The organism is Marinobacter sp. VGCF2001 (assembly GCF_049943275.1).
Taxonomy (GTDB): Bacteria; Pseudomonadota; Gammaproteobacteria; order Pseudomonadales; family Oleiphilaceae; genus Marinobacter.
Window position 1 is genome coordinate 1 of record NZ_JBNFVX010000004.1, and the last position, 54,233, is coordinate 54,233.

Here is a 54,233-nt window from a genome sequence, read left to right on the forward strand (position 1 = left end):
CCGCCGCAGACTCCAAGCCGCGAAAGCAGGCAACGCGTCGGCGGAAACAAAGAATCCCAACATCAAAAGTCAACGAAGGAGACAACCCATGGCCCTGATTTCGCTGCGGCAACTTCTGGACCACGCCGCCGAGCATGGTTACGGTGTGCCAGCCTTTAACGTAAACAACCTCGAGCAAATGCGCGCCATCATGGAAGCCGCCGACAAAACCGACTCCCCGGTGATTGTCCAGGCCTCTGCCGGTGCCCGCAAATACGCCGGCGCGCCCTTCCTGCGCCACCTGATCCTGGCCGCCATCGAAGAATGGCCGCACATCCCGGTGGTTATGCATCAGGACCACGGCACCAGCCCGGGCGTGTGCCAGCGCTCCATCCAGCTCGGCTTCAGCTCCGTGATGATGGACGGCTCCCTCGGTGAAGATGGTAAAACCCCCACCGACTATGAATACAACGTCGACGTCACCCGCCGCACCGTCGAAATGGCCCACGCCTGTGGTGTCTCCGTAGAAGGTGAACTGGGCTGCCTCGGCTCCCTCGAAACCGGCCAGGCCGGTGAAGAAGACGGCATTGGCGCAGAAGGTACCCTGGACCACAGCCAGATGCTGACCGACCCGGAAGAAGCGGCGGACTTCGTCGAAAAAACCCAGGTCGACGCGCTGGCCATTGCCATCGGCACCAGCCACGGCGCCTACAAGTTCACCCGCCCGCCAACGGGCGATATTCTGGCCATCGACCAGATCAAAGCCATCCACGCCCGCATCCCGGATACGCACCTGGTCATGCACGGCTCCAGCTCCGTGCCCCAGGAATGGCTGAAGGTGATCAACGAATACGGTGGCGAGATTCCGGAAACCTACGGCGTGCCGGTTGAAGAAATCGTGGAAGGCATCAAGCACGGCGTACGCAAGGTCAACATCGACACCGACCTGCGTCTGGCGAGCACCGGTGCGGTGCGCCGCTTCATGGCGGAAAACCCGGCCGAATTTGACCCGCGCAAATTCCTCAAGGCCACCATGGCTGCGATGACCGACATCTGCGTAGCGCGCTACGAAGCCTTTGGCTGTGCCGGCCAGGCCAGCAAGATCAAGCCATACAACCTCGAACAAATGTTTGAGCGTTATGCCGCTGGCGAACTGGACCCCAAGGTCAAGTAAGCGAACGATCCCAAGCCCCCGTAACCCGGGGGCTTTTTTTATCCCTTATTTCGACATTCGCTCCAGGGCCATCAAGGTATCGGTGTAGCGGGCAAAGCGCTCGGCATACTCGGGGGACAGTGTGTGCATCTCGGCGATAGCGCGGCTGACCAGCCGTTGCGCGTTCATTGGCCCCGCCTCTGCCGGCACGTTGTCGATCGCCAAACGAATTCTGCTCTGCAAGGTCTGGGCGCCGCGCTCTGCCTGTGCCCGTGCCATAGCGTTCAGGGGCTTCGGCGTGGCCGCCGGCGAGGCTAACGATACCGCGCCCGTGGTGTCAGGCCCGGCACCAAAGATACGGGCTTCAAGCGCGGAGCGGAAAGCCGGAGGTGGGGCTTCCTGCGGCTGGTTCAGCCAGGCCAACAGGTCAGATAAAGGCGAGCTCGCGGCCGTAGCGGTGTCCATCGCCGATTTGGGGGCGCGCCTGGTCATATCCGATACTCGGGCTCCGCCCCGGTACTCTTCGACAGCCTGTTCCAGCCTTTGCCATGCTTTGCCGGCGGTCAGATGGCGGGTGCGAAGCCGCTGTTCCAGGGACTCCAGGTAGCGAAATTTCACCGGGTTCCACTGGTCTGCCCCGGATTGCTTCAGGGTGCCCAGTAAGGACGGTGTGGCATTATCGGTCGTCATTGGAGGCCTTCCTCACCGGAGTTTCCGGCGCGGGATGAGGGTGCCCGCGGCACCGTACTGATCTCCACCCGCCGGTTCTGGGCGCGGGATTCCGCATCTACATTGGGGACGGCGGGGTGGTGTGCGCCAAACGCAGCGGCGAAAACCCGGTCGTTCGGCAGGCCCAGTTCCATGAGAGTGCGGGTAACGGTGAGCGCACGCTGTGCCGACAAGCCCCAGTTGTCCTGATAGCGGCTGCTCCGATGCATCGGCAAGTCATCGGTAAAACCGCTGACCATCAACAATTCATCGTGTTGAGTCAGGTAGGTTTTCAGCGGCGTAACCAGCGATTCGAGCACCTCGACGCCATCGGCCTGTAGCTGAGCCGAATTCAGTTCGAACAGCACGTTACCGCTGATGCCGATGCGGCCATTGCGGAAGGTCACCAGGCCTTTGGTCAGAGGGTCTTCCAACGCTTGTTCCAGTGCGATACGGCGTTCTTCTTCGGCTTCGCGTTTGGCTTTTTCTTCCGCCAGAGACTGGCTGAGTTCCAGTTGAACCCCAATCACCCACACCAGTATCAGCACCAGAATGCCCACCAAAGCGGCCATCAGGTCAGAGAAAATGGCCCAGATCGGCGTGGACTGCTGTTCGCTGTCCTCCAGATATTCCATCAGTCCGCCCCGCTGGTCTCAAGCTCGCCGCGGCGCAGTGCGGCCGCCGCATCAATGACATCTTTCTGGGAGCTGACTGACAGGTCGATGACTTCACGGGCCTGGGCCACGTAGTAGGCCAGCTGCTCGTCGTGGCGGCTGCTGGCGGTGTCCAGCGCTTTCTGGATGTTGTTGAGGCTGTCCTGAAGTTGCGCATTGGACGCGCTGAACAATTCCACGGCCTTGAGGAACGCCTCGCTGAGCGCACCCACTTCCTGGCTGCTGCCGCTGAGGTCCTCGCCCAGTTTGCCGAGTTGCTGGCTCTGCTCCTGAATGAGCACGTTGAAACGCTCGCTGATGCCGGTCAGGGTTTCGCCAGCACCGCTGATCAGAGAATCCACCGCCTGGCGTTGGCTGTCGGCATTGCTGCGCTGGGATTCGAGCAGGCTGTCCAGCTCTTGCACCAGGCGCTGGCGTTCTTCCAGCAACTGGTTTTCCCGTTCGCTATTGCGGGCCATTTCGGATTGCAGCTGAGAAATCACCTGCGCCGCCGCTTTCGGGGTTTCTGAAGCGGTCTCAATCAGACGAGTCATGGGCGCCTCCAATCCCGCGCCCAGCTCGGTCAGATGCTTGGTCACGGTGGATTCCAGCTGCGCTAACTGGTTGTTAGCGGTTTCGCCACGGGCCACTTCTTGTTCATGCAGCGTTGTAAGCTGCTGGCTGATACGGGTAATCAGTGCATCCAAACCTTGCTGCTGTTGGCTTGCAATCCCGGCGGTCTCGTTTCGGAACTGAGTTTGGTATTCCTGCAGAGTGCTCTGCAGATCGGTCACCAGCTTTTCGGCGGTTTGCTGTTGTTGTGCAACACCGGTTTGCCAGTGCTGGGCAGTCTGTTCTGTGGCGTTTTGAATCTGCTCCAACAGGTGTTTCTGCGCTTGCTCCGAGCTCTGTTGCAAGGCTTGCTGGTGTTCAGCGGAGGCCTGCTGCTGCGCCTGAAGATTCTGCTGCCAGTGTTCGCTGGCCTCACGGGTGGTTTTCTGGAAGGTGTCGGTCAGCTCGGCCAGTTGTTGCTGGGTGGTCGCCGCCCAGTGTTCATGAAGCTTGCCGGCGCTGGACTGCAGGTTATTCATAGCCCCGGTAACAATCGGTTCAATCCGGTCCGCGGTCAGGCGTGTGCTGGATTCCAGTGCCTTCTCGAGCGATTCCGCCACAGAAGCGGCCAGGGACTGATAGTGATCGCCCACTGTGCGGTGGAATTCCTGCTGGTTTTGGGTCAGGGATTGCTCCAGTTGCTGGCCCAACTGCTCCATACGGGCTGTCATGCTCTCCATGGCAGAGGCTATTTGCGGTAAGGCTTCTGCTTGCGACGCCAGCGCTTTGAACGCTTGCTGGCGCTGGTGGTCTGCCGACAGATGATGCAATCGCTGGCGCAGGGTTTTGTCCAGTTGGCGGGACACCTGTAACCGTTCGCGTCGGCTCAGGGTAGAGGCCAGCCCCAGCATGGCAGAAGCCGCCACACCGGCAATGGAAGTGCCAAACGCGAGACTCAGTCCGGCAATGGGCGCAGCCAAGGCGCTGCGAATGGCGCTGAGTTCGGTGCTGCCATCCAGTGCCGAGGCGGCGCCGCTCAAGGTCACGATCATGCCTGCGAAGGTGCCCAGCAGGCCCAGCATCACCAACAGGCCAACCAGATAGGGCGTGAATTGCGGGCTGGGCAGGGCAGCAAAATGGCCGTCAATGCGCCGCTGCACGGAGAACTGAATCTGCTCCGGCAGGCCGGATAACCAGCCGTTAAGTTGTTCACGACTTTCCGGCGTGCTGATGAGTTTGTCGGCCAGCTTTCGGGTGGTGCTGCGAAACCCCGTCAGCTCCACAAAGCCCAGGCTATACACCACCGCAATGATGAGGGTGACAGAGAGCGCCAGCAGATCAGAGCCGATGAAGCGCTGACCAATCCAGCCGGTTACGGCCAAGCCTGTAACAAACGCGAGAAGAAAGAAAAGTCTGCTCATGAAGAGTGGTTTACCTCGTTGTGGCAGGCCTCCAGCAACCCCAGTACCGGCTCCAGCCGAACATCCAGTTCAGCGAGTAACAAATTCTGCGCGTCTTCGCAGTAACGGTGTAGCCGGTTATCCGGCGCAAGGCCGGTATCGGGGGATGAATCGGAGGGTGTTTGCAGGCTGTGGAATCGCTGTTCCAGAACCCGGGGAATCTGTGCAAAACACTGGCTGGTGTATCCGGCCATGGTGTGATCAAACACGGCGTCCAGTTGCGCCAGCCGGGCCATGGCGTGACCCTGGTCTTTCATGGCATTCCGTACCTTGTCCCGCAGTTGGCGGCTGCTGGCGGCGACCTTGCGTTGCAAGGCCAGCCAGGCATTCAATATGGCTTCCGGACCAGGTTCTGTTCCGTTGTTGAGCTCGTCGGTGAGTGACTGGATGCGGCGAATCAACGCCGTGCGGGTACTGGCCAGCTCATCCGTCAGCCGGTCGATCACCGAAGATTGGGGAAAACCATTCTGTCGGCACCGGTAAGCCGTGGCGGCGTCCAGGTTCATGGTGTCGCCCAGGCCGAACAACCGGCTGAGGCGCTCGCCGAAACACGGCAGAGTATCCGGAGATTTGAGCTCTCCGATCTCGGCCAGCAGGTTCAGTAATCTGTGGGAATGGCGTGCCTGGGCCACCGGAGGGTTGTGCATCCGTTCGGTATCTCGTTCCGGGCTGGTCAGTGGTCGATTCTGAAGGCATCTATTCTACTGGCTAACCGAAATGAATCATAATGACTGAAACGAGAGAAACGGGGTGTCGTTATGATCACCTGCCACCAGTCGGACTACATCGAAATTGCTTGTATATACCGCATTCCGGTCTCACTGCACTGGCCGGATGGACGGGTGCTGGAAGGCGTGCCGTTGGATACCGGTTATGACGATCAACGGCGGGAAGCGCTGCGAATGCGCCTGGAAGAACAGGTGGAGGAATGGATTGTGATCGAAGGCGCCTGTGAAATGGTTGCCCTGAAGCCGAACCCGCATTTTGAGCGGGTTCGGTTCGGGGGCAGCTAGCGCCGGCGTTCAGTGGTTCAGATGGCCCGCATGAAACTTCAGGTGCTCTTCAATAAAGCTGGCAATGAAGTAATAGCTGTGGTCGTAGCCCTCATGGCGCCTCAGTTCCAGCGGGTATTCCCGGGCCCTGGCTGCCGCATCCAGAGCTTCGGGCTTGAGCTGCTCCGCCAGAAAGTTATCGGCTTCGCCCTGGTCCACCAGCGCCGGAACGGTTTGTTCCGCGTTGCGCATCAGAATACTGGTGTCGTAGTCCCGCCAGCTTTGCACATCTTTACCCAGGTACGCGGAGAACGCTTTTTGCCCCCAGGGGCAGTTCACCGGGTTGCTGATCGGGCTGAACGCCGAGACCGAGCAATAGCGTTCAGGGTTACGCAGGGCAATCATCAGCGCGCCATGGCCGCCCATGGAGTGCCCGGAAATCGCACGCTGCTGGCTTACCGGGAAGGTGGCTTCAATCAGTTCCGGCAGCTCGTTCACGATGTAATCGTACATCCGGTAGTGGCGGTTCCAGGGTGCTTCGGTAGCGTTCACGTAGAAGCCCGCGCCTTTACCCAGATCGTAGGCTTCGTCATCGGCCACGTTGTCGCCACGGGGGCTGGTGTCCGGGGCGACGATGGCAATGCCCAGCTCGGCAGCGGCCCGCTGTGCGCCGGCCTTTTGCATGAAGTTTTCATCGGTGCAGGTCAGGCCGGATAGCCAGTACAGCACGGGTACTTTCTGATTGCCGGACGCCTGTGGCGGCAGATAAATGGCAAAACGCATATCACAATTGAGCGTTTCGGAGCGGTGGCTGTATTGCTTGTGCCAGCCACCAAAGCTCTTGTTGCAGCTCAGATTATCGATGCTCATTCCATGATTCTCCAAGGTGATACAGATAGCCGCCCGGGCGCCTGAATACGGCCCCCGGGGGGTGAATGGCTTACTTGTCGAAATGGATGACGGTGCGAATGCTCTTGCCTTCGTGCATCAGGTCAAACGCCTTGTTTACGTCTTCCAGGCCCATGGTGTGGGTGATGAAGTCGTTGAGCTTGAACTCACCGTTCATGTAGCGCTCAACAATGCCGGGCAGCTCGGAGCGGCCTTTCACACCACCAAACGCAGAGCCTTTCCAGACCCGGCCGGTTACCAGCTGGAACGGGCGGGTGGAGATTTCCTGGCCCGCGCCGGCGACACCAATGATCACCGATTCGCCCCAGCCCTTGTGGCAACATTCCAGTGCTGAACGCATCACATCCACATTACCGATGCACTCAAAGGAGTAATCCACGCCGCCGTCAGTCAGTTCAACAATCACCTCCTGAATCGGCTTGTCGTAGTCTTTCGGGTTAATGCAATCCGTGGCACCCAGCTGGCGGGCCAGCTCGAACTTGCTCTCGTTGATGTCGATGGCAATGATGCGGCTGGCCTTGGCCATGGTAGAGCCGATGATGGCCGACAGCCCGATACCGCCCAGGCCGAAGATGGCCACGGTGGCGCCTTCTTCAACCTTTGCGGTATTCATCACCGCGCCCATGCCGGTGGTGACCCCACAGCCCAGCAGGCAGATTTCTTCCAGCGGAGCTTCCTTGTTCACTTTTGCCAGGGAGATTTCCGGCAGTACCGTGTACTCAGAGAAAGTGGAGCAGCCCATGTAGTGATGAATCGGCTGGCCGTCTTTGTAGAAACGGGTGGTGCCGTCGGGCATCAGGCCCTTGCCCTGGGTTTCCCGAACCGCCTGGCACAGGTTGGTTTTGCCGGAGGTGCAGAACTTGCACTTGCCACATTCGGCGGTGTACAGCGGAATCACGTGGTCGCCTACTTCAACGCTGGTAACCCCTTCGCCAACCTGCTCGACAATACCACCGCCTTCGTGGCCTAGAATCGCGGGAAAGATACCCTCGGGATCGTCGCCGGACAGAGTAAACGCATCGGTGTGGCACACGCCGGTAGCGACAATGCGCACCAGAACCTCGCCCGCCTTGGGCGGCATCACATCCACTTCTTCAATGGAGAGAGGCTGGCCGGGGCCCCAGGCAATGGCAGCTTTGGATTTGATCATGTCAGTCATAGTCAGTGTCCTGTGTCTGGTGTGTTCAGAGGGGCGGCAAGAATGTCGCTCGATATGAAACCATTGTAGCTGGCATTTATCGTGTAATAATCGGGGTAATAGTAAAATCACTTTTTCTGTACAGGAATAATGGCTGTGTTTCAGTGGGAAGGTGTGAGTGAATTCGTGGCGGTGGTTGAGGCCGGGGGCTTTACCGCCGCCGCTAAACGATTGGGTATTTCCACGGCGCAGGTGAGCCGCCAGGTGAGTGCGCTGGAAACCCGGTTATCGGCCAAACTGCTGTACCGAACGACCCGGCGGGTCTCGGTGACCGAGCTTGGCAACACCTATTACCAGCGTTGCCGGCAACTGCTGGATGGCCTGGAGGAGGCCGAGCGCACCATCACCAATTTGCAGAACACACCCACCGGGCGGCTGAAAATGACCGCGCCGGTCACCTACGGTGAACGAACCATCGCGCCGTTGGTGAACCGGTTTCTGGTGCGCTATCCGGAGTTGTCCGTCACCCTGCACCTGACCAACCAGAAACTGGATCTGGTCGAAGAGGGCTACGACCTGGCTATCCGGCTGGGTAAGCTGGGTGACTCCAGCATGATGGCCAAACGCCTCGCTACCCGCACCCAGTACGTGTGTGCGTCGCCCGCTTACCTGCAGACCTATGGCGAACCCCATTCATTGTCAGAGCTGGACCAGCACCATTGCCTGCCCGGCACCCTGGACTACTGGCGCTTTCAGGAAGCCGGAACCGTTCGCAACATCAAGGTGAAAGGTCGCCTGGCCTGCAACAGCGGGCCCGCGCTGGTGGATGCCGCGCTGTGCGGTATCGGTATAGTGCAGCTGCCGGATTACTACGTACTGCCTTACATCGAATCCGGCCAGCTGGTGTCGTTGCTGGAGCACCTGCGCGAACCCGATGATGGCATCTGGGCGCTGTACCCGCATAACCGGCATCTGTCGCCGAAGGTGCGTATGTTGTTGGATTATCTGAGTGATGAACTTTTTTGCGGAGATCGCAATTGATTGGCGGCGGGGCACTAGGCCGGTCAGTTCAGTCCATAGCGACGGCCTCTTTGAAACCGGTAAAAGCCCTGCTCTTCTTCCCGCTCGATGGTCGGCGAGTTTACTCCAAAGTGAGCTTCACGCAGTTCTGACAATGCGGCATCCAGCGCCTCGCCTGTTAATTTCGAGGTCAGGGCCTGTCGTTCATGCATATAGTTCTGTCCACGCCGCCATTTTTCGTCACGGCGCTGATCCTCTTTTTCGAGTGCCTGGATGGCGTCCTCGGAATAGCCAATTTGGCGCCGTAGATGATTGATTGCCTGCTGGCGTTTGTCAGCCGGGAGTGCCGCCAGCTTTTGCTGGACAGAGTCCATCGAGAACAGTGCGTGGCCGGTAGCGCCAGAGCCAGCCAGCTGGTTTGAAAGACCCGGACCGTAAAGCTGGTCTGCGGTGGTTTTCAGCTGATGCGCCAGTTCTGAAAGTGGTAAATCTGTAGCATCTTCCAGCCGGTTCAGGGTGCGCTGAAATTTTTCTGTCTTGGCTTCTACCGGGTTTTTTTCCTCGTTCCAGATCTGGCTTGCCACTGGCCCGAACCGGGCTTGCCTTTGCTGCCAGATTTCGGCCTGGCGCTGCATTGCAGGCAACCCATGCAACCGTAATTCGTGGTCATCCAGCCATGCGTTGTATTGGTCCAGTTTTTTTAACAACGCAAAAATGGCATCCGCATACTCCGGGAAGGCGGTTCTAATAGCAGTCTCAAATAAGGCGTCGCTGTTGATGACCGGCCGCGCTGCTTGCAATCTGAGCTTGCGGCGCTCGTTGTAGAGCCGAGCCTGAATCTCTGGCTGTTCAATGGCCTGGCCATAGACTTCAAGGTATTTCACCGCCAACTCCAGTGCGAGCTGATTCTCACGAGTGATGGATGAGCGCCCGGGTGTGTCTCGTTTGATTTCGGGCGCCTGAATGTTGATGGGCGCCGCAGAATTCGGATTGTTCTGGTCCGGTAACCAGTGGCCCACAACCGTCGCTGCGAGCGCGGTGATGACACTGACTGTAAGCAGAGATCTGATGGGCATGACAATTGAACTCCTGGATATCTGCGGCCCCTCCAGCAATGCCTGCTGGTCTGGAGGGGCATTGCTTCAGAGTTGTGGTTGTAATTGTGGCCAGATCAGATCCGCAATTTTGCGGGAACCGCTGTCTGCGGGATGAATACCATCAAAAATGATATCCCCGTTTCGGATAACCGGGCGTGGGTCCACAAACGAACACTCCAGAACGCTGTTGTTACAGGCCCGTGCCAGAGTGGCGTTGCCGTAGTCGATGGCTTCCTTGAGATCTTTCACCCGGAACAGCCCGTTCTTGGTGTAGTAGTAGCCAAGCAAAATGCCGCGTTCGACGCCGGCACCGGCGACCTCGTTCAGAAAGTCGACGGCCTCGACGTAAATATCATCAATGAATTCACGACATTTCCGGCTCAGGCGGCCAAATCGCCACCACGGCGTTTTGCACTTGTTGGAATCGAAGGCGATAGCCGGAATCAGAATATCGTTGCCACCGACGTCTCCAACCAGCGTTTGAATGTCGGGGTTGTCTGCAAGAGCCTCCCGGAACTGGTTGGGTATAGACGGAGCAACCAGTTCACCGGAAAGTTCAGCACCGGAGACCGTGTAGCGCCGAAAGGTCTGGCCGGCTTTGCTTTCAAGTTGGTTCTGGATTTCACCGGACAGGGCAAATATGGAGTCGCCCACGAAGACCACTTGGTCGTTGTCTGCGTCTTTTACCTTTTCGTTGCTCAGCAGATAGCCCAGATCGCTACAGCCGGAGACTAGCAAGAGCGCAAGAATGATGCTGGTTGCCCTGGCAATTCCGGGCGGGCATATAGTCATTTTTGTCATTGTTGATATTCCTTGCGTAAGGGTAGACGGCCCGTCTACAGGGACTGCAGCAAAACTATTGACCGGGATCGGATGTTGGGCGAATGCAAAATGGGCTGAATGTTTGTCTGTTTGGGTCAGGGTGGTAGAAATGTGTACGGGTTCGCATGAGTTGCGCCAATTCAAACTACGTCAGACCGTGGCTTGCATTTTCTGCATCCGGGCCGACTATTAATAACCAGAGGACAATTATTGCTCAGATGCGAGGGACTACATGGACTTTAAAGACTATTACGCCGTGCTCGGTGTGACTGAGTCTGCCACGCCCGAGGACATCAAAAAGGCTTATCGCAAACTTGCACGCAAATACCATCCGGATGTCAGTAAGGAAGAAGACGCCAGCGATAAATTCAAGGATGTGGGTGAAGCCTATGAGGTGCTCAAAGACCCGGAAAAACGCGCGGAATACGACCAGCTGCGAAAATACGGCGCGCAGACAGATGGCTCATTCCAGCCACCACCCGGCTGGCAGAGTGCGTCCGGATTTGGCGGGGGTGGTTATACCGATGCCGATGCCCGTCAGTTCAGCGACTTTTTTGAGGAAATCTTCGGCGGTGGCCGCCAGGGTGGCTTTGGCGGCGGTAGCTTCCGCCAGAACATGAGTATGCGCGGCGAAGATGTGCACGCCCGTCTCGCACTGTTTCTTGAAGAAGCCTTTAACGGCTGTGAGAAGCAGGTGTCATTCACCGTGCATGAGCCAGACGACCATGGCCGTATGATGCCTCGCCAAAAAACCCTCAAGGTCAGGATTCCCGCCGGTATGAGGGAAGGCCAGCACATTCGTCTCAAGGGTCAGGGGGCGCCCGGCGTGGGTGGCGGTAGCAGCGGCGACCTGTTTATCGAAGTGGAGTTGGCGCCGCATCCGCACTTCAGTGTCGAAGGTCGGGATGTGCTGCTCACCGTGCCGGTCGCACCCTGGGAGGCGGCCCTCGGGGCAACAGTTACTGTGCCGACCGTGGGTGGCAAAGTGAACGTAAAGGTACCGAAAGGGTCAAGCAGCGGGCGCAAGCTCCGGCTCAAGGGTAAGGGCGTGCCTGGCAAACACCCGGGCGATCAGATTGTGATCCTGCAAGTGGCCATGCCAGAGCAACATTCCGCAGAGGCAGAAAAGCTGTACGAACAGCTCGCTGGCCTTGAAAAAGGCTTTAATCCGCGCGACAAGCTGCACGTGTAAGGGAGGTGAACATGAGGAGCAATGATCGGGTTCTGGCGGTGGAGGTTTCCGACCGTGATGGCAGCACCTTCACCTTTCGGGAAATTTGCGAGCGCGGCGCCTGCCACGGTGAGTTTGTGATCAAGCTGGTCAATTATGGCGTTATCGCGCCCCTGGACGATACCCCGGAGGCGGTGCAGTGGCAATTTGATGCGGCCTCTCTCAACCGACTCCAGAAAGCCCTGCGCTTGCAGCGCGATCTCAAGCTGAATCTTCCCGGGCTGGCCATGTCTCTTGAGCTGCTGGATGAAGTTCAGGAAATGCGCAGGGAGGTAGCCCGCCTGAATCAGCGTATACGGCAGCTGGGCGGGGGCTAGTGCTCCGGGAGTCTGGGCAACAGACTCCCGGCCCTCGTTATCCGGCCTGTTTCTCGAGCTGCTGGATTTCCTCGTAAATTTTTTCAGCCTCTTCCATCAGTGTGCCGTGGGTGCGCAGGTCGCCGTTGCGCTGGGCGTGGAGGGCTTTGGCCAGCTTGTCTTCGTAAGCTTTCTGCAATTTTTTCTTCGGATCACTCTTAAGAAATCCCAGCATTGACGGTCTCCTTCCTGAAAGTCTGTCTGGTTTTATACGTGCTCAGCGCCCGCAGGTTCACTTCCAGATCCCTCATGAAAAGGCACCTTCATTTGAGGGCTGCGTCAAAAAATTTTCGGGTTAACTGGACAAACCCTCAATTTGGGATTATTTTACCAGGACAGAAGTTGGGAAAAATATCCCAAAAGTGATTCGGCGCAATCCAGAAGCGCCGACTTGTTTGAAATCAGCCCGGAGTAAAAAAGATGGAACGTAGCGGACTTTCAAAAGCGATCAAGTTGGTATTGGCCGGTTCTCTGGCGGCGGGCCTTGCTGCCTGTGGCGGCGGTGGCTCTGGCTCTTCCGATACAGCCAGCGCAAGCCGCGAAGGGGCCAGCGTAGGCACAATCACCGGCTTTGGCAGTGTCTATGTCAACGGCACCCACTTTGATATCAACAACGCGTCGTTCAAGAACGACGACGGCCTGGAGCGTGAGACCCAGCTTGAGAAAGGCATGATTCTCAAGGTGCAGGGCACCTGGGGTGAGGACCGCGAAGGTGTGGCCAGCGCGTTGCACTACGATGACACCCTGCGCGGGCCCGTTGAAGCCGGGTCTGTAAACTGGGATCCTGCAAACAGCATGGGTGAGTTTGGCCTTGCCGGGCAGGTCGTCAAATTGAACAAACGCACTGTCTTTAAAGGCAAGGCTCCGCAAGATTTGACCGCTGACGATATTGTTCGGGTAAGTGGTTGGCGTTTGAGCGACAACACCTTCCAGGCCAGTTACGTCGGTGTTATTGGCCAAGAATCTGCCGGTATCTTCAAGACGATTGAAGTTGAAGGCGTGGTTACGGCTCTGAGCGACAGCGAGGAAAGCTTTACGCTGAATAATCACCTGGAAGTCAGCTATGCATCGACATCACGCTATGAAGACGGCACACGGGAAGATTTGATCGTCGGAGCTAACGTCGATATCGAAGGCTCGTTCAGTACTATTGGTGGCTCGGCTGTTCTCAACGCTCAAGAGATCGAATTTGAAACCGGCCTGTTTGATAATGATGACGACATTGAACTCTCCGGTGCTATCTCTGCGAGCTACGATGAGCAAACCCGTCAGTTTTCAATCAACGGCATCGCCATCACATTAAACGACGAGACCGATCTGGACGACCTGAGCGCATCGGATCTGGTGGAAGGCCTGCAAATTGAGATCGAAGGTGAGTACCGCAACGGTGTGGTGGTTGCCGAAGAGATCGAACTGCTGGAAGGCGATGCGGAAGTATCCGGCAAAATCGAGTCTAAAGAGCAGGGTGGTGAAGTGCTCACGGTGGGTGGTGTTCGCGTCACTCTGAACAACAGCACGTTGATTGAAGACGACTCGCTGGACGACGAGCAGGAATCACTGAGCCTGCGCGTTGACGACCTCAGCAGCCTGTCTGTGGGTGATTGCCTGGAAATCGAAGGCCGTGAAACCGACGATGCCTCCGGCATGATTGCGGTGCACGTGGAGCGTGAAGAAGCTGGTGATTGCGACGGCAACCTTGAACTGGAAGGCCTGGTGTCTGCGGTGGCTGCCGATAACGCCTCTATCACCGTACTGGGTGTGACTCTGATTCCCCGTACCGGGATGGATCTGAGCACTTACCAGGTTGACGACGAAGTCGAGGTTGAATACGTTCAGACCGTCGGTGGTGAGTATCAGATTTCTGCCATCGAAAAAGACGATTAATCGATAACCACGCGACCAGACACTCCGGCCTGGCCGGAGTGTCTGGTATCCCTTATTAAATGGGAATACAATCCCAAAAATGACCGCATCCAAAACCCAGTTCCTGCATCGTGCCCTGTTTCGCATTCTTCGCCCGTTGGCGAGGTTGTTGCTGCGTAATGGTGTTCCTTACGGTGAATTTGCGGAATTGGTCAAGCGCGCTTACGTTGAGGCTGCCCTGGAAGACTTTCCGGATGGCCGGCGCAAGCCTACCGATTCCCGTGCCGCCGTGATGACTGGTCTCACCCGGAAGGAAGTGCGCAAACAGCGGGAGTTGCTCGCCGGCGAAAGCCCTGTCAGTGAGCGAACCTCCCACGCCAACCGTGCTTCCCGAGTTGTCACCGGTTGGGTTCATGATCAGTCTTACCAGACCGGTAAGGGAGAGCCCGCATTGCTCGACTTTGAAGGCGAGAGTAGCTTTAGCGAGCTGGTTCGGAAATACAGCGGAGACATGACCCCAAGAGCGGTGCTGGACGAGTTGCAGCGGGTTGGTGTGGTGGCGGTCGAGCAAGACAGCGGCAGATTGGTTCTGAAGCAGAGAGCCTATGTGCCCGCAGGAGACAATGAAGAAATGCTCCAGATTTTCGGAGAAGACGTATCTGATCTTGTAGCCACGATCGATCACAATCTGATGACCCGTGAAACCGGTCAGCAGCCGTTATTTCAGCGCACGCTAACCTACAGTGACGTGCCCCCGGAAGTGATGGATGAGTGGCGCAGGCGTGCCGCCAAACAATCCCAGGCACTGCTGGAAGAGCTCGACGGCTGGCTGGGGCCATGCGATCGGGGAGTCTCCGGCCGGGAAAGCGGCGAATCGGTCCGCACCGGAGTCAGTATTTTCTATTTTGAAGAGCCGGTTCAGGCCAACAAGAGCGGAGACGAACAATGATGGCTCTTACTGTACCGAGCGCAAAAAAGGCCCGCTGGCAGACCACCGACCTGGTCAGAATGCTGCTTTCCGCCGGGGCCCGACAGGTTGTGAGTAACTGGGTGAAAAACGAAGATTACCTTGATGACCAGCATCAACCCAGAATACTGCTCAATCTCCCCCACGACCCGCATTCCTTCATCAAACTGGTGAAGTCTGCCAATCCGAACCTGGTACCTGCTGTGGTTCTCAGTGAGCTGCTCCGGAAGGGGATTGCGGAGTCACTGGAATGTGGTCATGTTCTGTTAAAGCGCAGCGCTTATGTTCCTCTGGGAGAATACGACAGCCGCGATGGTGAATTTGAACCATTCCAGAGCTTCGGAAATGCTCGCCGGCGCTACAACGATACCTGAATTTACGTGCCAGGCCCGGACGGCCTGCAGGAGAGGATAATGTCCCGAACGATCAAGCTACATACTGTCCTGACACTGGCGGCGGCGCCATTGGTTTTTGGCGTTCTGGGCGCTTGCGGTGGTGGCGGCGGCGGAGGTGTCAGCGTCGCCGATGGGGGTATCCGGGGCACCGGGTCCAGCGTTGGCCCGGTTTCCGGCTTCGGCAGTGTGTTCGTCAATGGTATCGAATTTTTTACCGATGATATCCGCAATCGGTCGGTTACGAGTAACGATGGCGTGAACACCGAATCGGACCTTGAGAAAGGCATGATTCTGCGGGTTGAAGGTGTCTGGGATGATGACCTGACCGGCACCGCGCAGGCGCTGAACTATGACGATACCTTCCGTGGCCCGATCAGCGCCGTTGAGATGGACGCCGAAACCGGCGTTCAGACGCTGACCATCCTGGGCCAGACGGTTGTGGTTGACCGCCGCACTGTGATGCGCCTCGGCGCTTATGCCGACCTGGCCGCACTGGTCGGGCAGCCGGATAACGTCCGAATCAGCGCCTGGCATACCGGAGACGGCTACCGCGCCAGCTTTATTGGCGTGTTGGCGGATCTGCCCGACAACTGGGTGGAAGTCGAAGGCAAGGTCAGTCTCGTGAATGGGCAGCTTCAGGTAAATGGCCAGAGCGTTCAGCTCTCCGATAATGCCCAGTATTTTAATGATCTGGAGCCCGATGAGCTGGTTGGCGAGTTTGTCGAATTCGAGGGTGAGCTGAATGGCGAATCTGTGTTGGCGCAGACCGTTCGTCTGAGCGACGACCGCCGGCGCGTTCTGGAAGTCGAAGATGGTGAGGCGGAAATCTCCGGACCACTCACCGCCCCGGATCTGGTGGCGAAGTCCTTCCGCGTTAATGGCGTGCAGGTTCAATACAGCGACGCCACCGACTTCGAGGATTTCTCGGTCGATACCCTGAGTAACGGTGTGCTGATTGAAGTCGAGGGTGAGTTCCGCAACGGCATACTGCTTGCCGAGGACGTGGAGCTGCTGGAAGAAGACGCGGAAATCGAGGCGACAGTAACTTCTGACAATAGCGACGCCAATACCCTGATTGTCGGAGGGGTGAAAGTGCACATCAATGGCCGCACCCTGATTGATCTCGAAGACAGCGGGGTGAAGTCCGTGTATGAAGCCGCGGCGCTGGAAATCGAAGGGCGTGAGCGGATAGACGATCAGAATCAGCCGTTTATTGAAGCGGTATCCATCGATGCAACCGATGCGGATTTCAGTCCCGGCGAGGACAACTTCCGCGTAAGGGGACGTCTCGATGAACGGCCCTCAATCAGCGCGCCGAATACCTTGAAGGTGTTGGGGCTGGTGATGGATGTGAGCGGAGTGACGTTTGATGATCTGACCAACTGCCGGTTTGTCGAAGTCGAGTATGTCCCGACCGGCGCAGCGCAGTACCGTGCTACGAGTGTGGAGTGTGATGACTGACCGTATGATTGCGCCAGCCGGCGGGCGGAGTGCGTTCACTTCGCCCGGGGTGAGGCCCCGGTGAACCACCTGGCCCACACCTTTCTCGCGCCGGACACGGCCGGGGCCCGTGTGGGCAGTATCCTCGGCGATTTTACCCGTGGTCTGGACTGGTCGGAATTGCCCGGTCCTGTGCTGGAAGGCGTGCGCCACCACCTGGCGGTGGATGCCTTCACCGATCAGCACCCACAGGTTCTGGCCAGCAAAACCCTGTTCTCACGGCAGCGCCGGCGCTTTGCCGGTGTGGCCCTGGACATTCTCTACGATCACTTCCTGCTCCGGCATTGGGCACAGTTCAGTGACTGGGACAGAGACCGCTTCATCCAGACCGTTTATAAAGAGCTGCAAACCCACCGCCGCCTGATGCCGGAAAACATGGCCACGGTGACCCACTACATGATCCAGCAGGATTGGTTCGGGTCTTATCAGGACCTGGACAACATCGGTTACGCGCTGGACAGGGTGGCCGGCCGGATCCGTTTTGCCAATCGCTTTGCCGGCATCATCGACGAAATCCGGGCCCACGAATCCGAACTGGAGGCCCATTTTCTGGCGTTCTTTCCGGAGTTACAGGCGTTTGCCCGGCAAGCCCCCCAATCAGACGATCAGGCGTGACCGGGCTCGGCGGTATTCCTCTTCAAAACGCTGCATCAATGCCTCCACTGAAACCACATCGTCAATCTGGCTCACGCCCTGGCCGGCAGACCACACCGTTTTCCAGGCTTTGGCTTCGTCGTCCATGGGCTTGAGCTTCTCGCCGTAATTCACGTCACCGGCCTGGCTGAGCTTCTGCAGATCAAAACCTGCCGCTTCCAGGCTCTGGCGCATGAAGCTGGCCGGCACGCCGGAGACAGCGGGGGTATGAATGATATCGGCAGACACCGCCTCGATAATCATGTTCCGGTAAGCGTCTTCAGCTTCGGATTCCTCGGTATTGATAAACCGTGTGCCCATGTAGGCCAGGTCTGCGCCCAATGCCTGTGCCGCCAGCAGATCTTCGCCATGGGACAAGCCGCCGGCCAGAAGAATGGTGCCGTCGAACACTTCCCGGATTTCATGCACCAGCACGAACGGATTGGTGGTGCCGGCATGGCCCCCTGCGCCGGCACTGACCGCGATGATGCCATCAACGCCGGCTTCCGCAGCTTTGCGGGCGTGCTTCTGATTGGTGACATCGTGGAACACCAGCCCGCCATAACTGTGTACGGCTTCCACCACCTGGCTGGCGGCACCGAGAGAGGTGATTACGATGGGCACTTTATGTTTTACGCACAGTTCCAGATCTGGCTGCCAGCGCGGGTTGGTGCGGTGTACCACCAGATTCACCGCATAAGGCGCGGTGATCTCGTCAGGGTGTTGTTCCTGCCAATCCGCCAGTTCATCATTCATCTGCACCAGCCACTGCTCGAATCCTTCGCTGCTGCGCTGGTTCAGGGCCGGAAAGCTGCCGACAATACCGGCTTTACAACAGGCGAGGGCCAGCCGGGGTGAGGAAATCAGAAACATGGGCGCGGCAATGAGCGGAAGGCGAAGCGTATGGTTGAGCTGTGCAGGAATTGGCATCTTGAGTCCTTGATTTTTATTGGAACTTTAGCAGGCTATGGGGGATCTTAGCCTGTTCTTGTGGAGCCGCGAAACCCGGTGCGGCACAATCCGGTATTAACACCAAATGTAAGGAGCCCGGCATGGGTGAAGCTAAACGACGCAAACAGACCGGCGCCCCCTCGCCAAAACAGCCGAAGGGGCGCAAGCCATTGGTTCTGTTACTGACTCTGGTCATCGGGGCGGCTGCCCTTGCGGGCCTGTATTTTGTCACCAAGCCACCGGCGCCGAGTTCCGGCTCTTTGCCCGTGGCCGCGCCCAATGCCGATGAGTTCCCGGCCATTGTCGACCAGTACGGTGTGTCCATCGGTGATGAGAACGCGCCGGTGGTCGTTCGGGAATTCGCAGATTATCAATGCCCGGCCTGCGCCCGCTTCGCCGAGGCCAGCCAGCGCCTGAAGCAGGAGTATGTGCGCAGTGGCAAGGTTCGCTTTGTCTATTTTGATTTGCCGCTTCGCCAGCATGACAACGCCATGCCCGCCGCGCTTGCCGCCCGCTGTGCTGGAGATCAGGATCAGTACTGGGTGATGCATGAAAAACTCTATGCCGCCCAGAGCGAGTGGAGCGGTTCCAATGACCCGACCGCCACCTTTACCCGCTATGCCAACGATCTCGGCCTGGAAGAGCGCCGTTTCCGCCGTTGCATGGAAACCGAACTGCACCGTGAGGCGGTCGAGCAAAGCCAGCAAGTAGCCGTTCAGTTGCGCGTTGCCAGCACGCCTACCGTTATGGTCGATAACATCCAGTTGACCCGGCCGGGCTGGGGCCAGTTGTCGGCGGTTGTCGAGCGAGAGTTGGCCAACGCCGAGTAATGCGGCCATCCGCAACTTGCACCGGGGGCACAGTTGATTAAACTTTGCCCCCTCGCGCCAACCGGCCGTGACCAATATCAAACCATGCTCCGGATTTACGATCCGGCCCGCAGGAGAAGAGCACCATGAGTAACGACATCGTCGTCTGCGCACTCTACAAGTTCGCCGTTGTGAATGATTACAAAGACCTACGCCAGCCCCTGCTGGACCTGATGCTGGCAAAAGGCGTCCACGGCACCTTGCTGCTGGCCCGCGAAGGCATCAACGGCACCATTGCCGGCAGCCGCGAAGGTATCGACGCTGTAAAAGCCTGGATTGGCAAGGACGAGCGTTTCAACGGCATCGACTACAAAGAATCCTTCGTCGACATCCAGCCGTTCAAACGCACCAAGGTGAAGCTCAAGAAAGAAATCGTCACCATGGGCGTAGAGGGCATCGACCCCAAGCGTGTTGTAGGCACCTACGTTGAGCCCGAACAGTGGAACGAGCTGATTTCCGACCCGGAGGTGGTGCTGGTCGATACCCGTAATCAGTACGAGGTTGAGATTGGCACCTTTAAAAACGCGGTGAATCCGGCCACCGACACTTTTCGGGAGTTTCCGGAGTATGTAAAACAGAATCTGGACCCGAAAAAACACAAAAAAGTCGCCATGTTCTGCACCGGCGGCATTCGTTGTGAAAAATCCACGGCCTACCTGAAAGAGCAAGGCTTTGACGAGGTTTACCACCTGAAGGGTGGCATCCTGAAATACCTGGAAGACGTTCCTCAGGAACAGAGCCTGTGGCAGGGCGAATGTTTTGTGTTTGACGACCGGGTGACTGTGAATCACAGTCTGGAGCGGGGCGACTACGACCAGTGCCACGCCTGTCGCCGGCCCATCACCGAAGCCGACAAGCAGCGCCCCGAGTACGAGCAGGGTGTGAGCTGCCATCAATGCATCGACAGCCTGACCGACGAGCAAAAGGCCCGCTTCAAGGAGCGTGAGCGCCAGATGCAACTGGCCCGGGAACGGGGTGAAGAACACGTGGGCGGTGAAGCCGCGCGCATTATCGCCGAGCGAAAGGCGCGCAAGAAAGCCGAGCGCGAAGCCCAGGCGCGCCGCAGCCTGGAAGGCGAGCGGGCCCGCGCCGAATAAGGCCGCCGAATACCATAAAAAACGGGGCGCTTGGCGCCCCGTTTTGCTGTGTGTTGCGGGTTACCGGGGTATGAGTTACACGGTATTGCGCAAACCCAGCTCGTCCGGGTACGGGGTGAGATACTTCTGGGAATGCAGGTAATCCACCGGCTCTTTGCGCTGGGCCAGGCGCAGCAGGGTCATTGGCACCACCAGCGGAATCTCGCGGCGCTGGTAGGCTTCAATTTGCTCCAATAGCACGGCTTTTTCCTCGGCGGACATACCGTCTTTCAGAAAGCCCAGCAGGTGCTGCATGGCATTCACGTGAGAACCCCGGCTGACTCGCTGGGTCATGGCTTCCATGAACCGGTGAATATAACGATCTGCAATCTGCTCCAGCGGCTCGGATTTCAGGTCGCCCAGCATGGGCCCGAGCTGGCGATAGATTTTTTCGGAATGGGCCAGCAGTGTGAATTTGTGGCGGGTGTGGAAATCGATCAGCGCCTGTTTGCTCAGGTTCTCGCCTGCGACATTCTGCATCCAGTCGTCATAGGCGAATACCCGCTCGATGAAGTTTTCCCGCAGCATACTATCGTGCAGGCGGCCTTCTTCCTCAACCGGCATCAGCGGATAGGCCTTCATCAATGCGGCGGCGAACATACCGCGACCATCGCGATTCATAACGTTACCGTCGGCATTGTGGACCTTGATGCGCTCCATGCCGCAGCTGGGCGATTTGGCCATAAGAATATAGCCCCGAAGATTTGCCAATGATGGCAGGATGTCCTCGATAAAACCCTGCATAGCTTCGGTGTGATCGGCCTGGCCTTTGGTCTCAATCAGGCGCATACCGTTTTCGTATTCCCGCAGATGGATTGCCGGGCGGGGTACCCCAAGGCCGGCCTCAAGCTCCGGGCAAATGGAACGGAAGTCGAAGTGGTTTGCCAGTACCTGGGTGCAGTACCGGGAATGTTTGTGGCCACCGTCGTGCCGAACTTCCTTGCCCAACAGGCAGGTGCTGATGCCAACAGGTATACCGCTCACGAGCTTCTCCAATCCATAAAGTGACGTTACTGATACAGCTTACGTACAGTCAGTTTAAACCGATCAGGGCGAGGCCCCAAGCGGTCAGTCCGATGCCTGCCGGCGCTTGTCCCGGCTGGCCAGGCTGGTGGCGTATATCTCCCGGACATCCCGGGCAAACTGCTCAACAGAGTAGTCCGCCGCAAAGTCGCGGGCCTTGTCCGACAGCCCGGAGCGCAGCTCGTCGTCTTCCAGGAGTTGCCGGGTCCGTTCAAGCCAGCGGGCCTGATTTTCCGGTGTCTTGAAACCGTTCAGGCCATCCCGGACCACATCCTCGATGCCACTCGAGCGCACCGCCACCACGGGCAGGCCCGCCGACATGGCTTCCAGAATCACCATGCCCTGGGTTTCCGATTTGGAGGCAAACAGGAAGGCGTCTCCCAGGTTGTACCAGAGTGCCATGTCGTCTGGCTGCACCGCGCCTACCAGCGTGAAGTGCGAGCCCAACTCCAGATCATCGATTTTCGCTTGCAGGCGATCGCGCTGATGGCCGTCGCCAATCATCAGGAACCGAAATGGAACCTCGCTTTCGCGTCTTAACTGGTCCATGGCTTCGATCATGAAGTCGATGTTTTTCTCGTTGGAAAGCCGGGCCACGCTGATAAACACTTTTTCGTCCGTCAGCCCCAGCTCGCTTCGTAGCTGCGCCACATCGGAACTCTCCACCGCCTGAAAGCGCTCGAATTCAATGCCGGTGGGTTGCACGAAGGTTGGCGTGGTTACCCCGATCATGCGCAGGTACTCTTCGGTAGAGTAGGTGGGCACGATGACGCCATCGCAGCGATTGGCAAAACGCTTGATCAGGGCGTGGGAAATCAGATTGCGGAACAGGGCACCGGGCAAGGGGACGAAGTGGGCGTAGTGTTCCAGCCGGGTGTGATAGGTGTAGATGGCCGGAATCCTGAGCTGCCGGGCCATGAACAACCCCAGGCTGCCGAGCCAGAACGGATGGTGCAGGTGGATAACGTCGGGCCGGAAAGCCCGTACCCGTTTGCGGACGCGCGCCAGAAAAATATTGGCCAGCCGGAACTCCCGTTTGGCGCCCATGGCCAGTAACGAGGGTACTCTCACCACCGCCTGCTCCTGTTCCGGCTGGTCCCGATAGCGTGGCGCGACAATCAGTGTGCTGTCTTCGAGTTGTTCCAGGCCGCGGCGCAGACGCTCGATGGAAATCGGCACGCCACCGATGAACGGCAGGTAGTTGTTGGTGAACATGGCCACCTTCAGCGGCTTTTCCAGCCAGGGTGTGGGGTCCAGATCGTAGTCCGGATAGTAATTCTTGCCGACGAAAATAATCTGGTAGAGCTTGATGGTCAGCGCCACAAACACCGAGAGAATCAGGATGAAGTTCAGAAAACCGGTGTAGAACAGGGAGTAGATGAAAAACCACAGGCTCTCCAGCCGTTTCCAGACCGGGTGCTGGCCTACTTCCAGGCGTTCCATCTGGTGGCTCACCTCGCCGTCTGGCGATACCCGAACATCAATGTAGTGATAGAAACTGTCGTCGGTATTGAGCACCAGCCCGCCGGCACCGCCGGTCGTAATAAACGGGGTTCCATCAATCACCTGCTGGTCGAACATCGAAAGGTTGGCGGAAAACACCAGGTCGATATTGTGCTCACGGACCACTTGCATGAGATCACTCCGAAAGGCCGGAGGCTGCAGATAGTCGTCCTCGCCGTCGAACAGGGCTGGTGTCTCGGGTTTCAGCAGGGGGTGGCCAATGAACAGAATATGCGCATTGCTGGTGTCGTGGGTCAGCAGGTCCCGCAGCCAGCGCATCTGCCAGCGCCAGGGGGTTTTTCCGGTGCTGTCGAGAAAGATCAGGCGGGTGTTGCCGGCGCGAACGCTGTAAAAGTGGGGGCCGAAGTGATCGTAGAACCGAAAACTGCCGAAGTTCTCATACTCGTGGGGGCCGAAGGTCAGCAGGTAGGGAATGTCTAGGTGGCCAAGGGTGCCGTAAAGCGCCCGATATTTGTCTTCACCGCCGCCACGAACCGCGTTGCCTGCCGACACCACAAAGTCGACACCGGCCTGATTCAGCTCTGGAATGAACCGGCGCTCGAAAATGCCCACGGAATTGTTGACGTTACCCACGACAGCAAAACGAATGCCGGTGCCGGGTGGCGTGCGCTGGTGAATGCGCTCAACCTGCTCGCTGTGTACGGCCTCGAAGTCCTGTTTGAAGAAGTTGAGGTAAACCTTGTAGGCCACCAGAGCCGTTACGACGGCCAGGCTCAGGTAGAACAACAGTTTGAGCGGGTTACGACGGATCATTCTGCCTCCGGTGGTTTTTGATCAACTCCCTTTGCATCACCAGCAAGCCGATAATCATACCGAGATAGATGGTGAGAAACCGCCAGGCGATGGTCACCAGAACCAGGTGGTTGCCCGAGAGAATATCCCGAAAGAAGCTGCCGAATACCCCTTCGGATATCCCGGAGGCGCCGGGGGTGGGCGAGAAATACATGATGAAGGTGGTCACCACCAGCAACCCCAGCGTGGTCAGGTATTCCACCGGATAGCCCAGGCCATGAATCAACAGCGCCGGGAAGCTGAACAGGCTGAGCAGGAAAATGGCGGTACATACTACTGACAAAACGACATAACGCCGCTGGCCCTGCAGGTATTCGCTGAAGCACAGAGCAAACCGGAGCATTTCCCGGCGTAACCGGAATTGCCAGCGGTCGTGGCTGCGGGCACTGAGCAGATGGGCTTTATGCAGGCCGGCGAGAAGCGCACTCAAGGGCCGAATCAGCCAGCGGGTGCGGAACAGCAGCAGGGCAAAAAAGCCCAGATACAGGGTGACGAAAATAGCGAGAGCCGTGCCAACCCCGGACGACCAGATGCCAGTATCCAGTGCCGGAAGCGTAAGCAGGAACACCGGGGTCAGTGAAAAAATGAACACCACGGCAAGCACCGTGCGGATGGTGGTGGCGGCGGTGGCGCGGGCCACCGGAACACCCTGGCTGGTGAGATACCAGATCTGGGCAAAGCCGCCGCCGGTCGCCATCGGCGTCACATTGGAAAAAAACAGATTGATGAATACCAGCCGGAAGATCTTGCGCAACGGTAGCCGGTGCCCCAGAGCCCTGAGCGTGTAATGCAAACGGAGGCCATCGGCGGCGAAGTAGATCACGAGCAGGCCCGCCACCGGCAGCAACAGGGAAGGTGAGAGCAATCGGTCATCGAACTGGAAGCTGCGGTCGGCGAAACGATCGTACACCGCATAAAGCCCCGCGCCGGTCATGGCAAAAAACAACAGGGTAAATCCGGCAAGCCGTTGCCAGGAGGTCCGTTTCTGGTAGTCGCTGTCTGTGCTTGTGGTCATGGCCCGCCCGTGTGGTCAAGGCGGGCAGTGTACCCCGTGTACCTTGGTGCTTGTCCAGCCCGGGTCAGTGGCCGTAGATCATCATGGTGGTATTGGTGATCGCGAAATCGGTGAACTGAACCGAACCAATGCTGGCGCCGCCCATGCGGAACACCGGCATATCGATATCGGCCCGGAATTCCACATCGTGTACCGAGAGCCCTTCCTTGCCGGAGGCTGCGCTGGTGCCACGGGAAAGATTGGCTTTGGCGTGGGCCATGCCGAAGTGCCCGAGGGTATCGGCGCCGCGGCGGTTATGAATCTGCAGGCCGTCAATACTGACCGCGGCAAAGTTGAACAACAGAATCACATCGGCGGCGTCCCAGTTCAGGCTACCGTTGCTGATTTCGAAATGGGTATCGAGTTGAAGTTCCGATTCGGACACGATATTGCCATTGGCCAGGGTGCGGGTAGAGCCGGCGTTATTCCGGATCACCAGATCCGTCGGGCCGATATAGCCTTGTAGAAGGATGTTGGAAAACAGACTCGCACTGCCTTCGCTGCCTGTAGTGGTGATGCTGTCGATGGCCAGCTCAAAATCCACCGCTTGCAGATAATCATTCAGGTTGGTGGGGTCGCCATAGTCTGTAGCCCCCAGGTGAATGACCAGGTCGCCGCTGTCGAACTGCTTGCCGAAGCCGCCTGCCACCGAGTAGGTCGACAGCGCATCGGCTACATCGGCATTACTGGTATCCAGCAGGCCCGCATTTGCACGGCGGGCAATTTCAGAAAAACCGTGTTCGAGCACTTCGCCGTTGCCGGCAACGTCGACAGTCAGTTTCATATTGTCGAGCAGGGTATCGTTCTGCCCGGATAACCGCAGGCCATTGATACCCAGAGACCCTTCGTCAGTCCAGATCAGGTGGTCGATATTGAGCTTGGTTTCCAGCTCAATGGTGACGCCGGCCTGGCCGGTGACGTCGGAGAGGGTGGAATCATCCAGCGGCTGGAACTCGGCCATGGCGGCCGGTGTTGCAACCATGCCCATACTCAGGAGGAGGCAGACGGCGGTTTTTCTGGCCTGGGAGTTTGCTTGTGACATATTGGCCCCGGTGTGTTCGACGGTTTGTTGTTATTGGTGGAGTCAGGCCACCCGAAGGGGACCTGATCGGCCGCAGGGACAACACAACCAGAACTGCGGTGGCTAAAAGTTACACATTGTTACTTTAAGCCGGGGGCGGGGTGCGATCTGTGAGTCTGGTCACAGACTGAACAGTCTCGGGGGCGAGCTTAACTGAGGGCCTGCCGTATGAGCTGCTTCTGATGCCTGGCGAATTCGCGAATCAGCTCGCTGACTGTTGCCTGATCACGGGCGAGCACCGCCTGGGGTAGCCCGGTGAAAAATGCACTGGTGCTGGCCAGGGCTGGCCGATAGCGGTTTGCACCGAGGTAATAGGCACGGCTGACGGCCGGTTTAAAATTGGACAGTGCTTCTGTGAGGTAGGGGTTGTTTACCACCTGGCAGCAGGCGTCCATCACACCAAAGCTCGCTTCAACCACCCGGGCCATATCGGTGCCCGGCTGTCGGATCAGGGTGGTGACCTGGTCTACCGCTTCCAGCAGGGCGCGTTTGTCTGCCTCTTGCCATCTCTCGCACAGGCGGGTGGCCAGCAGGATCAGCAGGTGCATATACACATCGTAAAGCTCGGCGGCGGAGTCTGCATCCAGTTGTGTCGCTGAGGCCCCTTTGCGGGGCGTAATCTCCACCAGCTGCCAACGCTCCAGTGTATAGAGTGCCTCTTTCACGGATGCCCGGCTGACGTTCAGTTCGCCGGCAAGGGTGGCCTCCTGAATGCGCTCCCCGGGGCGGATCTGGCCGGTCATGATGCGCTTGGCCAGGAAGTTGGCAATCTGCTCTGCCAGCGTGTTGGGTACCTGGAAGTCCATTCGGGCTTGATCGGCTCACGGTAAGGTTGTTGGACAAATCGAGGTCCGGAGTGTAGCACAGCCGCAGTAACGCGGGGCACCACCTTGAAATCCGCGCCCTCCGCACTCACATAGGGTGTGAATTCTTTCAACCGAAAGGAAACCACTATGCCCAAGCATTTTGAGCAGGCCCCGGGCCTTTACAGCGAGCCGGTTCCTGAAACGGAAGGCTACGTCTTCAATCAGACCATGATGCGCATCAAAGACCCAGAGCGCTCCATGGATTTCTACACCCGAGTGATGGGCATGAGGTTGGTTCGCAAACTGGACTTTCCGGAAATGAAGTTCACGCTTTATTTCATGGGTTACCTGGACGACAAGCAGGCCCAGCAGGTGCCGAATGACGATGGCCACCGCACCACGTTTACCTTTGGCCGGGAAGCCATGCTTGAGCTTACCCACAATTGGGGCACTGAGGACGACCCGGATTTTGCCTACCACAATGGCAATGACGAGCCCCAGGGGTTCGGGCACATCGGCGTTGCCGTGCCAGACGTATACGCCGCCTGTGATCGCTTTGAAAAGCTGGATGTGGAGTTTGTGAAAAAGCCCGGCGACGGCAAGATGAAAGGCCTGGCCTTTATCAAGGACCCGGACGGCTACTGGATTGAAATCCTGCAGCCGGATATGCTGGAGAAACAGCGCAAAGACAGCTGATCCTCCCGCTGTCCTTCGCCCCGGTGCTCAGCTCTGCTGGCTGGTGCCGGGATCTTTGCCATAGCGCGAGGCGACAATCACCGCCACGGTCAGGATAAATGCGCCTGCCACGCCAATCGCCCCCAGCTCCTCTCCCAGAATCAGCCAAGCCAGTAAGGCAATAAACAAAGGTTCCAGCACAACAACAATGCTGGATACCGTGGCTGGCGTTGTTTTCATTCCGGTAAAGAACAGCAAATAGCCAATACAGGTTGGCACCACACCGATATAGGCCACCATCAGCCAATGTTTGAACCCCATGGTTGCCAGCCCGGCAAAGCCGCCGCTCAGCGCCACCACCGGCAACAGCAGTAACGCGGCCGTGCCGAAGCAGATAAAGGCAGTAGTAAACACCGGCGTGCCCGTTGAGTTATAGCGACTGGTGAGGGTGAACCCGGTGTACACCGCCGCAGCCAGCAGCGCCATCAGAATACCCGCCAGCCGCAGAGTCCCGGTTGTATCCATGTCACTGACCACCAGCATACCCGTGCCCAGAATCGCCGCGATAGCCGCCAGCATGGTCAGCAGCCCAGGCTTCTCGCCCAGCAGTGGGGCCGCCAGAATGGCCACCAGAACCGGCGGCAGGCACAAGGAAATGAGGGTGGCAATGCCGGCCCCGGTCAGATCCACGGCCAACAGATAGCTTCCCTGGTAAATGGCCTGAAACAGGCCCAGAGCGGTAAGGGTGAGCAGTGCCTTGGGGTTGAGAGCGCGCAGCGAACTCGCGGCTACCGCCCGGCCACTATTGCCGAGAACCAGTTGCCGTTGTTCGCGGCGCATCAACAGCCAGAAAAAGGGCAGGGCGACCACCAGGCGTAGAAAAGCGAGGGTGATAGCCTCCAGTTCGGTGCCATTGAACAGAAACTTGGCCACGATACCCGTTGTAGCCCACAGCAGGGCCGCCAGGGCAATCAGAAGTGCTCCGTGAAACATTAGATACCGCCGGGTCAGAGAGAATCAAAACCGACAGGTTAACAGCGGCGCAACAGCAACGCCATCAGGTGAATGGGCGGGGCAGTAGTACTGCCCCTGGGCGGGTCATTTTATCGCGATGCGCGCAGCGTTCTTCTCTACGGTGCGAGCGCCAATACCTTTGACACTGGAGAGGGCGTCCACGGTTTTGAACGGGCCATTGGCGTCGCGGTAATCAACAATCGCCTGAGCTTTGCTTTCGCCTACGCCGCTGAGCGATGCCAAAGTCGCCACATCGGCGGTATTGATGTTCACAGCCGGCTGCTCGGAAGCAAAAGCTGCGGTGCCGGTGACCAGGCTGAAGAACAGAACGAGTGTGGCCAGAATAGAAGAGAACTTCATCGGTGAGCTCCTGATTGTAATTACGTTGTTATGAACAGTCAGGCACGACAACCCAGTGAGGTTGCTGATGATTCGAAACGGTACAGTGGAAAGCCGGCCGGTTGGGGAGGAGAACACTAGTGCACGGAGCGGGACTACAATCCGTGTAGTCCCTGTCTTCCGTGGCTGACCCCTGCCTGATCCTTCAGGCGTGCCTCATCCTGAGCACTTCATCCTTGCAGTCGTCCTTGTTGCCCTGTTCCGTTGGGCAGCTCCGAATCCCTGGAGTTTTCATCCATGCGCCAACATCCGTGCTGGCTTGTCATCCCTGACATTCACCATTCTACGTTTATTACGAATTCAGCAAATCGGATATGCCCCAGATGATTTGTGCGAGATATCCCACACGACTGTGAGTATTTCGGTGAATGCCGGTTCATTCGTTTGTGATGCGCGTGCTGGGCAATTTATTGCCTGAAAATCAGGGTGCTGCGTTGTGGTGCAGTACGGTTTTGCCGGTTTGCACTAATTAAGGGCGGCACCCATGGCGAAGCACCGGATTGAGGCCCGAAAGCCCGTGCCGGTCCCGGCCGGAGTCTATTTTGCACTGTTTTAAACTTATTAAGCTATTGTTATGTAATGGGTTTTTTGGTTGTTGGAACGGCGGGTGCTAACAGGGAAGTGCGTTGACGACTCAACACTAACGAAAAGGACGCACAACATGAGCATCAAGAAACACGTGAAACTGGGCCTCTCTGCATTGGCGTTGTCTGTCTCCCTGGGTTCCATCAATACAGCCTTTGCTGCCGAAGACCCCATCAAGGTCGGTATTCTGCACTCACTGTCTGGCACCATGGCCATCAGTGAGACTGCACTGAAAGACACCATGCTGATGCTGATTGAAAAACAGAACGCAGCCGGCGGTGTGCTTGGCCGTCAATTAGAGCCGGTGGTGGTGGACCCCGCGTCCAACTGGCCGCTGTTCGCGGAAAAAGCCCGTGAGCTGCTGGAAAAAGAGGAAGTCGACGTAATCTTCGGCAACTGGACGTCTGTCTCCCGTAAATCGGTATTGCCGGTGGTTGAGGAACTGAACGGCCTGCTGTTCTACCCGGTCCAGTACGAAGGCGAGGAATCGTCCGAAAACGTGTTCTATACCGGTGCGGCGCCCAATCAGCAGGCGATTCCGGCGGTGGATTACCTGATGAACGAGCTGGGTGTGGAGCGCTGGGTGCTGGCAGGCACCGATTATGTGTACCCGCGCACCACCAACAAGATTCTGGAAACCTACCTCAAAGACATGGGTGTGGCCGCCGGCGACATCATGATCAACTACACGCCTTTCGGCCATTCCGACTGGCAGACCATCGTATCTGACATCAAGAAGTTCGGTAGCGCCGGCAAGAAGACCGCCGTGGTCTCCACCATTAACGGCGACGCCAACGTGCCCTTCTACCGCGAGCTGGGTAACCAGGGCATTTCTGCCACCGACATTCCGGTGGTGGCCTTCTCCGTGGGTGAGCAGGAACTCTCCGGCATCGACACCGCGCCGCTGGTGGGCCATCTGGCTGCCTGGAACTACTTCATGAGCGTGGACAACGACGCCAACTACGACTTCATCGATGCCTGGATTGATTACAAAGGCGACGATGCTGCCGTCACCAACGACCCGATGGAAGCCCACTACATTGGTTTCAATATGTACGTTGAGGCGGTGAAGAAAGCCGGCACCGCCGAGGTGGATGCCGTGAAAGACGCCATCATCGGCGTGAGCGTCCCCAACCTCACCGGCGGCTACGCCACCATGATGCCGAACCATCACATCACCAAGCCGGTGCTGATTGGCGAGATCCAGGACAACGGCCAGTTCTCCGTGGTCTGGGAAACCCCGTCTACCGTGGCTGGCGATGCCTGGTCTGACTTCCTGCCGGGTTCCAAAGACCTGATCAGTGACTGGCGAGCGCCCCTGCGCTGCGGCAACTTCAACGTGGTCACCGGCAAGTGCGGCGGTGGCTCGGCGGACGTCGCCTCCAACTAAGTTCCAATCGGGCACAGCCGGGCAGGCCAGCGCCTTGCCCGGCACCGCTCCCGAATTCCCTCGCCAACAGGAATGAATCATGAGCATTCACCGACTGCTCGCCAGGATGGTATTGGCTGTCTGTCTGGCCCTTGGGGCCACACTGGCGAATGCCCAGGCGCAGAGCGATGCGCCCGAAGCGCTGCTGAAACGGCTCGCAGAAGCCGGGCAAGCTGAAAAAACCGAATTACTCAAAGCCCTCTCCGAAACCGGCGACGAACGCGCCCGGGGCTGGCTGGAGGCGGTTCGCGACCGCAAACTCGCGATGATTGAAGACACCGGCGCCCTGGTGATCGTGGTTAACAACCGGGGCCGAAACTGGGAAATTGCCGATGCCATGACCGGCGAAGCCCTGGGCGAAATGTCGCGCCGGGATTTGCAAAGCGTGGGGGTGAACAACGCCCTGCGGGCCGAGATTGAAGGCATTCTCTCGGTCATCGACCTGACCGTGGCCGACCCGGACCAGCGCCTCGACGCCGCCCGCAATTTGCTGGGCGAGGTAAATCCTGCGCTGGCGACCCAGCTTGAGGCCCGCCTGCAAGTGGAAGAGCATCAAGAGGTACGGGCCATGCTTACCCAGGCGCTCGCGATCCATCAGGTTCAGCAAGGCCATGTGGACGCGGTTGAAGTGCTGTCTGGCAGCCTGAACCCGAAAGCCCGCGCGGCCCTGAATAACGCCGTGAACAGCGATAACCCCGCGCTGGCGGCGGCGGCCGAAAAGGCCCTGGCCAGCATTGAGCAGAAACTGAAACTCAATCGCGCCGCCGAGACCCTGTACTTTGGCCTGTCTCTGGGCTCGGTACTGGTACTGGCCGCCATTGGCCTGGCCATCACCTTCGGCGTGATGGGCGTGATCAATATGGCCCACGGTGAGCTGATCATGCTCGGTGCCTACACCACCTGGGGTATGCAGCAGCTGTTCCCCGGCCAGCCCGGTCTGGCCCTGATCCTCTCCATCCCGGCCGGCTTCCTTGTGGCGGCGCTGGCGGGTATCGCCATTGAGCGCAGCGTGATTCAGTACCTCAAAGGCCGCCCGCTGGAAACCCTGTTGGCCACCTTCGGCATCAGCCTGATCCTGCAGCAGCTGGTGCGCACCGTGATTTCCCCGCTCAACCGCACGGTGGTCACGCCTGAGTGGATGAGCGGCTCGATCATGGTAAACGAAGCGCTGTCGCTCACCCTCAACCGCCTGTACGTGATTGGCTTTGCTCTGGTGGTATTCGCCGGGCTGATGCTGATCATGCGCAAAACCCGCCTGGGCCTGGAAGTCCGTGCCGTGACCCAGAACCGCGCCATGGCCCGTTCCATGGGCATCAAAGCCACCAAAGTGGACATCATGACCTTCGCCCTGGGCTCCGGCGTGGCCGGGCTGGCGGGTGTGGCGCTGTCGCAGATCACCAACGTGGGCCCCAACCTGGGCCAGAACTACATCATCGATTCGTTCATGGTGGTGGTGTTCGGCGGCGTGGGCAATCTCTGGGGCACCCTCATTGCCGGGCTGTCTCTGGGCACCATCAACCAGCTGCTGGAACCCTGGGCGGGTGCCGTTCTCGCCAAAATCATGGTGCTGGTGCTGATCATCCTGTTCATTCAAAAACGCCCTCGGGGACTCTTTCCCCAGAAGGGTCGTGCTGCCGAGGGTTGAGCCATGATGTCATCAAGTAACTGGCTGCTCCGGCCTTTCCAGGAGCGTTCCACTCAGCTTTTCCTCGGCGTGCTGTTCGCCGCCCTGGTGGCGGTGACCTTCCTGCATCTGTTCATGCCGGAAGACAGCGCGCTGCACGTCAGCGCCTACACCGTCACGTTGCTGGGTAAATACCTGTGCTATGCCTTGCTGGCCGTGGCGGTGGACCTGGTGTGGGGTTACCTGGGCATTCTCAGCCTGGGCCACGGCGCCTTTTTTGCCCTTGGTGGTTATGCCATGGGTATGTATCTGATGCGCCAGATCGGCGACCGCGGCGTGTATGGCGACCCGGTATTGCCCGATTTCATGGTGTTCCTGAACTGGCAGGAACTGCCCTGGTACTGGCAGGGCTTCGACATGGCCTGGTTCGCCTTCATCATGGTGTTGCTGGCCCCGGGCCTGCTGGCGCTGGTGTTCGGCTTCCTGGCCTTCCGCTCCCGGGTAACCGGCGTGTACTTGTCCATCATCACCCAGGCGCTGACCTTCGCCCTGATGCTGGCATTCTTCCGCAATGAAATGGGCTTTGGCGGTAACAACGGCCTGACCGACTTCAAAGACATTCTCGGCTTCGACCTGCGCAGCGACGCCACCCGCCTTGGCCTGTTCCTGGCCACCGGCATCGCGCTGGCGGTGGGCTATGTGGTGTGCCGCGCCATTGTCGCCAGCAAGCTGGGCCGGGTCAGCGTGGCCTGCCGCGACGCCGAAGCTCGTACCCGGTTCCTGGGATACCGGGTAGAGCGGGTGCAACTGTTCGTATTCGTGGTTTCCGCCATGCTGGCGGGTGTGGCCGGGGCCCTGTACGTGCCGCAAGTGGGCATCATCAACCCCAGCGAATTCTCGCCGCTGTTCTCCATCGAGATTGTGGTGTGGGTCGCTCTGGGTGGTCGCGCCACCCTGTATGGCGCGGTTATCGGCGCCTTGCTGGTGAACTACGCCAAGACCGTGTTCACCGGCATCATGCCGGACGCCTGGCTGTTCGCCCTCGGCGCGCTGTTCGTGCTGGTGACGGTGTTCCTGCCCAAGGGCATCGCCGGGCTGTTGCAGAAACGCCGCCAGAAGGACGATGACCAACCCGGCGCTCAGGAGGCCACCGCATGAGCATCTTTGAACAACTTGCCAACCGGGACCAGGTGTTTGAATTTCTCACCCCCGTGGCCTCGCCGGTTGACGTGCGCCACGGCCCGATCCTGTACATGGAAGACGTGAGCGTGAGCTTCGATGGCTTCAAGGCCATCAACAACCTCAACCTCACCATCGACGACGGCGAGCTGCGCTGCATCATCGGCCCCAACGGGGCGGGTAAAACCACCATGATGGACATCATCACCGGTAAAACCCGGCCCGATACCGGCTCGGTGTGGTTCGGCAGCCGCCACAACCTGCTGCGCATGAACGAGCCGGACATTGCCACCCTGGGCATTGGCCGCAAGTTCCAGAAACCCACCGTGTTCGAGGCCCTGACCGTGTTCGAAAACCTCGAACTGGCCATGGCCGCCGACAAACGCATCCTGCCCACCCTGACCGCCATCATGACCGCGGAATACCGGGACCGGATTGACGAAATCCTGGAAATGATCGGTTTGCAGGCGCTGCGCGACAAGCCCGCCGGCATCCTCTCTCACGGCCAGAAACAGTGGCTGGAGATCGGAATGCTGCTGATGCAGAAACCCCGGCTGCTGCTGGTGGACGAACCCGTGGCCGGCATGACCGAACAGGAAATGGAGCGCACCGCCGAGTTGCTCACCAGCCTGGCGGGCAAACAGTCCGTGGTGGTGGTGGAGCACGACATGGGCTTTGTGCGCTCCATCGCCCGTAAAGTCACCGTGCTGCACCAGGGCAGCGTGCTGGCCGAAGGCACCATGGACCAGGTCTCCAACGACCCGGACGTGATCAAGGTGTATCTCGGGGAGGAGGCCTGATGCTCAAGATTGAAAAGCTCAACCAATTCTACGGCGAAAGCCACACCCTCTGGGACCTGGAACTGGACGTGCCTCAGGGCCAGTGCACCTGCGTGATGGGCCGCAACGGCGTGGGCAAAACCACCCTGATGAAATGCATCATGGGCGAGGAAGCCGTGAAAAGCGGTGCCATCGAATTTGCCCAAGATGTGGAACTCACGAAAAAGAAAATCGAAGACCGCTCCCGCCTGGGCATCGGCTACGTGCCCCAGGGCCGGCAGATCTTCCCGCTGCTCACTGTGGAGGAAAACCTGCGCACCGGCCTGGCAGTGCGGGCCGATGGCAGCCGGAAAATTCCCGAGCGCATCTACGAACTCTTCCCGGTGCTGGAAGAGATGAAGCACCGCCGGGGCGGCGACCTCTCCGGTGGCCAGCAGCAACAGCTGGCCATAGGCCGGGCGCTGGTGATTGAGCCGAGATTGCTGATTCTGGACGAGCCGGGGGAGGGCATCCAGCCCAACATCGTGGCGCAGATTGGCGAGGTGATTCGCCGGTTGATTAAAGAAGACGGCCTGACCGTGCTGCTGGTGGAACAGAAACTGCCGTTCGCCCGCAAATACGCCGACCGCTTCGCCATCCTCGACCGGGGCCGGCGCGTGGCCGAAGGCGACATTGCCGGGCTGACCGATGAACTCATCAAACAGCACCTGACCGTATGACCGCCTACCAAGCCATCGACCGCCATGCCTCCGGCCACCGTTTTGATACCGAACGGCGCTGGGCGGCGGCCCTGGAACTGGGCTTTGAGGCACGTACCGAGAGCGAACCCACGCCGGTAACCCGGCTGGTGCGCCGGCGTCACCATGGCCCACTGCGGGTGCAGCGCCCCTTCTACCCGGAAGGCAAAACCGGCTGCTGCCATGTGTACCTGCTGCATCCCCCGGGTGGCCTGGTGAGCGGCGACGAACTGCGCATCGAAGCCGCCGTGGCCGAAGGTAGCCACGCGCTTTTGACCACCCCGGCCGCGGCCAAATTGTACAAGGCCGACAGCCACGGCGTGGCCTGGGGCCAGCACACCCGGTTGCAGGTAGCCAAAGACGCGATCCTGGAATACCTGCCCCAGGAAACCCTCGCCTTCAACGGCTCCCGGGGTTTGCAAACCGCCAGTATTGAACTGGCAACCGGCGCCCGAACCCTGGGCTGGGAAGTGCTCGCACTGGGCCGCCCGGCCAGCGACCTGCCGTTTGCCACCGGCGAACTGGAACAGCGTTTTCATTTAAGCCTGGACGGCCAGCCGCTGTGGCTGGAGCGCCAGCTGCTGGACCCGAAACACCGCCGGTTCAACGGCCACTGGGGCCAGGGCGGCGCCACCGTACAAGCCACCCTCTGGGCGGTCGGCCTGGATGACGAAGCCGCCGCCATTGAAGTATTGAGAGAGCAGTTACCAGGCCACAACCGCTGGGCCGTCACCCGGCGCCGGGGCGTGTTGCTCTTGCGCTACCTTGGCACCGAACGCAACGAAGCCTGGGCCCTGTGTGAGCAAGCCTGGCACCTGCTGCGCCCAATGCTCGCCGGCGTACCGGCCCACACACCCAGAATCTGGATGACCTGACCATGGGAGCCGGAAGCAAGCGGGTACGTTCCTCCGGGACACGCTGTAAATACGTTCCTGTAAGCTCGACGGCAGCATCCATGCTGCCGACGGTCCCGGAGGGACGTACCCGCTCGCTTCTTCAAACTCTGTGCGTGGACCAGGCGCGACAAGAGAACAAACACGGAGAAAGGTAATGGAACTCACCCCCAGAGACAAAGACAAACTGCTGCTGTTCACCGCCGCCCTGCTGGCCGAACGCCGCAAAGCCAAAGGCCTGAAACTGAACTACCCGGAAGCCATCGCCCTGATCAGCGCCGAAATCATGGAAGGCGCCCGCGAAGGCCGCACCGTGGCAGAACTCATGAGCGCCGGTACCGACATCCTCACCCGCGAGGACGTGATGGACGGCGTGGCTGACATGGTGCACGAAGTCCAGGTGGAAGCCACCTTCCCGGACGGCACCAAACTGGTCACCGTCCACAGCCCGATTGTTTGAGGAACGCGCCATGACCCCCGGTGAATACCAACTCAAAGACGGCGACATCGAACTCTGCGCCGGCCGCGAACGCATCCAGCTGGATGTGGCCAACACGGGCGACCGCCCGGTGCAAATCGGCTCCCACTACCACTTCGCCGAAGCCAACCCCGCCCTGGACTTCGACCGCACCAAAGCCCGCGGCTACCGCCTGGACGTGGCCGCCGGCACCGCCATTCGGTTTGAGCCCGGCCAGACCCGGTCCGTGACGCTGATTCCGTTTGCGGGGAAAAGGGAAATTTACGGTTTCCGAGCTGAGGTTATGGGCTCTTTGGACTCCACGAAATAACTATGAGGGTCGGTCGGGTAAGGCTTTCCAGGAATGTGCGGAGGCATGGATGCCGGAGAACAAGCGCCACATGGGTTCGGCCGAGCGCTTATGAAGCGCAGCTTCATGCGACAGCCGAACGACCGCAATCTGTGATTGCGGGCCGGACCCCGAAGGGGGGCCGCCAGGAGCGTTTCCTGGAAAGCCTTACCCGACCGGCCCCAGCACCCAAGTTACAACGAGGAATAAGATGAAAATCAGCAGACAAGCCTACGCCGACATGTACGGCCCCACAGTCGGCGACCGGGTCCGCCTGGGCGACACCGAACTGTGGATTGAAGTGGAAGAAGACCACACCCACTACGGCGACGAAGTAAAATTCGGCGGCGGCAAAGTCATCCGCGACGGCATGGGCCAGAGCCAGCGCTGCGACGACGCCGTGATGGACACCGTGATAACCAACGCCCTCATCCTCGACTGGTGGGGCATCGTCAAAGCCGACGTAGGCATCCAGAAAGGCCGCATCGCCGCCATTGGCAAAGCCGGCAACCCGGACACCCAGCCAGACGTGACCATCGTCATCGGCCCCGGCACTGAAATCATTGCCGGCGAAGGCAAGATCCTCACCGCCGGCGGCATCGACCCTCACATCCACTTCATCTGCCCCCAGCAGGTGGAAGAAGCCTTGATGAGCGGCGTGACCACCATGCTCGGCGGTGGCACCGGCCCGGCCACCGGCACCAACGCCACCACCTGCACGCCCGGCCCCTGGCACATCGGCAAGATGCTGCAGGCCGTGGACAGCCTGCCCATGAACATCGGCTTTCTGGGCAAGGGCAACGCCAGCCTGCCGGAAGCGCTGGAGCTGCAGGTAAAAGCCGGCGTGATCGGCCTCAAACTGCACGAAGACTGGGGCACCGCCCCGGCCAGCATCGACAACTGCCTGACCGTGGCCGACCAGTACGACATCCAGGTGGCCATCCACACCGACACCCTTAACGAATCCGGCTTTGTGGAAGACACCCTGGCTGCGTTCAAAGGCCGTTGCATCCACACCTTCCACACCGAAGGTGCCGGCGGCGGCCACGCCCCGGACATCATCACCGCTTGCTCCAAAGACTATGTATTGCCGTCGTCCACCAACCCGACCCGGCCCTACACCGTGAACACCGTGGACGAACACCTCGATATGCTGATGGTGTGCCACCACCTGGACCCGAACATCCCGGAAGACGTGGCCTTTGCCGATTCCCGGATCCGCCGGGAAACCATCGCGGCGGAAGACATCCTGCACGACATGGGCGTGATCTCCATGATCTCCTCGGATTCCCAGGCCATGGGCCGGGTGGGCGAGGTAATCTGCCGTACCTGGCAAACCGCCCACAAGATGAAAGTGCAGCGCGGCCTGCTGCCGGAAGACCAGGAACGCGGCGCGGACAATTTCCGCGCCAAACGCTACATCGCCAAGTACACCATCAACTCCGCCATCACCCACGGCATTGCCCATGATGTGGGCTCGGTGGAAGTGGGCAAACTGGCAGACCTGGTGCTGTGGAGCCCGGCATTCTTCGGCGTGAAGCCTGCCAGCATCCTCAAGGGCGGGATGATTGCCGCCGCCCCCATGGGCGACCCGAATGCCTCTATCCCCACGCCGCAGCCGGTGCACTACCGCCCCATGTTCGGCGCCTTTGGCAAAGCCGCCAGTGCCACCCGCCTGACCTTCGTCAGCCAGGCCGCGCTGGATGCCAATATTGGTGGAGAGTTGGGGCTAGACAGCCCGTTGTCCGCCTGCAAAGGCGTGCGGAGCGTGCGCAAGCAGCACATGAAACTGAACGACGCCTGCCCGCACATTACCGTAGACCCGCAAACCTACGAAGTGCACGCCGACGGCGAACTGCTCACCTGCGAGCCGGCCATGGAGCTGCCCCTGGCCCAGCGCTATCACCTTTTTTAATCAGTACAGCCCAAGGCTTTCAAGGAATAGCTCAGGGCTGTTGTGAGAGGAACGAACGGATGTTGGAACTGATAAAACGCATCACCCACGTAGATGCCAGCGAAATCCACGACAACCTGGTGCTGCCCTACGAACTGCGCATTCGCGGCCGGCTGCGGGCAACCACCGAAACCAACCTGGACGTGGGCCTGTTTCTGGACCGAGGCCCGGTGCTGAGAGACGGCGACCTGCTGGAAGCGAAATCCGGCGAGATCATCCGCATTCGCGCCGCCGACGAACCGGTGGTAACGGCCCGCATAGAGGCCGGCTTGCCCCTGGCCCGCTTGTGCTACCACCTGGGTAACCGGCACGTTTCCCTGGCGATCGGGGAAGGCGAGCAGGGCGCCTTCGTACGCTTTCCGCCCGACCACGTACTGGAAGAACTGGCCGAACGCCTGGGCGCCAACGTGGTGCACCACACCGCCACCTTCGACCCGGAACCCGGCGCCTACAACCAGGCTGGCCAAAGTCATTCGCACGGTCATAGCCATGACCATTCCCACAATCACGACCACGGGCACCGCCATGGCCACAGCCACAAACACGCGCACTGAACCCGGCGGCGACCTGGCCCTGCTGGGGCTGATGCAGCTGGTTAGCCCGGCGTTGCCCATTGGTGCTTTTGCCTGGTCCCAGGGCCTGGAAAGCGCCTTTGAGCTGGGCTGGGTGAACAACGAAGCGGAGCTTGCCCAGTGGATTGAGGGTGTGCTGGAAGACGGCCTGAGTCGATGTGAACTGCCGTTGCTGGCCCGGTTGCAAAGCGCCTGGGCGAGCGACGACGGCGCCACCATCGCGCACTGGAACCAGTGGCTGCACGCCACCCGGGAAACCGCCGAACTGAGCGACGAAGACACCCGCCTGGGCGGTGCCCTGAAAACCCTGCTGGGCAACCTTAACCTGTTGCCGGAGCAAACCCTGATTCCGGCCGAGCCCGGCTACATCACCCTGTTTGCCTGGGTGGCCCATAAACGGTGTGTGCCTGCGCGCCAGGCACTGCTGGGCTTTGCCTGGGCCTGGCTGGAAAACCAGTTGGCGGTGGCCTGCAAAGCTTTGCCCCTGGGCCATACCGCCGCCCAACGGATTATCGAACAGCTACGGCCCCAACTGGCGGGCGCGGTAGACGTTGCGCTGGCCCGGCAAGACCACGAACTCGGGCCCATACTGCCGGGCCTCGCGCTCGGCAGTGCCCTGCATGAAACCCAGTATTCACGGCTTTTCAGAAGCTGATTAACAACATCAAGGAGATACAGCCATGACACATTGTCTGAGAGTAGGCGTTGGCGGCCCGGTCGGGTCTGGCAAAACCGCCTTGCTGCGCCAGCTATGCAGCGCCCTGCGGGACCACTACAACATCGCCGTGGTCACCAACGACATCTACACCCGCGAAGATGCCGACTTCCTGCTGCGCCACGAAGCGCTCGAAGCAGACCGCATTCTGGGCGTGGAAACCGGCGGCTGTCCGCACACGGCCATCCGCGAAGACGCCTCCATGAACCTGGCAGCCATAGACGACCTGCAAAACCGCCATCCGGGCCTGGAGCTGGTGCTGGTGGAATCCGGCGGCGACAACCTCTCCGCCACCTTCAGCCCGGAACTGAGCGACCTCACCCTGTACGTGATTGACGTCTCCGCTGGCGACAAGATCCCCCGCAAAGGCGGCCCCGGCATCACCAAATCCGATTTGCTGATCATCAACAAAATCGACATTGCCGAACAGGTACACGCCTCCCTGGACGTGATGGAGCGGGACAGCAAGAAGATGCGCGGCGAACGCCCCTTCGTGTTCACCAACCTGTACGACGGGGTAGGGCTGGATACCATCATCAGCTTCATCCTCGAGCGCGGAATGCTGCCGGAAAGGCGCCCCGAAAAACTGGCCAAAGAAGCCTGAACCACCGAACCAACACGATCTTAGAACCACCCGGAGCAACACCATGAAACTGACGTCAAAACTTCTCGCCACCGCCGCGCTGCTGACCGCCTCCGCCACCGCCATGGCCCACCCCGGCCACACCGACGGCGGCTTCACCAGCGGCCTGCTGCACCCGATGCTGGGCCTGGACCACCTGCTGGCCATGGCCGCCATCGGCTTCTGGAGCGTGCGCCAGAGCAAACTCATGAAAAACGCCACCCCCGCCTTCGTTATCGGCGGCATGGTATTTGGCGCCGCCTTGGCCTGGGGCGGCCTGAGCCTGCCGGGCGTGGAAACCGGCATCACCTTCTCGGTACTGGTTGCGGGCATCCTGATTGCCACGCTGGCAAAACTGCCCACCGCTGTGGGCGGCACCTTGGTTGGTGCGTTCATGCTGTTTCACGGTTTTGCTCATGGGGCGGAAATGCCGGAAGGCGCCACGCTGGCGGCTTACCTGGCAGGTTTCTCCATCGCCACGCTGGCTATCACGCTGGTTGGGCGTGGGCTGGGTAGCTTGATGTTGAAGGCGGATAGCCGGTTTAGTCGGGGGATTGGAGGTGTGCTGGCTGTGGCGGGAGCTTACCTGTCCGCCGCTTGATTCGATCGCCCCTCATAAATGCAGAAAGCCGCCCGGGACACCGCGCGGCTTTTTCAGTATCTGGTTTACAAATTTTGACCTTAACGGCATGGGAAGTTTCCTGAAAATCAGTTTAGTGTGTAGGCTTGGGATGCGAAATTATCATTTACCATCAATAATATATGACTTAGGAAATCAAATTGGCCATTCCAGACTTCCAATCAATTATGCGGCCTTTGCTGGAGCATCTGGCAGATGGTGAGATTCACCGAAATTGTGAAACGAACGAATATCTGGCTCTACACTTTGAACTGACTCAAGACGAGTTGGCCGAAATGTTACCCAGTGGTTACGCTCGGCTATTTGATAACAGGATTGGCTGGGCTAAAACTCACCTGAAGGGAGCTGGTCTGATCGAGGCCCCAAGCCGGGCAAAGTACCGTATAACCCAGCGTGGGCGCGATGCGTTGTCGCAAGACCTTCCTATAAATATGGCTTACCTGCGCCAATTCGACGAGTACAAAGAATTTCAGACAGGCTCTAAGCAAATTAAGTCTCAAACATCGGCGGTCGCTTCAGAAACTGCTGAAACTGACAGCCTTACACCTTCAGAGCACATTGAGTTCGGGTATCAAAAGGTTCGTGAGGAGCTTGAGGAAGAGCTGATTTCGAGAATCAAAACTGCCTCACCTGATTTTTTTGAGCGCCTTGTTGTAGAGCTCCTTGTTTCAATGGGATATGGCGGATCAAGAAAAGATGCTGGCCAGACTCTTGGCAAGTCCGGCGATGGCGGCATCGATGGCGTTATCAAAGAAGATCGACTTGGGCTGGATGTTATCTACCTGCAGGCCAAACGTTGGGAGGGCACTGTGGGCCGCCCAGAAATTCAGAAATTTGCCGGCGCGCTCCAAGGCCAGAGAGCGAAAAAGGGAATTTTTCTTACAACTTCTAACTTCAGCGTGGAGGCAATCAACTATGCATCTTTCATTGATACGCGCATTGTCCTGATTGATGGCGAGCAATTGGCGGGATTGATGATTGATGCCGGCGTTGGGGTTACTAAAGTTGCAACTTATGAAGTCAAAAGGTTGGATTCTGACTACTTTGAGGAGTAGTCGGAATTCTGTTTGACATCGAAAGCTCCAGGCAGCTACTTGTTTAATTTGTAACGGGTGACTATTTGTCTTGGCTTAGTCTGCGCTTGCGTTTAATCTTTCCAAACGTGGCCGGAACGCATTAACGAACGCATTCAGCGTTTCGGAAAAAAATACTTTTACGCCCGGGTCAGATACCGGCGGCCAATCTCCCTCAATTCGTCGATGGGTGATTATGCGGCAGTTTTTGTCATCCCATTCAACCGTCAACGGCAGTTCGCTATTGATAGCCTCTGCATACTCTTTCAAGTCCTGGTAGAGCGACAGCCCTTCTTCCGAACTGGTCAGGCGTAAGAAGCAACCGATTTCAGACTTGGCCTTATAGAAATAGAGCGTTATCCAGGCTGTCGTTGAGGATGGCGGCATAGGGAAAAAGATGTTGCCTCTTGCTATCGGGTTGGCCATTGGTTGGTCGGGATCGTCGAGCCTGAGATCGTCAATAAATGCTTTCCAAAACTGATGGTATTGAGTCATTAACGACGATGGTTGGCTGGTGCTTCGATTATCTACCGGTGATAGGGTGTCGCCAAAGTCAGTAATGTATACCGTTCGCTGGATCTCTTTGGTTTGGAATAGCGTCCGAGGTTGTATGAAGGTCAGGTCTTGCTCTTCCGTTTGATAAACCGCGGTTTCGATCACTGCTAGCGTAAACTTCATGTTCGCAGTGTTGTCGAGATACTGGATCATTGCCTGGGTGTCGCTTCTGATCCCATCGCCCGCTATCACCAGCATGAAGTCGCCCTGTGCCAGTGAGTTACTGATGCCATCAACGAATTCGGCTTCGTCGGTGTTTGGATAATGGTTTTGGACTAACGCATACGGGACGTTTCCTTTTTCTCCAGTCCTGCGCGAGACTTCCCGTTGCAGATCAGAGTAGCTCCAGTTCTGAAGCTCCTTTGCGTAGTCCAGAATCTGGCCGATGACTTTTCTTCTGGCTTCCGGGTTTCTCCAGAGTTTGGTTTCAACAATGACTAATTTTCCCTGTGGAGTTACGTAGACGATATCGATGGGACCTGCGGCGGTATTCATTTCCATGCACAGGGGGACGACTTCTCGATATCCGGGATTAATCTCGCCAAAGGGGAGGCTTTGTGGATTCCTGAACAGCTGTTCCTGCAGCCACTGTTCTGAAAAGCCTTCACTGAATGCCAGTCGGAGAAGCGGCCGGGTTTCGGAATTACCGTCGATGAGAAAGGGGGTAGCCCGCAAGGTTCTTATCCTTTTTGATTGATTCCGCCTGCTATCCTAGTCCTCCGGTAAGGTACTTAAAAGATTAGAGATTCGGAAGTACTCTGCTTGCTACTGCGAGAAATACCGGTTCTTTGCCATGGCGTTTCTGATCATTGGGCCGTTCACCATCACCGCCTTTCCTAATCTGGCGGAGTAAACAAAAGACTTATCCCCGGGAAAACCGGGACAGATTTATTTTCTGATCGCCCTCACGCAACGGCGGAACAGCTCGGCCGAAAAGTACCGGTGCTCGCCGGGCTGCTCTGCCACAAAAAGCTGGCCGCCGGAACTGTAGATTCCGCCCTCGATCATCAGGTTGTCGCTCATTTCAAAGTCCTCAATGGCATGGCCCAGATCGTCCAGGTCGGCTGCGCCCACTCGTTCCCGGTAATATCGGCTTTCGAGGGTAAAGCCGAAGGCGGGTTTACCCTGTCCGATCATATAACCCACCTCAAAGACGGTGCCAGGGTCTGCGCTGATGCCGCGGAAGGGGGTCAGGTTGGCGATGATGGTCTCGCAGCTGTCCATCAGTTCCCGGTTGGCCTGGTAGATCCGGTGCCCGCGCCTGAATTTCGCCTCGTTGGCGGACAGTGCCAGTTCAGTATCCAGCGGGTCCACGCCCTCCAGCCTGTATTCCTGAAGCAGGCGTTTTTTCTCGGCCACGATGGCCTGATGTTCAGCGGCGGGGAAGAATACTTCCGGGCCGGCGAGGTAGATTCGTTTTGGCTTCGTCATGGGTGCCTCATAGAGCTGGTGAAATTGCAGGATAACACCAGTATTTTCGAGGTAGCAGAAATGAAAAACCGGGACAGCTCTATTTTTCCGGGCTCCTGATATAGAAAACGTTTTTATCCCGCACACTCATCTCGAAGAGTTCACTGGCCCGAATAAGATCGCTCAGTTTCTTGTACCCGTAGTTGACCGGAGAGAAAGAGCTGTTATTGGAAATATACTGGCCAACTTTTCCTAGATGGGCCCAACCATCGTCGTCAGCAGTCTGTTCCACCGCTGTTCGCAGAGTTCGTACCAGAACAGTGTCGCCCCTCAGTTTGTTCCGGCCCCACTTGGTTTCAACGGTTGGTTTTGGCGTACCGCCGTTGTTGATGCTATCCGATTCCTCAGTGTCTTCTCGCAGGTTCTCTGTGTAGATGAATTGCGAGCAGGCGTTTACGAAGGGCGTAGGGGTTTTGCGTTCGCCGAAGCCAAAGACGGGCAGCCCGGCCTCAAGAATTCGCATGACCAAGGGCGTAAAGTCGGAATCGCTGGTCATGAGAGCGAAGGCATCGACGTTCCCGCTATAGAGCAGGTCCATGGCGTCAATGATCATTGACGCATCGGTCGCGTTCTTGCCGGTGGTGTAGGCAAACTGCTGAACCGGCCGGATGGCGTTGGCGTGCAGTTTTTCAATCCAGCCACTCAGCTGGGGGCCGTTCCAGTTTCCGTGGGCATGGCGCACATTCACCGCGCCGTATTTGGCAAGTTCCTGGAGCACGCCCTCAATGGACTGATGGCTGACGTTGTCGCAGTCGATCAGGAGCGCAATTTTGTAGTTGTTGTTCATTGTGGTTGGGCTTTCCTTGTCTCGGATAAAACAGGCCTATAGGGCAGAGCGGTAAACTTCCATTCGGAAATTGATGGTCACCTGGTTGCGGCATGCCATTCCGTCGAATTCCAGCTGCCTGTCACGCAGGGCCTTGGCAATTTTCTCCAGTGACTGTTTTAGCCAGCCGCGAGTAAAAACCGAGATGCCCATGGTAAGCCCTGTCACCAGTTCTTTCATGCGGACGTTGCATTTGATGAGCTCTTCCCTGGTTAGCATATGACTACCCCCCGATTCCTTTCAGGATTTCGTGTTCAATTTCTTCCCAACTGAAGTTGTCCAGCACCAGTTGAGTAAACAGCTCCGGCTTATCCGGTGAGGTGAGCATGATAATGGTCTTTTTCGGATTGAATGCGATATAGGCGGTGATCTCGCCCACGGTTACCACGCTGGTTTCCTTCTCTGTGGTCGGTTCCAATGTCATCGCAATGATGCCTTCGAGCTCCCGCCGAAACTCAGGGGTTTGAACTGCGCTGAGGTCTCGATTGAAGATGTAGCCGGGGGCCTGGTTCATTCGAATGTTGGGGTTGCTCCAGTCATCGGATGTAACCACTGTGGCAAAAAGACCTTTAAGTTTGTTGTACAGAATGAGCTCGCCATCACTGCCGATAAAGGTCGCGCCGGCCAGTGATTTAAGGGGGAGCTTAATAGGATGCGCTGTGCGGCTGATAACAACGCCGGCTGTCTCTGTCTGTGGTTCCACAGAGTCATGCACGTTGAGTTTAGAAGAGGCGCAGGCCGAAGCGGACAAGCATAGCAGCAAAGCCAACGTGGTTTTTCCGAATCGCTTCATGGTCCGGTTCCTTTGGAGAGGTTTCAGTCCTTTGGGTGAAAGACTACTGTTTGAATATGCCGATGGAAAGGGTTGATTGTGCCCGGTTTTCCCCATCATAGTGTCCAACGCGGCCATAACTGCCAACCGGTGTTCGTCGAACGCCGTGATTTCGAGTACTACCTGGCAAACCTTCAGGAGTGGGTCGCTTGAGGATAGGTGATGAATTAGTAGAAGCCTGGCATGAGTGTACCTAATTAAGTACACTTGGTTTGCTCCAAGAAAAGGGGTTGTATGACAAGGAAAACGGTGAACGTCGTATTTTACAGAAGCGACAGTGGTCGAGTGCCGGTCAAGGAGTGGTTGCTGAACGGCTTTATCAAAAAGACTCAGAGAACGCCGGATCAAGAGTTGGCAAAGGCGAGAGATCGAAAGAAGAATCTTGTCTGAATGGGAGAAAGAAAATGGCGCAGCACAAACACGTTGGCAGCTCTCTCGATGATCTGCTTGAAGCTGACGGCACACTTGAGCAAATAGAAGCTGAAGCGCTGAAGCGGGTAATCGTCTGGCAGGTTCAGCAGGCAATGGGGCAGGCCGGTGTGAACAAGTCTCAGCTTGCCCAGAAAATGCATACCAGTCGAACGGTGGTTAACCGCCTTCTTGATGAGAAGGATACCGGTGTAACGATCACAACGCTTGTTAAAGCTGGGCGCGTTTTGGGGATGAGATGGACTCTGGAGTCCGATGGGGATAATGGCTCTCCTCGGGCTGCCTGAATAGAGTCTTGAGTATTACGGTATCTATGTCCAGCATTACCGCGTTGAGTGCCAGTGACGGCGCCCCTGAAAAAAATGGATGATTCTTCAAGGACAGAAGGAGCAAAGGAATGAGCAAGAAAGTTGTGCTGTTGGGTGACATTGGAACAGACCACCAGGGGTTTCCGCCCACTCCGGTAACTGCCGGCTCCCCCAATGTGCTGATTGATGGCAAGCCTGTTGCCCGTGTTGGCGACCCTCTCGCACCACACTCCAAACCCAAGCACCCTCCCCATCCGCGAGTTATAGCCGCTGGTTCGGCAACCGTGCTGATCAATGGTATTCCCGCAGCGGTAACCGGCAGTGCGATTTCGTGTGGAGGCGTCACGATTGGCAGCGGTAGCGTTGTTATTGGTGATACATTCACGCCTGCGCCATTTTCCGGTATTTCAGCGGCTCCAGCAAAGGCTGTTCGGCAGACGGAAGGTCCCATTGCACGGCGTGCTGATGGTGGGTCTGTAAAATCTCCAGGTTCCAACGGGCTGGCTCATGGAGCGAGTAGCGCAAACGCAGGCGCGTCGGTTTTATCTGATGTGTCTGGCCAGGGCTCGATGGAGCAAGTAAAGGAAGCCACCGTGGAGCCGGGCTTTCATGTGGTTCAAAGCCCCTTGAGCAAAACTGCGTTGTTGGCTGTTCTCTACGGCGATGCTTCTGCCAAACCAGATAGTTTTGAGCGTTTGAATCCAGGTGTTGGTGATGAGGTGCTGCCCGGTGAGATGGTTGTGCTGGGTGACCCGGAGGGCATGGAGTGCACTCGGGAAGAAGCTGATCTGATGGAGGTGGCGGCACAGGTAAATGCCCAGGTACGGGCGCTGGATCAGGACGAGGCGCAGTTTATCGTCAAGTATTACGATCTCCTGGAGGCTATTACCTCGGCAGGTTCGGCGGGTCTTGGGGCTGGGGCGGTCATGGTTGGTAAACAGATGGATAGCGTCAAGACGACATTGGTGGAGGTGGAGCGACTCCATCAGGACAGTTACCGCAAACATGGTCACCTGAATCATTCGGAGTTCTTTGAAAAGCGGCGGGCACTTTTCAAAAAACTGGACTTTGCTTTGGGCAGTCTGGCGCGTAAGGGCATGTCACTGGAGGATGATGCGAAGCTGAAGCGGGCATTGGGGCTGTCTTCGAAGAGCGTCGTGCACCATTGGAAGACTGCCGGGGTGGGTGAGATACCAGGTTACGCCACGAATTACGATAGACTTGCTTCTGGTGCCAAGTATGCAAAGGGCGTTGGCTATCTATCAGTTGGGCTAGACGTTGCTGCATCGGGAATGAAAATTCATGCGGCGTGCACGAACGGGCGGGCCAGCGAATGCAGACGTGTAAAATATACTGAAGGAGGGCGCCTGTCGGGCTCTGCAGTCGGTGGAGGTGCGGGTGCTTTCGCTGGACCATTTGTGTGCGGGGTAATTGGCCTCGGTTCAGGAGGTTTGGGCGGAGTTGCTTGCGGGATAATTATGGCTGGCGTTGGTGGTTTCGCAGGAGGGGCAGCTGGAGGGAGCACTGGTGAAGATATCGGTGAAGTTATCTACGAGGTGACGAATGAGTAATGACTCTCTTCAGATCATTGCGGCATTCGTCGGTGCAGGGGCCATTGTTCTGGGTTTGGTCTCATTATTGGTGATCCTCACGCTCGCATTTTCCAGAGTGATGGTAATCGAGGAAAAAATCTCACGATCTGGCACCTCCGCACCGGAAAACAGAAGGATCTGGGGTAACGATCCTTTGGGTCGCTTGATGAGAAGCAGCTACGTGTTTACGTTTCTGGTGCTTCGGTCCACACCCTCGAGCCGGTTAAACCGATCTGCTGCTCAGATTGGTGATGTGTCCACTCACTTGTCGCTTCAGCTTAAGTTATGGGGGCTATTGCCTCCTTTAGGTCTATACGGATGTTTTGTCGTGCTTCTGATAACTGGCCTGTTTTTATAAAAGAGTCTTTGGTCTCTAAGCCACGAAAAAGTCGTCGGCGTTCTCGATGATGCGTTCCCTGGCTCCGGGCTCGTTCAGGCTTTAACTCCAGGATGCGCCCGATCTTGGCGGAGGTGAACGCGGAGGCTTTCTCGTGGAAGTGAGGGTTTGGCTCGCCGCTTGATTTCTTGCCTTTTGACCCGATTATTTCAACCATCAGAAAAATCGGAGCCTGAAGTGATTAAGCCCAGTTGTCACAGCTGTCGGAAAAGGTTTGAGCCGTCTGAGCTCCGGGTCTCTTACTCGAAAAACTACTGTGAGCGCTTCGGTGTTGGGCTGTTTGGTGAGGATTATTTCAGTTTCACCGCTAAGCCCGCCCCCACTATCCGGAGGAACCTGGCTGTCCATTTTGCAGTGCTTCTTTTCGGGGTTGCTGGCTTGTTGTTATGGCTTTTGACTGGCAGGTCGTGACCGCTCTGTGAAAACCGGGACATGAAAACCGGGACAGATCTATTTTCCCCTTAACGACAAAAAATTTAATAAAGGAGATAATAAGACCTAACCAGTCGCTGGTGGTGACACCACTCGTTGGCGATCACGGCGCGCCACAGCTTTAACTTAGCTGTAAGGAAACGATAAGGACTCAGGTTCCGCTATGAATAAAAAACCCACTTTCGACCAAGTTCGGGCTGAACAGCTGAAATACAACGCTAAGCGAGCTTCCGGCTATCGAGAGCAGGCGCTGAAACTCTTTCCCCATATTTGTGGCCGCTGTGCGCGGGAGTTTGCTGGCAAGAATCTATCGGAGTTGACTGTGCATCATGTTGACCATAACCACGATAACAATCCGTCGGACGGCAGTAATTGGGAGCTATTGTGTCTTTATTGCCACGATGAGGAGCACTCGAAATTCGAAAATCTCGTGCGTTATGGCAGTAGAAAAGAAAGCAATCAAGCCCCGGCAACCCATAATCCCTTCGCAGATTTAAAGGAAAAGATGGATCAGAAGAAGTAGCTCGGACATAAAACCGGGACAGATATATTTTTTTGAAATCCGCGAAGACGCCAGCATGAACCTGGCCGCCATTGATTCGTTTAGCCCCCCAAGCCCAGTATATATAGACCGATTCCAGCCCAGGTGAGCAGTAGCAGCGCCCATGGTAGCCATGGGGTTCGGTAGCGGATCTCGGGTTTTGCAGGGTTTTGTGCCGCGCTTTCGGTGTAAACGTCCGGTGATCCCATCTTGAGTCAGGCGCTGCCATCGTCAGGATAGTGTCCACTTATTTTCTAGTGGACACTTAACATGAACGAATTAAGCGTAACCAAGCCCTACCAACGCCGTCGCCGTTTTTCCCGCGAATTCAAAGCCGAGATTGTCGCCAAATGCCTGGAACCCGGTGCCTCTGTTTCCCGGATTTCGCTGGATAACGGTCTCAACGCCAACATGGTCCGGCGCTGGATGAGTGAAGCGCAGCGAGCGGCTAAAACACCGGGATTTGTACCGGTCAAACTGCCGGCGGCAACCTCAGCATCGAGCAACCCGGCGACACTGGTCTTGGTGCTGGCACTGATCTGCCGGATCGAGAGCCCGGCTTCCAGCCTTAGGCGAAGCACCTCTCTGATTTTACGCATTGGAATTCTCTTTGCTGGCACAACTCCGCTCCCCAGAAAAAGGAATCAGAGTAGCAAACGGTTGAATAAACAATGCGTTAAGAAGGATTCAGGTTGAACGTGAACACCGTTTCCGGGAATGTGAACACTGATTCCGGCATCGTGAACACCGATTCCGGAAAATCCGGAAAAGTGTTCACCTACAGCCAGAATGGCTGTTCACGTTAAACCAGAATTGGTGTTCACGTTCGTCCGGAATGGGTGTTCATGATGGGCCGGAATATGCATTTGCCGGGGCCGCTGAGTCGCCTTTGCCATGGCCAAGGCTTCCTCCTGGGTTTGCGGTGACGGTTGTTGCTTTTTGATTTTTGCCATAGGGCTCGGCTCGGGTTGTTGGTTAATGGGCTATTGGAGCGCATCGTAGGGGGCGGCGTCGAATGTTTCCTCGATCATCGTGCTTCGGTTAAGATCGGCGTCCAGCCCAGAAAGGATTCTGTGCTTCAAAAGCGAGGAGAAGCTTGATGCCAAGACAGGCCAGGGTGATTGTGCCCGGTTTTCCCCATCATATTGTCCAACGCGGCCATAACCGCCGAAAACCAGGACAGACTTATTTAATCCATAGAGAACCAGCAATCAGATAGTTTGGTGGTCAGAGGTGCGCCTCAGGATCCATCCTTTGGTGCAAAATCCGAAGAATGACAACGGACCGATTGTGCGTACCTTCTTCCATCCTAAGATAAAAGAGACGGTGCTAGGGTTTGCCTTTCATCGTAATCAGCTATTCCGTTTTTTCCTGATGGCTTGCTCTGCACGTTCAGAAAGGTACGTAGCAAACTCGTCACCGGTGAATGTCCTGGTTCTGCCAGCCTCGAGGTCTTCCTGGCCCGCATCGATGGCGGCCCTGAGGTTATCCATTTTCGTGACGTAGCGTGACTCCGCTTCTTCGATCATTCTCAGGCCGGCTCGAAGTACCTCACTCGCATTTTGATAACGGCCCGAGGCAACCAGGTGATCGACTACCTGGGATTGATGGTCCGTGAGTACTATGTTTCTCGTCGCCATGAGAGTCATCCTGTCAGCGTTTCATTGGCATAATATGCCAATGCAGGGGTTTGCTGTCTAGGGGTGGGATAACTGTGATACCTATGGGGAAGCCGGGACAGATCTATTAATGCGGTTATTTCGGTATGCTGGGGCGCTTTACGCGTTGGCTGCGCGGTACAGACCTTTTTCCTGGCTATTGCCGATATGGTCTATCGTCGTGCAAACCTGGAACACGCGGCGGCCTCGGCTCCAAACATGATGCAGAACGGACTGCTGATCGCGCTCCTGGCACTGCTGCTTCTGGCGCTGACCTTGCCGGATGTGACCGTCTGGAATATTCATCCAGTTACCCCGATACTGCTGGGCTTCTATTTCTATGGCACTCGGCTCATACGGGGTGCCGGCGACAACCCCATGTGGTATCCCTCCGTTACTAGTGATACCCGGCAGGACGAGCCGGAGAGCGAGAGCAGTTTGCCGTCTCTGGACCGAATTTCTGGTGCTCTAAGGGCTTGGTGTGGTGCTAATGTTTGCTGGCTGAATAGCGGCGTCATCCATAAGCAATGAGCTATCTGAGACTCACGAACGAAAAGCATACGAGCCAAACAATGATTGAAACGCGCCTGGAATTTCAGGGCGATGGTACAACCTCTCGCGGGTTATGCCTGAGATCCGAAGGGTTAACGGGAGCCACGCAGTGCTTTATCGTGTAGTCAGACGAATGCGATGCAAACAAGGGGGATAGCGATGACGGCACCAGGCGATCAGCTTCGCGTGTTCTACGATGGCGCCTGCCCGAGCTGTGTCAAGGATCGCAGGCTCTATGAGCGACTCGCGGGCAGGACCGGCGAATCGGTGGAGTGGGTGGATATCACAGGCCGTGATGAGGAGTTGGAGGAACGTGGTATAGACCCGCAAGCCGCGCTTCAGGAGCTCCATGTGGAAGATGGCCAGGGCAACATCCACCGGGAACTGGATGCCTATATCCTGTTGATGTCGCGGGTCTGGCTGCTGAAACCGCTTGTCTGGCTGATTGGTTTGCCGGTAATTCGGCCAGCACTGGCGAAGCTGTATCACAAATGGGTGAGCGAGCGGCTGGAGCGAACCGGGCGTATGCCGGATTCAAAAGAAACGCAGAGAAGCATCGAGGCGCGCAAGGCCGAGGTTGAAGCTGAGGAAAGCGCGGAGGAAAGAGAGACTTGGTAGGGAGCTTGGAAACCGGAAAACCGGGACGGATTTATTTTCTCGGACCGGTTTTCGTGCATAGCCTTATTCGCAGTGAACTTATCCCCGAGCTTTAATCGTAAAATATCACTCAACCCAGAACGCGGAGCTTTTTATGCGGGAGTTTGTTTTAGTGAAGGCCTTTCTGGTTGTGTTAACGCTGGCGTTTACACCGATGCTCGCCCAGGCGAAGTCGGTGTGGATTGATGTCCGAACGGAAGCCGAGCACAGGCTCAATCACATCGATGGAGACCCTCTCATTCCGCACAACGTTATTGTGGAGCGCGTTACCGAGCGGCTTCCGGACAAGAATGCGGAGATAAACCTGTATTGCCGAAGTGGAAACCGTGCTGGAAAAGCGAAGTCTGCTCTGGAGAGCGCCGGCTACACCAACGTGAACAACATGGGCAGCGTAGCCGAGGCTCGTGAGGCGCGTGATCTCTGAAGGTGTCAGATTCCCAGCGGCCGTTCGCGTGATCAGCTAGGCTCAAACTCGATTCTTCTGGCGAACGGTTAGGGGAACAAGAACATGAGGTTCACTTCTGTCATCAACGCAAAGCAAACCATGTTGGCGGCACTGCTTTCGCTCTTCGCACTGGCCACCCACGGAGCCGACATGAACACTCTAGGCGACTACCAGTGGAAAAATCGGCTCATTCTGGTTCACGCTGTCAGTGAGAATGGCGATGAGATTGAAGCGCTCAGGAACGCCCGGGCTCACATTGAGGAGCGGGACATTGTCTGGTTTGTGAATACCGGGTCGGAGCTGGTTTCTAATCAGCAGGCTGTCTCGGGCAGCCTTGCGAGCGAGGTAAAGGCGCTGCTTGAAGAATCCCGTTCGGATGAGAGGGTTCTGTTGATCGGCAAGGACGGCGGTATGAAAAGCCGCGAGTCCGTTCTCAATCTGAACGCTATTTTCCGCCGGATTGACAGCATGCCGATGCGTATTCGTGAGATGCGTGATTGATCGCCCCGCTTGATTTCTCTCCTCCTGCCCTGATTATTCCTACAGTTAGACAATCAGAGGCCTATCCATCATGACTGACATTCGACACCTGGTGTGCCCCCATTGCCACAAAGTGAATCGCGTACCGGCTGAAAAGTTGTCCTCCGGCGGCAATTGTGGCGCCTGCAAACAGCCGCTGTGGCCGGATCAGGTTCTTGAATTAACAGACCAGAACTTTGCCGCCCATACAGGGCGCAGTGATGTGCCGGTGCTCGTGGACTTTTGGGCCAGCTGGTGTGGCCCCTGCAAAATGATGGCGCCACAGTTCGAGCAGGCTGCGAAGGACTGGCAAGGGAAAGTGCGCTTTGCCAAGCTGAACACCGAACAAGCCCCCGGGCCGGCTGGTCAGTTTGCGATTCGCAGCATACCGACCCTGATTCTGTTCCAGGACGGCCGGGAGGTGGCGCGCCAGAGTGGCGCCATGAATCAGGCGCAGATCAGCCAGTGGCTGCAATCAAACGGTATTCGTTAGGAAAACCGGAATAAAGGGGCCGTGCCATGAAGTTTCTGATCATTGCTGTTTTCGCCGCCATCGCCGCTTTCCTGATCTGGCGCAGCAAACAAAACACAGCCCCAGAAGAGCGGGCCTGCGCCATCGACATCGGCAACCTGCTCAAAGCCCATCCGGAGGCCCAGCCG

At 57.7% G+C, this 54,233-nt stretch carries 60 protein-coding genes and 1 pseudogene (1 of these 61 running past the window's edge); 38 read left to right on the top strand and 23 right to left on the bottom strand.

Annotation, left to right across the window (positions count from 1 at the left end; translation table 11 throughout):
* The first annotated feature begins 88 nt into the window (after positions 1–88).
* On the top strand, positions 89–1,153 hold the full coding sequence (gene fba, locus ACP2AU_RS06590; protein ID WP_426375324.1) for a class II fructose-bisphosphate aldolase: 1,065 nt from the start codon (positions 89–91) through the stop codon (positions 1,151–1,153).
* Between the two features lie 45 nt (positions 1,154–1,198).
* Here fba and ACP2AU_RS06595 read toward each other — a convergent pair whose 3' ends face one another.
* Genes ACP2AU_RS06595 through ACP2AU_RS06610 form a run of 4 tightly spaced genes read right to left on the bottom strand, consistent with a single transcriptional unit; the run spans position 1,199 to position 5,152 of the window.
* Positions 1,199–1,822 carry a DUF2894 domain-containing protein gene (locus ACP2AU_RS06595; protein ID WP_426375325.1) on the bottom strand — a complete coding sequence of 208 codons (624 nt, stop codon included), beginning with the start codon at positions 1,820–1,822 and terminating at the stop codon, positions 1,199–1,201.
* Positions 1,819–2,475: an OmpA family protein gene (locus ACP2AU_RS06600; protein ID WP_426375326.1), complete on the bottom strand. Its 657-nt coding sequence runs from the start codon at positions 2,473–2,475 to the stop codon at positions 1,819–1,821. The genes ACP2AU_RS06595 and ACP2AU_RS06600 overlap by 4 nt, the downstream gene beginning before the upstream one ends.
* Positions 2,475–4,466, bottom strand: coding sequence for a DUF802 domain-containing protein (locus ACP2AU_RS06605; protein WP_426375327.1), 1,992 nt, complete (start codon positions 4,464–4,466; stop codon positions 2,475–2,477). The genes ACP2AU_RS06600 and ACP2AU_RS06605 overlap by 1 nt, the downstream gene beginning before the upstream one ends.
* A complete protein-coding gene (locus ACP2AU_RS06610; protein ID WP_426375328.1) occupies positions 4,463–5,152 on the bottom strand; it encodes a DUF3348 family protein in 690 nt (229 codons plus the stop codon). The genes ACP2AU_RS06605 and ACP2AU_RS06610 overlap by 4 nt, the downstream gene beginning before the upstream one ends.
* A 111-nt stretch (positions 5,153–5,263) precedes the next feature.
* Here ACP2AU_RS06610 and ACP2AU_RS06615 point away from each other — a divergent pair, with 111 nt between their 5' ends.
* Positions 5,264–5,518 carry a Rho-binding antiterminator gene (locus ACP2AU_RS06615; protein WP_426375329.1) on the top strand — a complete coding sequence of 85 codons (255 nt, stop codon included), beginning with the start codon at positions 5,264–5,266 and terminating at the stop codon, positions 5,516–5,518.
* A 9-nt stretch (positions 5,519–5,527) separates the two neighbouring features.
* On the opposite strand, the gene fghA is transcribed toward ACP2AU_RS06615, so the two are convergent.
* Positions 5,528–6,367, bottom strand: a complete 840-nt coding sequence (fghA, locus tag ACP2AU_RS06620; protein ID WP_426375330.1) for an S-formylglutathione hydrolase — start codon at positions 6,365–6,367, stop codon at positions 5,528–5,530.
* A 70-nt stretch (positions 6,368–6,437) separates the two neighbouring features.
* Positions 6,438–7,556 (bottom strand): S-(hydroxymethyl)glutathione dehydrogenase/class III alcohol dehydrogenase, encoded by a 1,119-nt coding sequence (locus tag ACP2AU_RS06625; RefSeq protein WP_426375482.1) that lies wholly within the window; start codon positions 7,554–7,556, stop codon positions 6,438–6,440.
* 138 nt (positions 7,557–7,694) lie between these two features.
* On the opposite strand from ACP2AU_RS06625, the gene ACP2AU_RS06630 reads away from it, so the two are divergent.
* The gene (locus ACP2AU_RS06630) at positions 7,695–8,585 is read left to right on the top strand and encodes a LysR substrate-binding domain-containing protein (RefSeq protein ID WP_426375331.1); all 891 of its coding nucleotides are present in this window, start codon (positions 7,695–7,697) and stop codon (positions 8,583–8,585) included.
* A 23-nt stretch (positions 8,586–8,608) separates the two neighbouring features.
* On the opposite strand, the gene ACP2AU_RS06635 is transcribed toward ACP2AU_RS06630, so the two are convergent.
* Complete coding sequence (locus tag ACP2AU_RS06635) at positions 8,609–9,640, bottom strand: hypothetical protein (protein WP_426375332.1); 1,032 nt, start codon at positions 9,638–9,640, stop codon at positions 8,609–8,611.
* Positions 9,641–9,706: 66 nt separating this feature from the next.
* The gene (locus ACP2AU_RS06640; RefSeq protein WP_426375333.1) at positions 9,707–10,462 is read right to left on the bottom strand and encodes an SGNH/GDSL hydrolase family protein; all 756 of its coding nucleotides are present in this window, start codon (positions 10,460–10,462) and stop codon (positions 9,707–9,709) included.
* Between the two features lie 253 nt (positions 10,463–10,715).
* Between ACP2AU_RS06640 and ACP2AU_RS06645 the strand changes: the two genes are divergently transcribed.
* Complete coding sequence (locus ACP2AU_RS06645; RefSeq protein ID WP_426375334.1) at positions 10,716–11,675, top strand: DnaJ C-terminal domain-containing protein; 960 nt, start codon at positions 10,716–10,718, stop codon at positions 11,673–11,675.
* Between the two features lie 11 nt (positions 11,676–11,686).
* Complete coding sequence (locus ACP2AU_RS06650; protein ID WP_426375335.1) at positions 11,687–12,031, top strand: chaperone modulator CbpM; 345 nt, start codon at positions 11,687–11,689, stop codon at positions 12,029–12,031.
* Between the two features lie 37 nt (positions 12,032–12,068).
* Here the strand turns inward: ACP2AU_RS06650 and ACP2AU_RS06655 are convergent, their stop codons facing one another.
* Positions 12,069–12,245, bottom strand: coding sequence for a DUF6435 family protein (locus ACP2AU_RS06655; RefSeq protein WP_426375336.1), 177 nt, complete (start codon positions 12,243–12,245; stop codon positions 12,069–12,071).
* 245 nt (positions 12,246–12,490) lie between these two features.
* Between ACP2AU_RS06655 and ACP2AU_RS06660 the strand changes: the two genes are divergently transcribed.
* The 5 genes from ACP2AU_RS06660 (at position 12,491) to ACP2AU_RS06680 (ending at position 17,410) form a co-directional block, all read left to right on the top strand.
* Entirely contained in the window at positions 12,491–13,954 is a 1,464-nt protein-coding gene (locus ACP2AU_RS06660; protein ID WP_426375337.1) for a DUF5666 domain-containing protein, read from the top strand.
* Between the two features lie 79 nt (positions 13,955–14,033).
* Positions 14,034–14,882, top strand: coding sequence for a DUF6502 family protein (locus ACP2AU_RS06665; RefSeq protein WP_426375338.1), 849 nt, complete (start codon positions 14,034–14,036; stop codon positions 14,880–14,882).
* Positions 14,879–15,274 (top strand): hypothetical protein, encoded by a 396-nt coding sequence (locus ACP2AU_RS06670; RefSeq protein ID WP_426375339.1) that lies wholly within the window; start codon positions 14,879–14,881, stop codon positions 15,272–15,274. The genes ACP2AU_RS06665 and ACP2AU_RS06670 overlap by 4 nt, the downstream gene beginning before the upstream one ends.
* Before the next feature lie 39 nt (positions 15,275–15,313).
* Positions 15,314–16,756: a DUF5666 domain-containing protein gene (locus tag ACP2AU_RS06675; protein WP_426375340.1), complete on the top strand. Its 1,443-nt coding sequence runs from the start codon at positions 15,314–15,316 to the stop codon at positions 16,754–16,756.
* Between the two features lie 60 nt (positions 16,757–16,816).
* Complete coding sequence (locus tag ACP2AU_RS06680; protein ID WP_426375341.1) at positions 16,817–17,410, top strand: ACP phosphodiesterase; 594 nt, start codon at positions 16,817–16,819, stop codon at positions 17,408–17,410.
* Here the strand turns inward: ACP2AU_RS06680 and ACP2AU_RS06685 are convergent.
* Positions 17,393–18,358 carry an NAD(P)H-dependent flavin oxidoreductase gene (locus ACP2AU_RS06685; RefSeq protein WP_426375342.1) on the bottom strand — a complete coding sequence of 322 codons (966 nt, stop codon included), beginning with the start codon at positions 18,356–18,358 and terminating at the stop codon, positions 17,393–17,395. The two genes, ACP2AU_RS06680 and ACP2AU_RS06685, sit on opposite strands and share 18 nt — an antisense overlap.
* A 122-nt stretch (positions 18,359–18,480) precedes the next feature.
* Between ACP2AU_RS06685 and ACP2AU_RS06690 the strand changes: the two genes are divergently transcribed.
* Together ACP2AU_RS06690 and ACP2AU_RS06695 are read left to right on the top strand one after the other, a co-directional pair.
* Entirely contained in the window at positions 18,481–19,209 is a 729-nt protein-coding gene (locus ACP2AU_RS06690; protein ID WP_426375343.1) for a DsbA family protein, read from the top strand.
* A gap of 125 nt (positions 19,210–19,334) precedes the next feature.
* A complete protein-coding gene (locus ACP2AU_RS06695; protein WP_426375344.1) occupies positions 19,335–20,345 on the top strand; it encodes a rhodanese-related sulfurtransferase in 1,011 nt (336 codons plus the stop codon).
* 75 nt (positions 20,346–20,420) lie between these two features.
* Here ACP2AU_RS06695 and ACP2AU_RS06700 read toward each other — a convergent pair whose 3' ends face one another.
* The 5 genes from ACP2AU_RS06700 to ACP2AU_RS06720 all read right to left on the bottom strand — a co-directional run bounded on the left by ACP2AU_RS06700 (position 20,421) and on the right by ACP2AU_RS06720 (position 26,664).
* Positions 20,421–21,368, bottom strand: a complete 948-nt coding sequence (locus tag ACP2AU_RS06700) for a YbgA family protein (RefSeq protein ID WP_426375345.1) — start codon at positions 21,366–21,368, stop codon at positions 20,421–20,423.
* Between the two features lie 84 nt (positions 21,369–21,452).
* Positions 21,453–23,684 carry a glycosyltransferase gene (locus ACP2AU_RS06705; RefSeq protein WP_426375346.1) on the bottom strand — a complete coding sequence of 744 codons (2,232 nt, stop codon included), beginning with the start codon at positions 23,682–23,684 and terminating at the stop codon, positions 21,453–21,455.
* Positions 23,671–24,738, bottom strand: a complete 1,068-nt coding sequence (locus ACP2AU_RS06710; protein WP_426375347.1) for a lysylphosphatidylglycerol synthase transmembrane domain-containing protein — start codon at positions 24,736–24,738, stop codon at positions 23,671–23,673. Before ACP2AU_RS06710 ends, ACP2AU_RS06705 begins: the two co-directional genes overlap by 14 nt.
* 64 nt (positions 24,739–24,802) lie before the next feature.
* Positions 24,803–25,819, bottom strand: coding sequence for a DUF6160 family protein (locus tag ACP2AU_RS06715; protein WP_426375348.1), 1,017 nt, complete (start codon positions 25,817–25,819; stop codon positions 24,803–24,805).
* A 188-nt stretch (positions 25,820–26,007) separates the two neighbouring features.
* Complete coding sequence (locus tag ACP2AU_RS06720; protein ID WP_426375349.1) at positions 26,008–26,664, bottom strand: GntR family transcriptional regulator; 657 nt, start codon at positions 26,662–26,664, stop codon at positions 26,008–26,010.
* A gap of 147 nt (positions 26,665–26,811) precedes the next feature.
* Here ACP2AU_RS06720 and gloA point away from each other — a divergent pair, with 147 nt between their 5' ends.
* Positions 26,812–27,360 carry a lactoylglutathione lyase gene (gene gloA, locus ACP2AU_RS06725; protein ID WP_426375350.1) on the top strand — a complete coding sequence of 183 codons (549 nt, stop codon included), beginning with the start codon at positions 26,812–26,814 and terminating at the stop codon, positions 27,358–27,360.
* A 27-nt stretch (positions 27,361–27,387) separates the two neighbouring features.
* On the opposite strand, the gene ACP2AU_RS06730 is transcribed toward gloA, so the two are convergent.
* Together ACP2AU_RS06730 and ACP2AU_RS06735 are read right to left on the bottom strand one after the other, a co-directional pair.
* On the bottom strand, positions 27,388–28,332 hold the full coding sequence (locus tag ACP2AU_RS06730) for a DMT family transporter (RefSeq protein ID WP_426375351.1): 945 nt from the start codon (positions 28,330–28,332) through the stop codon (positions 27,388–27,390).
* 105 nt (positions 28,333–28,437) lie between these two features.
* The gene (locus ACP2AU_RS06735; protein WP_426375352.1) at positions 28,438–28,713 is read right to left on the bottom strand and encodes a ComEA family DNA-binding protein; all 276 of its coding nucleotides are present in this window, start codon (positions 28,711–28,713) and stop codon (positions 28,438–28,440) included.
* Between the two features lie 700 nt (positions 28,714–29,413).
* Here ACP2AU_RS06735 and urtA point away from each other — a divergent pair.
* The 14 genes from urtA to ACP2AU_RS06805 all read left to right on the top strand — a co-directional run bounded on the left by urtA (position 29,414) and on the right by ACP2AU_RS06805 (position 42,342).
* Positions 29,414–30,727, top strand: a complete 1,314-nt coding sequence (gene urtA / locus ACP2AU_RS06740) for an urea ABC transporter substrate-binding protein (protein WP_426375353.1) — start codon at positions 29,414–29,416, stop codon at positions 30,725–30,727.
* Between the two features lie 79 nt (positions 30,728–30,806).
* Positions 30,807–32,411: an urea ABC transporter permease subunit UrtB gene (gene urtB, locus ACP2AU_RS06745; RefSeq protein WP_286816155.1), complete on the top strand. Its 1,605-nt coding sequence runs from the start codon at positions 30,807–30,809 to the stop codon at positions 32,409–32,411.
* A 3-nt stretch (positions 32,412–32,414) separates the two neighbouring features.
* Complete coding sequence (gene urtC / locus ACP2AU_RS06750) at positions 32,415–33,548, top strand: urea ABC transporter permease subunit UrtC (RefSeq protein ID WP_426375354.1); 1,134 nt, start codon at positions 32,415–32,417, stop codon at positions 33,546–33,548.
* Complete coding sequence (gene urtD, locus ACP2AU_RS06755; RefSeq protein WP_014422380.1) at positions 33,545–34,369, top strand: urea ABC transporter ATP-binding protein UrtD; 825 nt, start codon at positions 33,545–33,547, stop codon at positions 34,367–34,369. The genes urtC and urtD overlap by 4 nt, the downstream gene beginning before the upstream one ends.
* Positions 34,369–35,067 (top strand): urea ABC transporter ATP-binding subunit UrtE, encoded by a 699-nt coding sequence (urtE, locus tag ACP2AU_RS06760; protein ID WP_426375356.1) that lies wholly within the window; start codon positions 34,369–34,371, stop codon positions 35,065–35,067. Before urtD ends, urtE begins: the two co-directional genes overlap by 1 nt.
* On the top strand, positions 35,064–35,960 hold the full coding sequence (locus ACP2AU_RS06765; protein ID WP_426375357.1) for an urease accessory protein UreD: 897 nt from the start codon (positions 35,064–35,066) through the stop codon (positions 35,958–35,960). Before urtE ends, ACP2AU_RS06765 begins: the two co-directional genes overlap by 4 nt.
* Before the next feature lie 175 nt (positions 35,961–36,135).
* A complete protein-coding gene (gene ureA / locus ACP2AU_RS06770; protein ID WP_426375358.1) occupies positions 36,136–36,438 on the top strand; it encodes an urease subunit gamma in 303 nt (100 codons plus the stop codon).
* 10 nt (positions 36,439–36,448) lie between these two features.
* The gene (locus tag ACP2AU_RS06775) at positions 36,449–36,766 is read left to right on the top strand and encodes an urease subunit beta (protein WP_426375359.1); all 318 of its coding nucleotides are present in this window, start codon (positions 36,449–36,451) and stop codon (positions 36,764–36,766) included.
* A 229-nt stretch (positions 36,767–36,995) separates the two neighbouring features.
* Positions 36,996–38,699 carry an urease subunit alpha gene (gene ureC / locus ACP2AU_RS06780; protein WP_426375360.1) on the top strand — a complete coding sequence of 568 codons (1,704 nt, stop codon included), beginning with the start codon at positions 36,996–36,998 and terminating at the stop codon, positions 38,697–38,699.
* Positions 38,700–38,758: 59 nt separating this feature from the next.
* Positions 38,759–39,292: an urease accessory protein UreE gene (gene ureE, locus ACP2AU_RS06785; protein ID WP_426375361.1), complete on the top strand. Its 534-nt coding sequence runs from the start codon at positions 38,759–38,761 to the stop codon at positions 39,290–39,292.
* Positions 39,264–39,965, top strand: a complete 702-nt coding sequence (locus tag ACP2AU_RS06790; RefSeq protein WP_426375483.1) for an urease accessory protein UreF — start codon at positions 39,264–39,266, stop codon at positions 39,963–39,965. Before ureE ends, ACP2AU_RS06790 begins: the two co-directional genes overlap by 29 nt.
* A 25-nt stretch (positions 39,966–39,990) precedes the next feature.
* On the top strand, positions 39,991–40,629 hold the full coding sequence (gene ureG / locus ACP2AU_RS06795; RefSeq protein WP_426375362.1) for an urease accessory protein UreG: 639 nt from the start codon (positions 39,991–39,993) through the stop codon (positions 40,627–40,629).
* Between the two features lie 43 nt (positions 40,630–40,672).
* A complete protein-coding gene (locus tag ACP2AU_RS06800; protein WP_426375363.1) occupies positions 40,673–41,248 on the top strand; it encodes a HupE/UreJ family protein in 576 nt (191 codons plus the stop codon).
* A gap of 179 nt (positions 41,249–41,427) precedes the next feature.
* Positions 41,428–42,342, top strand: a complete 915-nt coding sequence (locus tag ACP2AU_RS06805) for a restriction endonuclease (RefSeq protein WP_426375364.1) — start codon at positions 41,428–41,430, stop codon at positions 42,340–42,342.
* A gap of 75 nt (positions 42,343–42,417) precedes the next feature.
* Here the strand turns inward: ACP2AU_RS06805 and ACP2AU_RS06810 are convergent, their stop codons facing one another.
* The 5 genes from ACP2AU_RS06810 to ACP2AU_RS06830 form a co-directional block, all read right to left on the bottom strand.
* The gene (locus ACP2AU_RS06810; RefSeq protein WP_426375365.1) at positions 42,418–43,590 is read right to left on the bottom strand and encodes a DUF4268 domain-containing protein; all 1,173 of its coding nucleotides are present in this window, start codon (positions 43,588–43,590) and stop codon (positions 42,418–42,420) included.
* A 213-nt stretch (positions 43,591–43,803) separates the two neighbouring features.
* Positions 43,804–44,346, bottom strand: a complete 543-nt coding sequence (locus tag ACP2AU_RS06815; RefSeq protein WP_426375366.1) for a nucleoside 2-deoxyribosyltransferase — start codon at positions 44,344–44,346, stop codon at positions 43,804–43,806.
* Between the two features lie 79 nt (positions 44,347–44,425).
* Entirely contained in the window at positions 44,426–45,172 is a 747-nt protein-coding gene (locus ACP2AU_RS06820; protein WP_426375367.1) for an NYN domain-containing protein, read from the bottom strand.
* 36 nt (positions 45,173–45,208) lie between these two features.
* Positions 45,209–45,391: a hypothetical protein gene (locus tag ACP2AU_RS06825; protein ID WP_426375368.1), complete on the bottom strand. Its 183-nt coding sequence runs from the start codon at positions 45,389–45,391 to the stop codon at positions 45,209–45,211.
* A gap of 43 nt (positions 45,392–45,434) precedes the next feature.
* The gene (locus ACP2AU_RS06830) at positions 45,435–46,004 is read right to left on the bottom strand and encodes a hypothetical protein (RefSeq protein ID WP_426375369.1); all 570 of its coding nucleotides are present in this window, start codon (positions 46,002–46,004) and stop codon (positions 45,435–45,437) included.
* 273 nt (positions 46,005–46,277) lie between these two features.
* Here ACP2AU_RS06830 and ACP2AU_RS06835 point away from each other — a divergent pair, with 273 nt between their 5' ends.
* The 5 genes and pseudogenes from ACP2AU_RS06835 to ACP2AU_RS06855 all read left to right on the top strand — a co-directional run.
* Positions 46,278–46,433 carry a type II toxin-antitoxin system RelE/ParE family toxin gene (locus ACP2AU_RS06835; RefSeq protein ID WP_426375370.1) on the top strand — a complete coding sequence of 52 codons (156 nt, stop codon included), beginning with the start codon at positions 46,278–46,280 and terminating at the stop codon, positions 46,431–46,433.
* A 14-nt stretch (positions 46,434–46,447) separates the two neighbouring features.
* On the top strand, positions 46,448–46,759 hold the full coding sequence (locus tag ACP2AU_RS06840; RefSeq protein WP_426375371.1) for a helix-turn-helix domain-containing protein: 312 nt from the start codon (positions 46,448–46,450) through the stop codon (positions 46,757–46,759).
* A gap of 110 nt (positions 46,760–46,869) precedes the next feature.
* Positions 46,870–48,351, top strand: a complete 1,482-nt coding sequence (locus ACP2AU_RS06845; protein WP_426375372.1) for a type VI secretion system PAAR protein — start codon at positions 46,870–46,872, stop codon at positions 48,349–48,351.
* Positions 48,352–49,364: 1,013 nt separating this feature from the next.
* Positions 49,365–49,724, top strand: a complete 360-nt coding sequence (locus tag ACP2AU_RS06850) for a YajD family HNH nuclease (protein WP_426375373.1) — start codon at positions 49,365–49,367, stop codon at positions 49,722–49,724.
* A 288-nt stretch (positions 49,725–50,012) separates the two neighbouring features.
* A pseudogene (locus ACP2AU_RS06855) lies at positions 50,013–50,204 on the top strand (transposase); the annotation flags it as partial.
* An 890-nt stretch (positions 50,205–51,094) separates the two neighbouring features.
* Here the strand turns inward: ACP2AU_RS06855 and ACP2AU_RS06860 are convergent.
* A complete protein-coding gene (locus ACP2AU_RS06860; protein ID WP_426375374.1) occupies positions 51,095–51,382 on the bottom strand; it encodes a type II toxin-antitoxin system ParD family antitoxin in 288 nt (95 codons plus the stop codon).
* Between the two features lie 186 nt (positions 51,383–51,568).
* On the opposite strand from ACP2AU_RS06860, the gene ACP2AU_RS06865 reads away from it, so the two are divergent.
* From ACP2AU_RS06865 to ACP2AU_RS06890, 6 genes are all read left to right on the top strand, one after another.
* The gene (locus tag ACP2AU_RS06865; protein ID WP_426375375.1) at positions 51,569–51,931 is read left to right on the top strand and encodes a hypothetical protein; all 363 of its coding nucleotides are present in this window, start codon (positions 51,569–51,571) and stop codon (positions 51,929–51,931) included.
* A gap of 180 nt (positions 51,932–52,111) precedes the next feature.
* The gene (locus ACP2AU_RS06870) at positions 52,112–52,570 is read left to right on the top strand and encodes a thiol-disulfide oxidoreductase DCC family protein (RefSeq protein WP_426375376.1); all 459 of its coding nucleotides are present in this window, start codon (positions 52,112–52,114) and stop codon (positions 52,568–52,570) included.
* A gap of 133 nt (positions 52,571–52,703) precedes the next feature.
* Positions 52,704–53,033 carry a rhodanese-like domain-containing protein gene (locus ACP2AU_RS06875; protein ID WP_426375377.1) on the top strand — a complete coding sequence of 110 codons (330 nt, stop codon included), beginning with the start codon at positions 52,704–52,706 and terminating at the stop codon, positions 53,031–53,033.
* Positions 53,034–53,117: 84 nt separating this feature from the next.
* Complete coding sequence (locus ACP2AU_RS06880; RefSeq protein WP_426375378.1) at positions 53,118–53,555, top strand: DUF4174 domain-containing protein; 438 nt, start codon at positions 53,118–53,120, stop codon at positions 53,553–53,555.
* Positions 53,556–53,625: 70 nt separating this feature from the next.
* Entirely contained in the window at positions 53,626–54,066 is a 441-nt protein-coding gene (gene trxC / locus ACP2AU_RS06885) for a thioredoxin TrxC (protein ID WP_426375379.1), read from the top strand.
* Positions 54,067–54,092: 26 nt separating this feature from the next.
* On the top strand, positions 54,093–54,233 hold the start of the coding sequence (locus tag ACP2AU_RS06890; RefSeq protein WP_426375380.1) for a hypothetical protein. It continues 168 nt past the right edge of the window; the window shows 141 of its 309 coding nt (coding positions 1–141); it begins with the start codon at positions 54,093–54,095; its stop codon lies off the right edge, out of view.

What these genes read in the sequence shown, in the direction of transcription:
- ACP2AU_RS06640 (WP_426375333.1), bottom strand. Translation starts at nt 10,462, where the DNA reads ATGACAAAAATGACTATATGCCCGCCCGGAATTGCCAGGGCAACCAGC.
- gloA (WP_426375350.1), top strand. Translation starts at nt 26,812, where the DNA reads ATGCCCAAGCATTTTGAGCAGGCCCCGGGCCTTTACAGCGAGCCGGTT.
- ACP2AU_RS06610 (WP_426375328.1), bottom strand. Translation starts at nt 5,152, where the DNA reads ATGCACAACCCTCCGGTGGCCCAGGCACGCCATTCCCACAGATTACTG.
- ACP2AU_RS06710 (WP_426375347.1), bottom strand. Translation starts at nt 24,738, where the DNA reads ATGACCACAAGCACAGACAGCGACTACCAGAAACGGACCTCCTGGCAA.
- ACP2AU_RS06715 (WP_426375348.1), bottom strand. Translation starts at nt 25,819, where the DNA reads ATGTCACAAGCAAACTCCCAGGCCAGAAAAACCGCCGTCTGCCTCCTC.
- ACP2AU_RS06845 (WP_426375372.1), top strand. Translation starts at nt 46,870, where the DNA reads ATGAGCAAGAAAGTTGTGCTGTTGGGTGACATTGGAACAGACCACCAG.
- ACP2AU_RS06765 (WP_426375357.1), top strand. Translation starts at nt 35,064, where the DNA reads ATGACCGCCTACCAAGCCATCGACCGCCATGCCTCCGGCCACCGTTTT.
- ACP2AU_RS06705 (WP_426375346.1), bottom strand. Translation starts at nt 23,684, where the DNA reads ATGATCCGTCGTAACCCGCTCAAACTGTTGTTCTACCTGAGCCTGGCC.
- ACP2AU_RS06850 (WP_426375373.1), top strand. Translation starts at nt 49,365, where the DNA reads ATGAATAAAAAACCCACTTTCGACCAAGTTCGGGCTGAACAGCTGAAA.
- ACP2AU_RS06730 (WP_426375351.1), bottom strand. Translation starts at nt 28,332, where the DNA reads ATGTTTCACGGAGCACTTCTGATTGCCCTGGCGGCCCTGCTGTGGGCT.
- ACP2AU_RS06870 (WP_426375376.1), top strand. Translation starts at nt 52,112, where the DNA reads ATGACGGCACCAGGCGATCAGCTTCGCGTGTTCTACGATGGCGCCTGC.
- ACP2AU_RS06600 (WP_426375326.1), bottom strand. Translation starts at nt 2,475, where the DNA reads ATGGAATATCTGGAGGACAGCGAACAGCAGTCCACGCCGATCTGGGCC.
- ACP2AU_RS06685 (WP_426375342.1), bottom strand. Translation starts at nt 18,358, where the DNA reads ATGCCAATTCCTGCACAGCTCAACCATACGCTTCGCCTTCCGCTCATT.
- ACP2AU_RS06820 (WP_426375367.1), bottom strand. Translation starts at nt 45,172, where the DNA reads ATGAACAACAACTACAAAATTGCGCTCCTGATCGACTGCGACAACGTC.
- urtB (WP_286816155.1), top strand. Translation starts at nt 30,807, where the DNA reads ATGAGCATTCACCGACTGCTCGCCAGGATGGTATTGGCTGTCTGTCTG.
- ACP2AU_RS06660 (WP_426375337.1), top strand. Translation starts at nt 12,491, where the DNA reads ATGGAACGTAGCGGACTTTCAAAAGCGATCAAGTTGGTATTGGCCGGT.
- ureA (WP_426375358.1), top strand. Translation starts at nt 36,136, where the DNA reads ATGGAACTCACCCCCAGAGACAAAGACAAACTGCTGCTGTTCACCGCC.
- ACP2AU_RS06735 (WP_426375352.1), bottom strand. Translation starts at nt 28,713, where the DNA reads ATGAAGTTCTCTTCTATTCTGGCCACACTCGTTCTGTTCTTCAGCCTG.
- ACP2AU_RS06790 (WP_426375483.1), top strand. Translation starts at nt 39,264, where the DNA reads ATGGCCACAGCCACAAACACGCGCACTGAACCCGGCGGCGACCTGGCC.
- ACP2AU_RS06675 (WP_426375340.1), top strand. Translation starts at nt 15,314, where the DNA reads ATGTCCCGAACGATCAAGCTACATACTGTCCTGACACTGGCGGCGGCG.
- ACP2AU_RS06860 (WP_426375374.1), bottom strand. Translation starts at nt 51,382, where the DNA reads ATGGCGACGAGAAACATAGTACTCACGGACCATCAATCCCAGGTAGTC.
- ACP2AU_RS06880 (WP_426375378.1), top strand. Translation starts at nt 53,118, where the DNA reads ATGAGGTTCACTTCTGTCATCAACGCAAAGCAAACCATGTTGGCGGCA.
- ACP2AU_RS06665 (WP_426375338.1), top strand. Translation starts at nt 14,034, where the DNA reads ATGACCGCATCCAAAACCCAGTTCCTGCATCGTGCCCTGTTTCGCATT.
- ureC (WP_426375360.1), top strand. Translation starts at nt 36,996, where the DNA reads ATGAAAATCAGCAGACAAGCCTACGCCGACATGTACGGCCCCACAGTC.
- trxC (WP_426375379.1), top strand. Translation starts at nt 53,626, where the DNA reads ATGACTGACATTCGACACCTGGTGTGCCCCCATTGCCACAAAGTGAAT.
- ACP2AU_RS06865 (WP_426375375.1), top strand. Translation starts at nt 51,569, where the DNA reads ATGGTCTATCGTCGTGCAAACCTGGAACACGCGGCGGCCTCGGCTCCA.
- ACP2AU_RS06650 (WP_426375335.1), top strand. Translation starts at nt 11,687, where the DNA reads ATGAGGAGCAATGATCGGGTTCTGGCGGTGGAGGTTTCCGACCGTGAT.
- ACP2AU_RS06690 (WP_426375343.1), top strand. Translation starts at nt 18,481, where the DNA reads ATGGGTGAAGCTAAACGACGCAAACAGACCGGCGCCCCCTCGCCAAAA.
- urtC (WP_426375354.1), top strand. Translation starts at nt 32,415, where the DNA reads ATGATGTCATCAAGTAACTGGCTGCTCCGGCCTTTCCAGGAGCGTTCC.
- ureG (WP_426375362.1), top strand. Translation starts at nt 39,991, where the DNA reads ATGACACATTGTCTGAGAGTAGGCGTTGGCGGCCCGGTCGGGTCTGGC.
- ureE (WP_426375361.1), top strand. Translation starts at nt 38,759, where the DNA reads ATGTTGGAACTGATAAAACGCATCACCCACGTAGATGCCAGCGAAATC.
- ACP2AU_RS06655 (WP_426375336.1), bottom strand. Translation starts at nt 12,245, where the DNA reads ATGCTGGGATTTCTTAAGAGTGATCCGAAGAAAAAATTGCAGAAAGCT.
- ACP2AU_RS06645 (WP_426375334.1), top strand. Translation starts at nt 10,716, where the DNA reads ATGGACTTTAAAGACTATTACGCCGTGCTCGGTGTGACTGAGTCTGCC.
- ACP2AU_RS06670 (WP_426375339.1), top strand. Translation starts at nt 14,879, where the DNA reads ATGATGGCTCTTACTGTACCGAGCGCAAAAAAGGCCCGCTGGCAGACC.
- ACP2AU_RS06695 (WP_426375344.1), top strand. Translation starts at nt 19,335, where the DNA reads ATGAGTAACGACATCGTCGTCTGCGCACTCTACAAGTTCGCCGTTGTG.
- ACP2AU_RS06840 (WP_426375371.1), top strand. Translation starts at nt 46,448, where the DNA reads ATGGCGCAGCACAAACACGTTGGCAGCTCTCTCGATGATCTGCTTGAA.
- fba (WP_426375324.1), top strand. Translation starts at nt 89, where the DNA reads ATGGCCCTGATTTCGCTGCGGCAACTTCTGGACCACGCCGCCGAGCAT.
- ACP2AU_RS06875 (WP_426375377.1), top strand. Translation starts at nt 52,704, where the DNA reads ATGCGGGAGTTTGTTTTAGTGAAGGCCTTTCTGGTTGTGTTAACGCTG.
- urtD (WP_014422380.1), top strand. Translation starts at nt 33,545, where the DNA reads ATGAGCATCTTTGAACAACTTGCCAACCGGGACCAGGTGTTTGAATTT.
- ACP2AU_RS06775 (WP_426375359.1), top strand. Translation starts at nt 36,449, where the DNA reads ATGACCCCCGGTGAATACCAACTCAAAGACGGCGACATCGAACTCTGC.
- ACP2AU_RS06605 (WP_426375327.1), bottom strand. Translation starts at nt 4,466, where the DNA reads ATGAGCAGACTTTTCTTTCTTCTCGCGTTTGTTACAGGCTTGGCCGTA.
- fghA (WP_426375330.1), bottom strand. Translation starts at nt 6,367, where the DNA reads ATGAGCATCGATAATCTGAGCTGCAACAAGAGCTTTGGTGGCTGGCAC.
- ACP2AU_RS06835 (WP_426375370.1), top strand. Translation starts at nt 46,278, where the DNA reads ATGACAAGGAAAACGGTGAACGTCGTATTTTACAGAAGCGACAGTGGT.
- ACP2AU_RS06630 (WP_426375331.1), top strand. Translation starts at nt 7,695, where the DNA reads ATGGCTGTGTTTCAGTGGGAAGGTGTGAGTGAATTCGTGGCGGTGGTT.
- ACP2AU_RS06635 (WP_426375332.1), bottom strand. Translation starts at nt 9,640, where the DNA reads ATGCCCATCAGATCTCTGCTTACAGTCAGTGTCATCACCGCGCTCGCA.
- urtA (WP_426375353.1), top strand. Translation starts at nt 29,414, where the DNA reads ATGAGCATCAAGAAACACGTGAAACTGGGCCTCTCTGCATTGGCGTTG.
- ACP2AU_RS06615 (WP_426375329.1), top strand. Translation starts at nt 5,264, where the DNA reads ATGATCACCTGCCACCAGTCGGACTACATCGAAATTGCTTGTATATAC.
- ACP2AU_RS06595 (WP_426375325.1), bottom strand. Translation starts at nt 1,822, where the DNA reads ATGACGACCGATAATGCCACACCGTCCTTACTGGGCACCCTGAAGCAA.
- urtE (WP_426375356.1), top strand. Translation starts at nt 34,369, where the DNA reads ATGCTCAAGATTGAAAAGCTCAACCAATTCTACGGCGAAAGCCACACC.
- ACP2AU_RS06800 (WP_426375363.1), top strand. Translation starts at nt 40,673, where the DNA reads ATGAAACTGACGTCAAAACTTCTCGCCACCGCCGCGCTGCTGACCGCC.
- ACP2AU_RS06825 (WP_426375368.1), bottom strand. Translation starts at nt 45,391, where the DNA reads ATGAAAGAACTGGTGACAGGGCTTACCATGGGCATCTCGGTTTTTACT.
- ACP2AU_RS06625 (WP_426375482.1), bottom strand. Translation starts at nt 7,556, where the DNA reads ATGATCAAATCCAAAGCTGCCATTGCCTGGGGCCCCGGCCAGCCTCTC.
- ACP2AU_RS06815 (WP_426375366.1), bottom strand. Translation starts at nt 44,346, where the DNA reads ATGACGAAGCCAAAACGAATCTACCTCGCCGGCCCGGAAGTATTCTTC.
- ACP2AU_RS06830 (WP_426375369.1), bottom strand. Translation starts at nt 46,004, where the DNA reads ATGAAGCGATTCGGAAAAACCACGTTGGCTTTGCTGCTATGCTTGTCC.
- ACP2AU_RS06720 (WP_426375349.1), bottom strand. Translation starts at nt 26,664, where the DNA reads ATGGACTTCCAGGTACCCAACACGCTGGCAGAGCAGATTGCCAACTTC.